The organism is Streptomyces sp. NPDC001513, from assembly GCF_042894695.1.
Classification (GTDB): domain Bacteria; phylum Actinomycetota; class Actinomycetes; order Streptomycetales; family Streptomycetaceae; genus Streptomyces.
In genome coordinates this window covers 173,014-227,808 of sequence record NZ_JBIAVU010000010.1, presented here as the reverse complement: position 1 = coordinate 227,808, position 54,795 = coordinate 173,014, and the positions used below count along the sequence as shown (strand labels likewise).

General features: G+C 71.7%; 52 protein-coding genes, 2 tRNA genes and 1 pseudogene (1 of these 55 only partly in view). 21 read left to right on the top strand and 34 right to left on the bottom strand.

What is annotated here, in order from left to right; all coding sequences use genetic code 11:
• Positions 1-26: 26 nt before the first annotated feature.
• The 4 genes from ACFYZ4_RS23500 to ACFYZ4_RS23485 all read left to right on the top strand — a co-directional run bounded on the left by ACFYZ4_RS23500 (position 27) and on the right by ACFYZ4_RS23485 (position 4,308).
• Entirely contained in the window at positions 27-1,142 is a 1,116-nt protein-coding gene (locus ACFYZ4_RS23500; RefSeq protein ID WP_390784744.1) for an LLM class flavin-dependent oxidoreductase, read from the top strand.
• A 255-nt stretch (positions 1,143-1,397) separates the two neighbouring features.
• On the top strand, positions 1,398-3,083 hold the full coding sequence (locus ACFYZ4_RS23495; RefSeq protein ID WP_390784743.1) for a glycosyl hydrolase family 18 protein: 1,686 nt from the start codon (positions 1,398-1,400) through the stop codon (positions 3,081-3,083).
• A 156-nt stretch (positions 3,084-3,239) separates the two neighbouring features.
• A complete protein-coding gene (locus ACFYZ4_RS23490) occupies positions 3,240-4,088 on the top strand; it encodes a Scr1 family TA system antitoxin-like transcriptional regulator (protein ID WP_390784742.1) in 849 nt (282 codons plus the stop codon).
• Positions 4,048-4,308, top strand: coding sequence for a DUF397 domain-containing protein (locus ACFYZ4_RS23485; protein ID WP_390784741.1), 261 nt, complete (start codon positions 4,048-4,050; stop codon positions 4,306-4,308). The genes ACFYZ4_RS23490 and ACFYZ4_RS23485 overlap by 41 nt, the downstream gene beginning before the upstream one ends.
• 39 nt (positions 4,309-4,347) lie before the next feature.
• Here the strand turns inward: ACFYZ4_RS23485 and ACFYZ4_RS23480 are convergent, their stop codons facing one another.
• Positions 4,348-6,216 carry a putative bifunctional diguanylate cyclase/phosphodiesterase gene (locus ACFYZ4_RS23480; RefSeq protein WP_390784740.1) on the bottom strand — a complete coding sequence of 623 codons (1,869 nt, stop codon included), beginning with the start codon at positions 6,214-6,216 and terminating at the stop codon, positions 4,348-4,350.
• A gap of 346 nt (positions 6,217-6,562) precedes the next feature.
• Here ACFYZ4_RS23480 and ACFYZ4_RS23475 point away from each other — a divergent pair, with 346 nt between their 5' ends.
• Positions 6,563-7,798 (top strand): M6 family metalloprotease domain-containing protein, encoded by a 1,236-nt coding sequence (locus ACFYZ4_RS23475; RefSeq protein ID WP_351303045.1) that lies wholly within the window; start codon positions 6,563-6,565, stop codon positions 7,796-7,798.
• A gap of 75 nt (positions 7,799-7,873) precedes the next feature.
• Here ACFYZ4_RS23475 and ACFYZ4_RS23470 read toward each other — a convergent pair.
• From ACFYZ4_RS23470 to ACFYZ4_RS23455, 4 genes and pseudogenes are all read right to left on the bottom strand, one after another.
• Positions 7,874-7,947, bottom strand: a tRNA-Lys gene (locus ACFYZ4_RS23470).
• A pseudogene (locus tag ACFYZ4_RS23465) lies at positions 7,938-8,550 on the bottom strand (bifunctional DNA primase/polymerase). The gene ACFYZ4_RS23470 and the pseudogene ACFYZ4_RS23465 overlap by 10 nt, the downstream one beginning before the upstream one ends.
• Before the next feature lie 214 nt (positions 8,551-8,764).
• The gene (locus ACFYZ4_RS23460; RefSeq protein ID WP_351303391.1) at positions 8,765-9,106 is read right to left on the bottom strand and encodes a hypothetical protein; all 342 of its coding nucleotides are present in this window, start codon (positions 9,104-9,106) and stop codon (positions 8,765-8,767) included.
• Between the two features lie 187 nt (positions 9,107-9,293).
• Positions 9,294-9,863 (bottom strand): NAD(P)H-dependent oxidoreductase, encoded by a 570-nt coding sequence (locus tag ACFYZ4_RS23455; RefSeq protein ID WP_351303388.1) that lies wholly within the window; start codon positions 9,861-9,863, stop codon positions 9,294-9,296.
• Between the two features lie 113 nt (positions 9,864-9,976).
• Here ACFYZ4_RS23455 and ACFYZ4_RS23450 point away from each other — a divergent pair, with 113 nt between their 5' ends.
• Positions 9,977-10,456: a MarR family transcriptional regulator gene (locus ACFYZ4_RS23450; protein ID WP_351303385.1), complete on the top strand. Its 480-nt coding sequence runs from the start codon at positions 9,977-9,979 to the stop codon at positions 10,454-10,456.
• 32 nt (positions 10,457-10,488) lie between these two features.
• Here ACFYZ4_RS23450 and ACFYZ4_RS23445 read toward each other — a convergent pair whose 3' ends face one another.
• The 3 genes from ACFYZ4_RS23445 to ACFYZ4_RS23435 are packed head-to-tail and all read right to left on the bottom strand — an operon-like array spanning position 10,489 to position 14,566.
• On the bottom strand, positions 10,489-11,829 hold the full coding sequence (locus ACFYZ4_RS23445; RefSeq protein ID WP_351303376.1) for an AAA domain-containing protein: 1,341 nt from the start codon (positions 11,827-11,829) through the stop codon (positions 10,489-10,491).
• Entirely contained in the window at positions 11,826-13,427 is a 1,602-nt protein-coding gene (locus tag ACFYZ4_RS23440) for a hypothetical protein (protein ID WP_390784739.1), read from the bottom strand. Before ACFYZ4_RS23440 ends, ACFYZ4_RS23445 begins: the two co-directional genes overlap by 4 nt.
• Positions 13,424-14,566: a hypothetical protein gene (locus ACFYZ4_RS23435; protein ID WP_351303370.1), complete on the bottom strand. Its 1,143-nt coding sequence runs from the start codon at positions 14,564-14,566 to the stop codon at positions 13,424-13,426. The genes ACFYZ4_RS23440 and ACFYZ4_RS23435 overlap by 4 nt, the downstream gene beginning before the upstream one ends.
• Positions 14,567-14,714: 148 nt before the next feature.
• Between ACFYZ4_RS23435 and ACFYZ4_RS23430 the strand changes: the two genes are divergently transcribed.
• Both ACFYZ4_RS23430 and ACFYZ4_RS23425 read left to right on the top strand, forming a co-directional pair.
• Positions 14,715-15,311: a histidine phosphatase family protein gene (locus tag ACFYZ4_RS23430; RefSeq protein ID WP_351303367.1), complete on the top strand. Its 597-nt coding sequence runs from the start codon at positions 14,715-14,717 to the stop codon at positions 15,309-15,311.
• Positions 15,312-15,909: 598 nt separating this feature from the next.
• Complete coding sequence (locus tag ACFYZ4_RS23425; RefSeq protein WP_351292777.1) at positions 15,910-16,251, top strand: VOC family protein; 342 nt, start codon at positions 15,910-15,912, stop codon at positions 16,249-16,251.
• 10 nt (positions 16,252-16,261) lie between these two features.
• On the opposite strand, the gene ACFYZ4_RS23420 is transcribed toward ACFYZ4_RS23425, so the two are convergent.
• Positions 16,262-17,581 carry a tetratricopeptide repeat protein gene (locus ACFYZ4_RS23420; protein WP_351292775.1) on the bottom strand — a complete coding sequence of 440 codons (1,320 nt, stop codon included), beginning with the start codon at positions 17,579-17,581 and terminating at the stop codon, positions 16,262-16,264.
• A gap of 241 nt (positions 17,582-17,822) precedes the next feature.
• On the opposite strand from ACFYZ4_RS23420, the gene ACFYZ4_RS23415 reads away from it, so the two are divergent.
• The 3 genes from ACFYZ4_RS23415 to ACFYZ4_RS23405 all read left to right on the top strand — a co-directional run bounded on the left by ACFYZ4_RS23415 (position 17,823) and on the right by ACFYZ4_RS23405 (position 19,958).
• A complete protein-coding gene (locus ACFYZ4_RS23415; protein ID WP_351292773.1) occupies positions 17,823-18,224 on the top strand; it encodes a hypothetical protein in 402 nt (133 codons plus the stop codon).
• 34 nt (positions 18,225-18,258) lie between these two features.
• Positions 18,259-19,137 carry a fused MFS/spermidine synthase gene (locus ACFYZ4_RS23410; RefSeq protein ID WP_351292771.1) on the top strand — a complete coding sequence of 293 codons (879 nt, stop codon included), beginning with the start codon at positions 18,259-18,261 and terminating at the stop codon, positions 19,135-19,137.
• A 176-nt stretch (positions 19,138-19,313) separates the two neighbouring features.
• Entirely contained in the window at positions 19,314-19,958 is a 645-nt protein-coding gene (locus ACFYZ4_RS23405) for a class I SAM-dependent methyltransferase (RefSeq protein ID WP_351292769.1), read from the top strand.
• A 25-nt stretch (positions 19,959-19,983) separates the two neighbouring features.
• Here the strand turns inward: ACFYZ4_RS23405 and ACFYZ4_RS23400 are convergent, their stop codons facing one another.
• Positions 19,984-20,538, bottom strand: a complete 555-nt coding sequence (locus ACFYZ4_RS23400; protein ID WP_351292767.1) for a hypothetical protein — start codon at positions 20,536-20,538, stop codon at positions 19,984-19,986.
• 79 nt (positions 20,539-20,617) lie between these two features.
• On the opposite strand from ACFYZ4_RS23400, the gene ACFYZ4_RS23395 reads away from it, so the two are divergent.
• The 4 genes from ACFYZ4_RS23395 (at position 20,618) to ACFYZ4_RS23380 (ending at position 23,875) form a co-directional block, all read left to right on the top strand.
• The gene (locus tag ACFYZ4_RS23395; protein ID WP_351292765.1) at positions 20,618-21,307 is read left to right on the top strand and encodes a response regulator transcription factor; all 690 of its coding nucleotides are present in this window, start codon (positions 20,618-20,620) and stop codon (positions 21,305-21,307) included.
• A 7-nt stretch (positions 21,308-21,314) separates the two neighbouring features.
• Positions 21,315-22,712 (top strand): HAMP domain-containing sensor histidine kinase, encoded by a 1,398-nt coding sequence (locus ACFYZ4_RS23390; RefSeq protein WP_351292763.1) that lies wholly within the window; start codon positions 21,315-21,317, stop codon positions 22,710-22,712.
• A gap of 73 nt (positions 22,713-22,785) precedes the next feature.
• Positions 22,786-23,457, top strand: a complete 672-nt coding sequence (locus ACFYZ4_RS23385) for an NADPH-dependent F420 reductase (protein WP_390784738.1) — start codon at positions 22,786-22,788, stop codon at positions 23,455-23,457.
• Between the two features lie 118 nt (positions 23,458-23,575).
• Positions 23,576-23,875, top strand: coding sequence for a DUF3303 family protein (locus ACFYZ4_RS23380; protein WP_351292759.1), 300 nt, complete (start codon positions 23,576-23,578; stop codon positions 23,873-23,875).
• A gap of 753 nt (positions 23,876-24,628) precedes the next feature.
• On the opposite strand, the gene ACFYZ4_RS23375 is transcribed toward ACFYZ4_RS23380, so the two are convergent.
• Positions 24,629-25,132, bottom strand: a complete 504-nt coding sequence (locus ACFYZ4_RS23375; RefSeq protein WP_390784737.1) for a MarR family winged helix-turn-helix transcriptional regulator — start codon at positions 25,130-25,132, stop codon at positions 24,629-24,631.
• Positions 25,133-25,241: 109 nt separating this feature from the next.
• Here ACFYZ4_RS23375 and ACFYZ4_RS23370 point away from each other — a divergent pair, with 109 nt between their 5' ends.
• Positions 25,242-26,081 carry an NAD(P)H-binding protein gene (locus ACFYZ4_RS23370; protein WP_390784736.1) on the top strand — a complete coding sequence of 280 codons (840 nt, stop codon included), beginning with the start codon at positions 25,242-25,244 and terminating at the stop codon, positions 26,079-26,081.
• A gap of 18 nt (positions 26,082-26,099) precedes the next feature.
• Here ACFYZ4_RS23370 and ACFYZ4_RS23365 read toward each other — a convergent pair whose 3' ends face one another.
• Positions 26,100-26,678: a TetR/AcrR family transcriptional regulator gene (locus tag ACFYZ4_RS23365; protein WP_390784735.1), complete on the bottom strand. Its 579-nt coding sequence runs from the start codon at positions 26,676-26,678 to the stop codon at positions 26,100-26,102.
• Positions 26,679-26,759: 81 nt separating this feature from the next.
• Between ACFYZ4_RS23365 and ACFYZ4_RS23360 the strand changes: the two genes are divergently transcribed.
• Complete coding sequence (locus ACFYZ4_RS23360) at positions 26,760-27,575, top strand: SDR family oxidoreductase (protein WP_390784734.1); 816 nt, start codon at positions 26,760-26,762, stop codon at positions 27,573-27,575.
• Between the two features lie 21 nt (positions 27,576-27,596).
• Here the strand turns inward: ACFYZ4_RS23360 and ACFYZ4_RS23355 are convergent, their stop codons facing one another.
• The 4 genes from ACFYZ4_RS23355 to ACFYZ4_RS23340 are packed head-to-tail and all read right to left on the bottom strand — an operon-like array spanning position 27,597 to position 32,050.
• Positions 27,597-28,931, bottom strand: a complete 1,335-nt coding sequence (locus ACFYZ4_RS23355) for a GH1 family beta-glucosidase (RefSeq protein WP_390784733.1) — start codon at positions 28,929-28,931, stop codon at positions 27,597-27,599.
• Positions 28,928-29,752: a carbohydrate ABC transporter permease gene (locus ACFYZ4_RS23350; RefSeq protein WP_351292745.1), complete on the bottom strand. Its 825-nt coding sequence runs from the start codon at positions 29,750-29,752 to the stop codon at positions 28,928-28,930. The genes ACFYZ4_RS23355 and ACFYZ4_RS23350 overlap by 4 nt, the downstream gene beginning before the upstream one ends.
• Positions 29,749-30,744 (bottom strand): carbohydrate ABC transporter permease, encoded by a 996-nt coding sequence (locus ACFYZ4_RS23345; protein ID WP_390784732.1) that lies wholly within the window; start codon positions 30,742-30,744, stop codon positions 29,749-29,751. The genes ACFYZ4_RS23350 and ACFYZ4_RS23345 overlap by 4 nt, the downstream gene beginning before the upstream one ends.
• A gap of 7 nt (positions 30,745-30,751) precedes the next feature.
• Entirely contained in the window at positions 30,752-32,050 is a 1,299-nt protein-coding gene (locus tag ACFYZ4_RS23340; protein WP_390784731.1) for an ABC transporter substrate-binding protein, read from the bottom strand.
• Positions 32,051-32,191: 141 nt separating this feature from the next.
• Between ACFYZ4_RS23340 and ACFYZ4_RS23335 the strand changes: the two genes are divergently transcribed.
• Entirely contained in the window at positions 32,192-33,217 is a 1,026-nt protein-coding gene (locus ACFYZ4_RS23335) for a LacI family DNA-binding transcriptional regulator (RefSeq protein WP_351304862.1), read from the top strand.
• A gap of 81 nt (positions 33,218-33,298) precedes the next feature.
• Here ACFYZ4_RS23335 and ACFYZ4_RS23330 read toward each other — a convergent pair.
• From ACFYZ4_RS23330 to ACFYZ4_RS23315, 4 genes are all read right to left on the bottom strand, one after another.
• Positions 33,299-33,371, bottom strand: a tRNA-His gene (locus ACFYZ4_RS23330).
• A 95-nt stretch (positions 33,372-33,466) separates the two neighbouring features.
• Positions 33,467-34,069 (bottom strand): oligoribonuclease, encoded by a 603-nt coding sequence (gene orn / locus ACFYZ4_RS23325; RefSeq protein ID WP_351299227.1) that lies wholly within the window; start codon positions 34,067-34,069, stop codon positions 33,467-33,469.
• 106 nt (positions 34,070-34,175) lie between these two features.
• Entirely contained in the window at positions 34,176-35,345 is a 1,170-nt protein-coding gene (locus tag ACFYZ4_RS23320; RefSeq protein ID WP_030718170.1) for a helix-turn-helix domain-containing protein, read from the bottom strand.
• 376 nt (positions 35,346-35,721) lie between these two features.
• The gene (locus ACFYZ4_RS23315; protein WP_351299274.1) at positions 35,722-36,042 is read right to left on the bottom strand and encodes a hypothetical protein; all 321 of its coding nucleotides are present in this window, start codon (positions 36,040-36,042) and stop codon (positions 35,722-35,724) included.
• Positions 36,043-36,499: 457 nt separating this feature from the next.
• Between ACFYZ4_RS23315 and ACFYZ4_RS23310 the strand changes: the two genes are divergently transcribed.
• Complete coding sequence (locus ACFYZ4_RS23310; RefSeq protein ID WP_030718175.1) at positions 36,500-37,033, top strand: universal stress protein; 534 nt, start codon at positions 36,500-36,502, stop codon at positions 37,031-37,033.
• A 98-nt stretch (positions 37,034-37,131) separates the two neighbouring features.
• Positions 37,132-37,698: an acetate uptake transporter gene (locus ACFYZ4_RS23305; protein ID WP_351299231.1), complete on the top strand. Its 567-nt coding sequence runs from the start codon at positions 37,132-37,134 to the stop codon at positions 37,696-37,698.
• Between the two features lie 108 nt (positions 37,699-37,806).
• Here ACFYZ4_RS23305 and glmS read toward each other — a convergent pair whose 3' ends face one another.
• The 3 genes from glmS to ACFYZ4_RS23290 form a co-directional block, all read right to left on the bottom strand.
• Complete coding sequence (gene glmS, locus ACFYZ4_RS23300; RefSeq protein WP_351299234.1) at positions 37,807-39,624, bottom strand: glutamine--fructose-6-phosphate transaminase (isomerizing); 1,818 nt, start codon at positions 39,622-39,624, stop codon at positions 37,807-37,809.
• 65 nt (positions 39,625-39,689) lie between these two features.
• Positions 39,690-39,965 (bottom strand): hypothetical protein, encoded by a 276-nt coding sequence (locus ACFYZ4_RS23295; protein ID WP_030008735.1) that lies wholly within the window; start codon positions 39,963-39,965, stop codon positions 39,690-39,692.
• A 96-nt stretch (positions 39,966-40,061) separates the two neighbouring features.
• On the bottom strand, positions 40,062-40,946 hold the full coding sequence (locus ACFYZ4_RS23290) for a DUF4429 domain-containing protein (RefSeq protein ID WP_351299237.1): 885 nt from the start codon (positions 40,944-40,946) through the stop codon (positions 40,062-40,064).
• A 51-nt stretch (positions 40,947-40,997) separates the two neighbouring features.
• Between ACFYZ4_RS23290 and ACFYZ4_RS23285 the strand changes: the two genes are divergently transcribed.
• Entirely contained in the window at positions 40,998-42,596 is a 1,599-nt protein-coding gene (locus ACFYZ4_RS23285; RefSeq protein WP_390784730.1) for a beta-N-acetylhexosaminidase, read from the top strand.
• Between the two features lie 295 nt (positions 42,597-42,891).
• On the opposite strand, the gene ACFYZ4_RS23280 is transcribed toward ACFYZ4_RS23285, so the two are convergent.
• The 11 genes from ACFYZ4_RS23280 to ACFYZ4_RS23230 all read right to left on the bottom strand — a co-directional run.
• Positions 42,892-43,407: a hypothetical protein gene (locus tag ACFYZ4_RS23280; protein ID WP_351299242.1), complete on the bottom strand. Its 516-nt coding sequence runs from the start codon at positions 43,405-43,407 to the stop codon at positions 42,892-42,894.
• 20 nt (positions 43,408-43,427) lie between these two features.
• Positions 43,428-45,023, bottom strand: coding sequence for an alpha/beta hydrolase (locus tag ACFYZ4_RS23275; RefSeq protein ID WP_390784729.1), 1,596 nt, complete (start codon positions 45,021-45,023; stop codon positions 43,428-43,430).
• A 9-nt stretch (positions 45,024-45,032) separates the two neighbouring features.
• Positions 45,033-45,332, bottom strand: coding sequence for a hypothetical protein (locus tag ACFYZ4_RS23270; protein WP_351588160.1), 300 nt, complete (start codon positions 45,330-45,332; stop codon positions 45,033-45,035).
• A gap of 136 nt (positions 45,333-45,468) precedes the next feature.
• Entirely contained in the window at positions 45,469-47,250 is a 1,782-nt protein-coding gene (locus ACFYZ4_RS23265; protein ID WP_351299251.1) for an IucA/IucC family siderophore biosynthesis protein, read from the bottom strand.
• Positions 47,247-47,834, bottom strand: a complete 588-nt coding sequence (locus ACFYZ4_RS23260) for a GNAT family N-acetyltransferase (RefSeq protein WP_351299254.1) — start codon at positions 47,832-47,834, stop codon at positions 47,247-47,249. The genes ACFYZ4_RS23265 and ACFYZ4_RS23260 overlap by 4 nt, the downstream gene beginning before the upstream one ends.
• A complete protein-coding gene (locus ACFYZ4_RS23255) occupies positions 47,831-49,132 on the bottom strand; it encodes a lysine N(6)-hydroxylase/L-ornithine N(5)-oxygenase family protein (RefSeq protein ID WP_390784728.1) in 1,302 nt (433 codons plus the stop codon). Before ACFYZ4_RS23255 ends, ACFYZ4_RS23260 begins: the two co-directional genes overlap by 4 nt.
• Entirely contained in the window at positions 49,116-50,606 is a 1,491-nt protein-coding gene (locus tag ACFYZ4_RS23250; protein ID WP_390784727.1) for a pyridoxal phosphate-dependent decarboxylase family protein, read from the bottom strand. The genes ACFYZ4_RS23255 and ACFYZ4_RS23250 overlap by 17 nt, the downstream gene beginning before the upstream one ends.
• Before the next feature lie 148 nt (positions 50,607-50,754).
• On the bottom strand, positions 50,755-51,660 hold the full coding sequence (locus ACFYZ4_RS23245; RefSeq protein WP_390784726.1) for a siderophore-interacting protein: 906 nt from the start codon (positions 51,658-51,660) through the stop codon (positions 50,755-50,757).
• Between the two features lie 72 nt (positions 51,661-51,732).
• Entirely contained in the window at positions 51,733-52,770 is a 1,038-nt protein-coding gene (locus ACFYZ4_RS23240) for an ABC transporter substrate-binding protein (RefSeq protein WP_390784725.1), read from the bottom strand.
• A gap of 143 nt (positions 52,771-52,913) precedes the next feature.
• Positions 52,914-54,074, bottom strand: coding sequence for an acyl-CoA dehydrogenase family protein (locus tag ACFYZ4_RS23235; protein WP_351299269.1), 1,161 nt, complete (start codon positions 54,072-54,074; stop codon positions 52,914-52,916).
• Between the two features lie 7 nt (positions 54,075-54,081).
• Positions 54,082-54,795 carry the 3' portion of a hydroxymethylglutaryl-CoA lyase gene (locus ACFYZ4_RS23230; RefSeq protein ID WP_351588184.1) on the bottom strand. Its footprint extends 207 nt past the window's final position, so only the last 714 of its 921 coding nucleotides appear in the window; its start codon lies off the right edge, out of view; it ends in the stop codon at positions 54,082-54,084.

Genomic DNA, 54,795 nt, shown 5'->3' with positions numbered 1-54,795 from the left:
GACGACACGGCGAGACGGGAGCGACGATGAGTGACACCGGTGGCGCACATGGACAGCACGGCAGGGACGACGGCATCCGGGGCGCCGCGCACGGCCGGGCCACCGTACCGCTGTCGGTCCTGGACCTCGTCACCGTCGGCGCCGGCAGCACCGCCCACGACTCCCTGCGCACCAGCGTGGCCATCGCCCGGCTCGCCGAGTCCCGCGGCTACCACCGCCACTGGGTGGCCGAACACCACTCCATGCCCGGCGTCGCCAGCTCCTCGCCGGCCGTGATCCTGGCCCACCTCGCCGCACACACCTCCCGCATCCGGCTCGGTTCGGGCGGGGTCATGCTGCCCAACCACGCCCCGCTCGCCATCGCCGAACAGTTCGGCACCCTGGAGGCGCTCGCCCCCGGGCGGATCGACCTCGGGCTCGGCCGCGCCCCGGGCACCGACGGGCGCACGGCCGCCGCGCTGCGCGGGGCCGGGCGCCTCGACGAGTCCGCGGACGACTTCCCGCGGCAGCTCATGGAGCTCCGCCGGTTCCTCGACGACGACTTCCCGGACGGGCACCCGTACGCCCGCGTGCACGCCGTACCGGGCCCGGTCCAGGGCCCCGCCGGCCGGCCGCCCCTGTGGCTGCTCGGCTCCTCCGGCTTCAGCGCCCGGCTCGCCGGCGAGCTCGGCCTGCCCTTCGCCTACGCCCACCACTTCTCGGCCGCCGGCACCGTGCCCGCCCTCGACCTCTACCGACAGAGCTTCCGCCCCTCGGCCGTCCTGGACGCCCCGTACGCCGTCATCGGGGTCTCGGCGCTCGCCGCCGACACCGACGCCGAGGCCCGCGCCCAGGTGCTCACCGGCGCGCTGTCGATGCTGCGGCTGCGCACCGGGCGGCCCGGACTGGTCCCGACGCCGCAGGAGGCTGCGGCGTACCCCTTCTCCCCGGCGGAGCGGGAATTCGTCGACGGCTGGCTCGCGAACATCGTCCACGGCACCCCCGACGAGGTCCGCACCGGCCTGGACGACCTCGCCAAGCGGACGGGCGCGGACGAGCTGATGCTCACCGCCAACGCCCACAGCGGGGCGGCCCGCCTGCGCTCGTACGAGCTCGTCGCAGACGCGTACGACATGCCCGCGCAGGCACCGGCGGCCGACTGACCGTATGCAAACGGGGTTTGGCTGGTTTGTTGACGAAACCTTGCGGGGGGATGTCTGAAGGCAGCCTTAAACCGCTCGTCACCCGGGGTGGCGAGCGGTTTCTGATGTGCGCTCAACTCTCTGACTTGGGGAAATAGCGTCGGAGTGGTCTAGTCCTTCTTTGGTCCGAACCATTGACGCGGGGCTGGAGTGATCGCTATCACTTCTCTCACCCGAACCTCTTGCTCTCTCCTCCCAGCCCCCCGGAGGCAGTTCATGCACATCCGTAAACCCCTCATCGCGGCCGCCGCAACGGCCGCGCTGGCAGCCGGAGCGCTTGCCTCCTTCGCGGGACTCGGCACGGCCCAGGCCGCCGACGCCGGCACCACCGCCGCCGCGGGCGGCGTCCGCATCGCCTACTACGACCAGTGGAGCGTGTACGGGAACGCCTTCTATCCCAAGCACCTCGACACCCGCGGCATAGCGGGCAAGCTGGACGTCATCAACTACTCGTTCGGCAACATCCACCCCACCGACCTCACCTGTTTCGAGGCGAACAAGGCGGCGGGCGACGACAACAACCCCAACGCCGGTGACGGCGCGGGCGACTCGTACGCCGACTACCAGAAGTCCTTCAGCGCCGCGGACAGCGTCAGCGGGGTCGCCGACAAGTGGGACCAGCCGATCGTCGGCGTCTTCAACCAGTTCAAGCAGCTGAAGGCCAAATACCCCCACCTGAAGATCAACATCTCGCTGGGCGGCTGGACCTACTCGAAGTACTTCAGCGACGCGGCCAAGACCGACGCCTCCCGCAAGAAGCTCGTGTCCTCCTGCATCGACCAGTACATCAAGGGCAACCTGCCGGTCGAAGGCGGCTACGGCGGCCAGGGCGTCGCGGCCGGGATCTTCGACGGCATCGACATCGACTGGGAGTATCCGGGCTCGTCCGGCGGCCACCTCGGCAACCACTACGCCCCCGAGGACAAGCAGAACTTCACGCTCCTGCTCAAGGAGTTCCGCACCCAGCTCGACGCCTACGGCACGGCCAACGGCGGCAAGAAGTTCCTCCTGACCTCCGCCCTCCCGGCCGGCCAGGACAAGATCAAGTACATCGAGACCGACAAGATCGGCCAGTACTTGGACTACGCCAACATCATGACGTACGACATGCACGGCGCCTGGGACGGCGACGGGCCGACGTACCACCAGTCCCCGCTGTACTCCGGCGCCAACGACCCGACCGACCCGATCGCGCCGGGCACCCAGAAGTACAGCATCGACAACGCCATCGACTCCTGGATCGACGGCAACCCGGCCTACGGCATCACCGGCGGCTTCCCCGCCAACAAGCTGACCCTGGGGTACGAGTTCTACTACCGCGGCTGGAAGGGCGTCCCCGCCGGGACCGCCAACGGCCTCGCCCAGTCCGCCACCGGCGCCTCGGCCGCCCGGCCCACCAGCCAGCAGGCCGGCATCGCCAACTACAAGGAGCTCGGCGGCCTCGTCGACAACCCGGCGACCACCTTCTGGGACGACCAGGCCAAGGCCTCGTACTTCTACAAGGACGGCGAGTTCTTCACCGGCCTCAACCAGAAGGCCATCCAGGCCCGGGTCGACTACGGCAAGCAGCGCGGCCTGGCCGGCGCGATGATGTACTCCCTGCTCGGCCTGGACAACAACACCACGCTGCTGAACCAGATCTCGGACGCGCTTGGCTCGGCCACGGTCCCGCCGACCACCCCGCCGACCACGCCTCCGACCACTCCGCCCACGACGCCTCCGACGACCCCGCCGACCACGGGCTGCGGCTCGACCCCGGCGTACGTCGCGGGCACCGTCTACACCGGCGGCAATGAGGTCTCCCACAACGGCCGCAAGTACAAGGCCCAGTGGTGGACGCAGAACGAGACGCCGGGCACCACCGGTGAATGGGGTGTCTGGAAGGACCTCGGCGCCTGCTGATCTCCCCCCACCCCGCGCCGAGCGACGCCCCGCCCTGTCCCCTCTCCGGGGGCGGGGCGGAGGTGTGTGACATGGTTGCCGGATTCCAGACACCTCTGCGTGTCCATATCGCTACGCTCGGCCACAAGCTCATTCTCCGCTTGGGGGTGCCGTCGCATGGTTCAGGCCCGTGAAATCGATCCCAGTGCCTCGCCGCTGGACTACTACGGCTACGAGCTGCGCCGCCTGAGAGAAGGAGCCGGGCTGAAGCAGTCGCAGCTGGGCGACATCATCTACTGCACGGGCTCCCTGATCGGCATGGTCGAGAACGGCCGCAGGGTCCCCACGCGCGACTTCTCGGAACGGGTGGACGCGGCGCTCGTCACGGACGGCCACTTCTCCCGCCTGGTGGGGCTGGTCCTGCGGAGCGTCCTGCCGACGTGGTTCCAGGCGTACGCGGAGATGGAGGCCCGGGCGAGCTTCATCTCCGCCTACCAGTCGCAGTTGGTGTACGGGCTCCTCCAGACGGAGGCCTACGCGCGGGCCGTGCTCGGCGTCGAGAAGCCGGACAAGCTCGACACGGCCGTGGCGGCCCGCATGGATCGGCAGCGCATCCTGGCCCGCGAGAATCCGCCCGTGCTGTGGGCGGTGCTGGACGAGGCGGTTCTCCTCCGGGAGATCGGAGGCCGCCAGGTGATGCGGGAGCAACTGGCCCACCTGTTGAGCCTCCAGGACCGGCAATGGCTGGAGATCCAGGTGCTGCCCTTCGAGGTTGGCCAGCACGCGGGAATGATGGGCTCGTTCAACCTTCTGCGGTTCGACGACGACCCGGACATCCACTACAGCGAGAGCTACGACTCCGGGCACATGACGGCCAACCCTCAAGTGATCAAGGAGCGTTCGGTCGGCTACGCTCGCCTCCAGGCCGAGGCCCTCTCTCCCCGGGCGTCGGCAGTGCTGATCGCTCGCGTAATGGAGGAACGCTATGGGAAGCATCCAGAACCTGGCGGGCGCGCTATGGCGTAAGTCGTCCTACAGCGGTTCCAGCGGTGGCGACTGCGTCGAGTGCGCCCCCCTCGGCACCGCCGCATGGCGCAAGGCTTCGTACAGCGGCGGGACCGGGGGCGACTGCGTCGAGGTGGCCGCCCAGCCCTGCCAGGTTGCCGTCCGAGACTCCAAGAACTCCGGCGGGCCGGTCTTCACGGTCACGGCAGCGGCGTTCGGGGCCTTCGTGAGGAGCCTCTAGAGCCGGCCCTGCTGGGCCGCTTTGAGGCCGGGCCCGTGGTCACCGCCCGGGCCCGTCGGGCTGTGCGGCGGCGGCCTCGGAGGCCTCCGTCTGGCGGCCGATCATGCCGGCGATCACGTCCGGGGCCACCGCGCGGGAGAACAGCCAGCCCTGCCCGGTGTCGCAGCCGACGCGGCGCAGCCGGGCCGCCTGCCCGGCGGTCTCCACGCACTCCGCGGTCACCGTCAGGCCCAGCCGGTGGGCGAGCTGGACCAGGGCCTCGACGATGGTCTCGTCGGCCGGGTTCGGGTGCGTGCCCTCCTCGTAGCGGAAGCCCCGTACGAAGGAGCCGTCCAGCTTCAGCACCGAGACCGGCAGCCGGCTGAGGTAGGCGAGGTTCGAGTATCCGGTGCCGAAGTCGTCGATCGCGATCCGCACGCCCATGTCGCTGAGCGCCTGCAGGGCCTGCAACGGCCGGCCCGCCGAGCCCATCACGGCCGACTCGGTCAGCTCCAGCTGGAGCAGCTGCGGCGCCAGGCCCGTCTCGGCCAGGATCTCGGCGACGTCGCCCACCAGGTCGGAGTCCCACACCTGGCGCACGGCCACGTTGACCGACACGAAGACCGGTGCGTCGCTGGGCTGCTCGATCTGCCAGCGCCGTGCCTGCCGGCAGGCCGTCCGCAGGACCCACTGCCCCAACTGGACGATGGATCCGTCCTCTTCCGCAATTCCGATGAACCGATTCGGCGTGAGCGTGCCGAACTGCGGGTGGTTCCAGCGCACCAGGGCCTCGACCCCGCGCACCACTCCGCTCTCCAGGTCGACCAGCGGCTGGTACTCCAGCTCGAACTCCCCGCGCTCCACCGCCGGCCGCAGCGTCGAGGAGAGCGCCTGCCGGGTCATGCGGTGCGCGTTGCGCTCCGGGTCGAAGAGCGTCCAGCGGGCCTTGCCGTCCGCCTTGGCCCAGTACAGGGTCGTGTCGGCGGCCTGCATCAGTCCGGTCGCCGAGGTGCCGGCCGTGGTCCGTTCCACCACCCCGATCGAGGCGGAGACCGACAGCCGCTGCCCGGCCAGGTCGAACGGCTCCTGGACGGCGGCCAGTACGCTCCGCGCCAGGTCCGCGAGCTGCTCGGTGCCGGTGGAGTCCTCGACCAGCAGGGCGAACTCGTCGCCGCCGAGCCGGGCGACCAGGTGCCCGCCGGTGCGCCCGTACCCGGACTGGTCGGCGCACTGGGTCAGCCGGGCCGCGACGGCCGTCAGCAGCCGGTCGCCGACGCGGTGGCCGAGGGTGTCGTTGACGGCCTTGAACCCGTCGAGGTCCAGGTAGCACAGCCCGATCCGGCCGGTGCCGCCGTGGTCGTACGAGGAGGCCTCCAGGGCGGCGGAGAGCCGCTCGAAGAACAGCGCCCGGTTCGGCAGCCGGGTGACCGGGTCGTGCATCTGGAGGTGCCGCAGCCGGGCCTGGAGGTCGCGGCGGTCGCTGATGTCGGAGACGGACAGCAGGACGTCCCCCGTGCCGGGTACGGGCCCCAGGGTGACCTCGGTCCACAGCGAGTGCCCGTCGGGGTGCTTGAGGCGGCGGGTGCAGCGCAGCCGGGCCTGCCGGCCGCGGAGCACCTCCTGGTACGCGGCCCAGGTGCGGGCCTCCGCGGCCAGGTCCACCAGGTCGGCGGCGCACTGGTGGACGAGCGCGTGCGGCTCGCTGCCGAGCAGCCCGGCGAAGGCCTCGTTGGCGGCGATCACGTAGCCGTCGCGGTCCACGACCGCCATCGCGAGGTGGGCCGCGTTGAAGGCCGCCCGGTAGTCGCGCTGCTCCGACTCGGCGCGCGACGCCGCCGCCGGCACGGCCGGCACTGCCGGGTGACGCTCCGTAATGGCCGATCGGATGCTGTCGGCCGCCGAACCGGTTCCCTCTGAGGTTCCGCTCACCGTTGGCTCCCGCAGTGTTCGTGAGTGTCCGTGCAGGAAAGTGTGCCGATCATAGAGGCTGCCGGGAGGCCCTATCCAGCGGCGTCGCCGCGTGGGGTCCGGGAGTTCGGCGTGATGACGGATCGCCGGACCAAGATCGCGTGATCGTTTCTGCGCGGCTGTGAACATGCGAAGGCCCTGGCTGATCTCGGGTGATCGGTCGTGACGTTCTGTAGGCAGGTGCGTGAAGTCCGGGGGTCACCGACTTGCCTCATTGCTCACTCGTGTGGGGCAGCGGAACAGGGCATTAGTAAGACAATCGCCTCAAGGTGGCTAAACAGGCACGAATCCACCACCGGAGGTCGATGTGGCGCGACAGCAGACACCCGGGGGAGTGGACCGTTCCCGCATCCGAAGTACCGCCGCGGCGCTCACCTCCCTCACCGCGCTCGCCGCCATGTCGCTCGTCGCGGGACCCGCGGTGGCCGATTCCGGCGCCGGACCCTGCGCGCTGACCCGGACGGGCGCGCACCACTCGCTGGGCCTGGACAGCTGGAACGGCGCCTACCCCAAGCCCGAGCGCACGCTCGATGCGGTCATGGTCTTCCTCTCCTTCCCCGACCACCGCAGCACCCTCACGACCACGGAACTCGCCCGCGACCACTTCCCCGCCACCAGCGAGTTCTTCGAGCAGGCCTCGTACGGCCGGTTCCGGCTGACCCCGCACCCGCAGAAGCAGTGGATCCGGATGCCCAAGCCGTCCACGGCGTACGGGATAAGGCGGGACTGGGCCCCCGGGGACCGGGCCGCCTACCTGCGGGACGCGGTCAAGGCGGCCGACGCCGAGGTGGACTTCACCAAGTACGACATCGTCTACTTCGTCGCCGACCCGGACGCGCCCGGAGTGGACTCCGACGCCACCAAGGTCGTCAACTTCGACCACCCGATCGTCGCGGACGGCACCGAACTGCGGAGGATCGTCACCGTCTTCGAGCGCCACCCGCCGGACCGCAACGTACTGGCCCACGAGACCGGCCACGTCTTCGACCTGCCCGACCTCTACCACCGCCCCACGGACGGCAAGGGCGACTGGGACACGTACGTGGGCGACTGGGACGTCATGGGCAGCCAGTTCGGGATGGCCCCGGACCTCTTCGCCTGGCACAAGTGGAAGCTGGGCTGGCTGGACGCCTCCCAGGTGGACTGCGTGCAGTCGGGCTCCTCCATGCACACGCTCCAGCCGCTGGCGCAGGCCCCGCCGAGCGGCGGCACGGGCGGGACCCGGCTCGCGGTCATCCGTACGGGCCCCGGCAGCGCCATCGCCGTCGAGGCGCGGGGCTCCGCCGGCAACGACGGGGACACCTGCACGGAAGGGGTCCTGGTCTACCGGGTGCGCAACGAGGCGGCGTCCGGCGGCGGTCCCATCGAGGTGATGGACGCGCATCCGGACACGGAGGCGTGCTGGGACCGTTCGGTGTACCCACCGCTGGCGGACGCGCCGCTGGAGGTGGGCGAGACGTACACCGTGCCGGGCGAGCGGATCACCATCGAGGTGGCGGACCGGACCCGGTCGGGCGCGTACACGGTGAAGATCACGACGTGAGCGTCGGATAGCCGCGGTGTGGCCGTGGAACGACGAAGAAGGCCCCCACTCGCGTGGGGGCCTTCTTCTCGTCTGTGCGCCGCCAGGGACTCGAACCCCGGACCCGCTGATTAAGAGTCAGCTGCTCTAACCAACTGAGCTAGCGGCGCTTGGTGACGAGGAAGACATTAGCAGGAGGATCCGCGGAACGAAAAATCGATATCCCCAGGTCCGGTCGGTGCGGGGCTGCGGGCCGCCCGTACGAAGGCCCAGAGCAGGGCCTCGGGCCCGGGAAGCCACGGCGTCCGCGTGTCGGGAGCCACCAGCCACCGGGAGGGCCCGGGGACGGCGGCCAGCGGCGGCACGGTGACGGCGTCGCCCGGGCCGTGGCACAGGGGCACCGGAGCGGTACGGGACGCTCCCCATTCCTCCCACGCCAGGAGGGCGGGAAGCCGGTGGGCGGTGCCGGGGGCGGTGAAGAGGAGCATCCGGCCGCGGTGCACGGCGACCGGACCGGAACCGGGCCCCTCGGCCCGGAGCAGGTCCAGGACGCGACGGCCGAGGACGAGCGGGACGTTGACGACGTCGAAGGCGCTCCCGCAGGGCAGCGTGGCGGGCAGACCGGGCCGGGCCTCCCAGAGCGCGAGGGTGCTCCGGGGGTGGGCAGAGGCGGAGGCGAGCCAGGCGGCGCCCTGCGGGGTGACGTGGGCGGAGTGCGCGGACCGTGCGTCGAGGGCGGGGGAGGAACCGGGAGCCGTCGTCAGCGTCGTCATATGCCAAGGTCTACCGGCCGTAGCGACCCGGCTTCCGGGAGTTACCGGAAACCGGGACGCGGGGCCTGTGGCTGAGCTATCTTGCACCCCGCATATGCCAGTCCGCTGCGCTTGGCGGATGCAGCCTCGCCGTGGCCAGGTGCGGCGCCGTTGCCGGGGGCCAGCCCCCGGACCCCCGCGCCTCAAACGCCGGCGGGGCTGAAGGGTGGCCCCGCTACGGCGTACCGGCTCCGCGCTGGAGGGTTTCGCCGAACTCGATCATCTTGAGGGCGTAGTCCTCGGTCCACTCCGCCTGCTCGGCGATCACCGCGGGCGGGAGCCTGTCGAAGCGCCGGGGATCCGCCAGCTGCGCCGCCGCGAGCGCCTGGAACTCCACGGCCCGGTCCTGGGCCGCCCGGAAGGCGAGGGCCAGCTCGGTCGCCCGGGTCAGCAGCTCCCGGGGGTCCTCGATCGATTCCAGGTCGAAGAAGTGCTCCGGATCCCCCGCGGCCTCCGAGGGCTCGAAGAGCAGCGGCGCCGGCCGCAGCCGTCGCTCGGTCCGCTCGGGCTCTGCCATCCGTGTCCTCCTGCTGCGCGTGCGAAATCCTTCCGGGCCACCGTCCATTGTCCAACGCCACGCAAGACCCCACGCGATGGGCTGGAACACCCGTACGGCCGGCGAGGCGCACGAGCAGGCCGGCCGCCCGGGTGGCGGGGGAGTCGCACAGGCGATCGGCCGGAGCGGGCGGCGCGGCCCCGCCGGGTCACACCGTGACGGACTCCGCGGCGCGCCGCGCGGCCAGCTCGGCCACGTCGTCCAGTACGCCGGCCAGCTCGCCGACGAGCGCCTCGGGAGCCTCGAAGCCCTCGGCCCCGATCAGCTTGGGGATGCCCGGGATCGCGACGGACCGCTCGGCGGGCAGCATGCCGAGGCGGGTGAGCACCGGCAGCAGCATCTCGGCGGCGGGGACGCCGCCGGTGGGGCCGGCGCTGTAGCTGACGAGGCCGACCGGCTTGCCCTTCCACTCGTTGTAGAGGAAGTCGATGGCGTTCTTGAAGGGGGCGGTGAAGCCGCCGTTGTACATCGGCAGGACGAAGAGGAAGGCGTCGGCCGAGTCGACCAGGGCGCTCCAGTCACGGGTGTGCTGGTGGGCGTAGTTGCCGCTCGAGGCGTATTCGGGTTCGTCGAGGAAGGGCAGCGCGATCTCGGCGAGGTCGACGGGGGTGACCTCGAAGCCGCCGCGGTCGCGGGCCTGCTCGGTGACCCAGCGGGCGAGGGGGCGGCCGGAGGAGGTGGGGCGGGTGGCGGCGGAGACGACGTGCAGGCGGGTCATGGAGGGAGCTCCCGGTCGATGCGGTTGTTGATGTGTCACCTATAAAACCCACACGGTGTGTGACATGTCAACGAGATAGGTGATGTGTCACCGACCTGGCTAAAGTGGAAGGCATGACCCCCGCACCCGAGCCGCCCCGCTGGCTCACGGAGCCCGAACAGGACGCCTGGTACGCGTGGCGGCGGATGTTCCCGCTGGTCGACGCGGAGATCGCGCGGGACCTCAGCCAGGACAGCGGGCTCTCCGAAGCCGACTACGACGTCCTGTCGGTGCTCGGCTCAACGGATGGCCACCGCATGCGGATCACCGCGCTGGCCGAACGGATGCAGTGGTCCCGCAGCCGGCTGTCCCACCAGCTCACCCGCATGGAGAAGCGCGGCATCGTCCGCCGCGAGGAGGTGGCCACGGACGGCCGGGGCGCGGAGGTCGTCCTCACCGCGACGGGCGTGGCCACCATCACGGCGGCGGCCCCCCTCCACGTGGAGTCCGTCCGCCGCCACCTGATCGACATCCTCACCCCGGCCCAGCTCCACACCCTCGCCGAAGTCGGCGAACTCCTCCGCACCCGCCTGAGCACCCAGCGCAAGGCCTGAGCCCGAGGCAGGCCCGGCGGCCGCAGGTCCTCCTACGGGCGCCAGGGGATGCGGTGTTCTGCCAGGTGGGCCAGGACCGAGTGGTTCGCCTCCCAGCCGTCCGGGAACTTCACCGTCACGCCCAGCTGGACCGGTTCCGTCGAGGGGTGGTCGTCCAGGAGTTCCGCTATGCCCGCGCGGGCCACCACCACGCACGCGTGCCGGTGCCGGGAGGCCAGAACGCACAGGCGGCCCGTCTCCAGGTGGAAGGCCGTCGCGTCCGGGCGGCCCGACAGGGGGTGGAGGACCACCGTGAGGTCGTACTCGCGGCCCTGCAGGCGGTTCGCGGTGTCCACCGTGACCCCCGTGACCCCGAGCGCGGCCAGCGCCGCGCGGACCGCGGCCGCCTGGTCGCGGTGGGCGGTGCCGACCGCGATCCGGTCCGCCGTCAGCGGGGACGGGCCCTCGGACTGCTCGTCGGAGGTCACCGCCCCGCGGTCCAGCGCGCGGCGGACCACCAGTGCCACCGCCCCGACCGCCTCCGGATCGGTGCGCGGGGTGTGCCGCGCCGGCAGCTCCAGCAGGCCCCAGCCCGCCTCGGCGGCCTCGTCCAGCACCCGGTCCGGGCCCGACCCGTCCGAGGGGACCCCGTACGACAGCTGCCGCTCGCCCGGGCCCGTACCGCTGCGGAACTGCGTGTACGGGTAGAACGCGCGGGAGACCAGCGGCGCCGCCGTCGCCGGGAGCCGCCAGGACACCGGCAGCCGGTGCTGCGGCAGCTGCGGGTTGTGCGCGAGCAGGGTGCTCACCGCCGACGCGGACGGGTCGTAGGACAGGCCCGCCCACTGCTCCGCGCCGACCACGCTGAACGGGTCCAGCTGCCCCGGGTCGCCGACGAACAGCGCCCGTTCGAACAGCCCGGCCACGGCCAGCAGCGCGTCCGAGCGCATCTGGTACGCCTCGTCGACGATGGCGTGCTGCCAGGGCTCCACGTCCTTGACGAACGCCCACTTCGCCGCCGTGGAGATGGTGATCGGCAGCTCCGCCAGGTCCTTCGGCTTGGCCGACAGGGTGACCGAGGGCAGCTCGCGCAGCGCCGGATCGTAGGCGTCGCCCTCGCTGCTGTGCAGCCGGCCCACCTTCAGCTCCGGGTCCTTGTCGGCGAGGCGCAACACCAGGTCGTCGACCTGCGCGTTCGTCTGCGCCACCACCATCAGCCGGCGCCCGGCCGCGGCCAGCTCCCGGGCCGCCCGGACCACGAGCGTGGACTTGCCGGCCCCCGGCGGGGAGTCGACGACCACGCCCCGCTCGGCCCCGTGCAGGGTGTCGCGCAGGATCGCGGCGGTCGCCTCGGCGGCCGCGGCCCCGGGATCGAAGGATGCGGTCGCGGTCACAGCAGGTCCTCGTCGGTCACGGCGTCGGGCAGGGGGACGGCGCTCAGGTGCCCCGGCGGGCCGCCGTGGGTCCACGGGGTCTGCTCCGGCTCCGGGAGCTTCGGGCCGCCGCGCGCGTCGTGCTCGAAGAGCGTCCAGCAGAGCCGGTCACCCTTCTCCGGAACGGACCCCGGCTCCGGGTCCCGGCCGCGGCCCATCTTGTCGAGGAGCCGCAGCACCAGCCGCCCGTCCTCCTCGAAGCGTACGAACTGCGCGCTCTGCGGGCGACCGTCCAGCGAACGGAACACCTTCCCGCCGCCCCCGTCCGCGAGCTGCGGCCGGTCCTCCGTGGCCACCGTCACCAGCGGGCGCGGACTCGGCCGCTTCGACTCCGTCCACTCCATCACCACCTCGGTGACCTCACCGGCGAAGGCCTCGCCCGCGAGCCGCCGGCCCGCCATGACGAGGGGGTCGTCCAGCGCCTCCTGCGCGTCGAGCCGCACCTGCTCGGTCTCCCGCGTGGCCAGCTTCTGGGCGGCCGTCACCGCGTCGTCGCGGCGCGGCTGCGGCGGCTCGCCCGCCCGTACGCGGTCCCGGTGACCGGTGTACGACCAGCGGTCGCGCGTCCAGCGCTCCTCCGCGCGCTCGCCCGGCGGCAGGGCGCGCAGCAGGTCGACCGCCTCCCACGTCGCCCACCAGGTGTCCGACATCTGATCCACGACCAGCCGGCGCACGGCCTCCTCGGCCTTCCGGACCTCTTCGCTCTTCCCCGCCTGGCGGTCGTCGTCCCCGGGCCCGGCCGCCAGGGCCGTGCGCGCCGCGTCGTACCGGGCGATGGCCGGGGCCAGCAGCTTGTTGTCGAAAGCCGGGTCGGTGGCCGGACCGGCCGGCGGACACAGCAGCCGGCCCTCCGCGTCCCGGCCCAGCTCCGCCCGCAGCGCCGCCTCGGCCCCCGAGAGGCCCTCGGGCGGGTCGATCCAGCCCAGCAGCGCGCCCAGGTGCTGATCCTCCAGATTGCTCTGGCCGGTCGCCCAGTGCCGCGACAGCAGGTCCGTCGCCGACAGCAGCATCGAGGAGCCCGGCACCCGCGAGCGCTCGGCGAGGTGCGTGAACCAGCGGCCCAGCATCGGCACTTGAGAGGGCGCCGGATACGGGTTCTCCGGCTCCTCCTCGGCGGTGCGCCGGAACCGCATCGACCGCCCCAGCAGCCGTACGTACTCGATGCCCGCCCGGCTCGGCACGATCAGCTGCGGCGCGTCCACGCACAGCTCGGTCTCCACCTTGACCCGCTTGCCCGTCTCCGGGTCGGTCTCGCTGCGCTCGGCCGGCTCCACGGCGTCCGCGTACGCGTCGATGTGGGCCAGCACGGGGACCGCCAGGTCCGCGAGGAACGCCCAGCGCAGGTCCCGGTCGCGGGGCTGGGGTATCACGAACACCTGCGGCGCGTGCCGGTCCGTGCCGACCAGCGCGCCCAGCGGAGCCCCGGCCTCACCGGCCGTGGTCAGCGGCACGAAGACCATCGGGGTCTCGCTCAGGTGGCGGTGCCGTACGGTCGCGAGCGACTGGGCGCGGCCCGCCCGTACGGCCTGCAGCCGGGCCAGCATGTTCAGCAGGCTCATGCGCCGACCCCCGCCGCCGCCGACTCCAGCGCCTCGGCGCGCAGCCGGGCCGCGCGGTGCAGGGCGGCGGCGGTCGGATCCTCGGCGCAGCCGGCCCCGGAGGCCGCCGCGAGGGCCTCCTCGACGGTCGTCAGCGCGCCCAGCTCGCCCCGTACGGAACGGCCGAGCGCGGTCACCGCGCCCGTGGTGCGGGCCCGGTCCCGGCAGTGGAAGGCCAGCTCGCAGGCGGCCAGGCACTCGGGGGCGTAGGCGGCGTCGACGGCGGACACCGCCTCGACGAGCTCCTCGGCGGTCCGGGTCGCCGGGTCGAAGCTGATCCCCTCGGGCAGCGCCGCGGCCAGCTCCTCGACCCGGGTCAGCCGGTCCAGCTGGCGCCGGGTCACCGAGCGCTCGCGGCGGATGTCGACGGGTGAGGCGGTGGGCAGGTTCGAGAAGTCCTTCGGGCAGACCAGCAGCACGGTGTGCCCGACCTCGGCGCCCGCCAGCTTCCCGGCGGTCTTCTCCAGCGCCAGCACGTACACGGCGGCCTGGCGGGCGGCGGCGCCCACCTTCGCGGCGTCGGCGGCCCCGTCGATCATCGGGAACGACTTGATCTCCACGACGGTCCAGCGGCCGTCGGGATGCACGACCACGGCGTCCGGCTCCAGGTAGGCCGGGGAGCCGGCCACCTCCAGGGCCAGCATCGGGTGGTCCAGCAGGGTCCACGCCTTCGCCGCGGTGGCCTCGCGCAGGGCGAGGGCGGTCCGCGCGGAGCGGCCCTCGGGGCCGGCGGCGGTGAGGTCGGGGACGTGGGCGCCCGCGCCGGGGGGCTCGGCGGCCGGGTCGAGGTGCGCGTGGACCAGGCGCAGCAGCTCGGCGCCGCCGTCGCCCTTGACCTTGGCCTCGAAGGAGTTCCCGCGGACTATGGCGAACTGCGACTGCCCGAAGGCGGCGGGCGAGCCGAGGGCCGTGGCGAGGGCGTTCTTGTCCACGCCCGCGCCGTCGAGCAGGGCCCGTCTGCCGCAGCCGGGATTGGCGGCGAGGGCCGCCAGCGCCCGGGCGTCGAGCGGACGGGGCGGCACGGCCGGGCCGCGCAGGCCGGCGAGCCGCTGCCGCAGCGTGGTCGGCTGCGCGGAACTGCTGGGCGGGTAGGAGCTCACGGGCGGAAGTGTCCCATCCGCCACTGACAATCGTGTGCGGAGTGCGGAAACGGGGCGGTGGGAGAGCCGGCCGGGGGCGTGATGGATGATGGACGGGCCAGGAAACCATCGTAAAAACGCACAATCTCGCACCGATCGGGAGATTCGCATGGCCCCCCGCATCCTGCTGGCCCGCCACGGCCAGACGGCGTGGTCCCAGCTCGGCAAGCACACGGGACGCACGGACGTGCCCCTGCTGGAGGAGGGCAAGCGGGGAGCGAAGCTGCTCGGCGAGCGGCTGGCCCGCGAGCCGTGGAAGAACCTGCCCGGCGTCGAGGTCCGCACCAGTCCGCTGGTCCGCGCGAGCGAGAGCTGCGAGCTGGCGGGCTTCGGTGTCCGGGCGGAGCCGTGGGACGCCCTGCTGGAGTGGGACTACGGGGACTATGAGGGCATGACCCCGGCCGAGATCCAGGCGATCCGGCCCGGCTGGCTGATCTGGCGCGACGGGGTTCCGGGCGGCGAGTCCGTCGCCGATGTCGCGGCGCGCGCGGACGAGGTGGTCGCGTGGGCGCGCTCGGCGGAGCGCGACGTCCTGGTCTTCGCCCACGGCCACATCCTGCGCACGCTCGCCGCCCGCTGGCTCGGCTTCGAAGCCTCCTTCGGCGCCCGCATCCGCCTGGAGCCCACCTCCCTCTCGGTCCTCGGCTGGGCCTACGGCGCCCCCGCACTGGAACGCTGGAACGACACGGGCCACCTCGACGCGTAGGGCCCCTTCGGGGCGGGCGGGGTGGTCGGCTGCGCCGCGGGTTGGCTGCGCCGCTCGGGCCGGGCTTTGGGCGGGGGCCGGTTGCCTCCGGCGGGTCGGCAGAGGTGGGGGCCGGTTGGGCCGGGGCCGGGCGCGCGCCGGGGTGTCTCCTCGGACGCCGAACGTGTCGAGGGGTCGGAGCGCGGAGGCTTGTTGCGTTCGACGCCCTGCGGGGATCACCCCGACACACACCCGACCCCGGCCCAACCGGCCCGGCTGCGCCGATCCTTCAGCCCTGCCGCACCAACTCCAGCCTGGCTGCACCATTCGGCTTCGCCGCACACATTCAGCCTCGGCCGCACAAATTCAGCCCCTCCGGCGCTTGAGGAGCGGGGTCCGGGGCGGAGCCCCGATCTTTGAGCCGCACCATCCGACCCCACTGCACCAAACCAGCCTCCGCCGCACGAATTCAGCCCCTCCGGCGTTTGAGGAGCGGGGTTCGGGGCCGAGCCCCGGTCATTCGGCCTTGCCGCACCGCTTCAGCCCCGCCGGCGATTGAGGCGCGGGTTCGGGCGGTGCTAAATCGCTTCCCCCTCAACGGAGTTGGGAAGATACGGGTATGACGATTACCTCCGTGGTGCTGCGGCGGCGCGTGGACGATCTCGGTCCGGCCCTGGATTTCTACGTACGACTCACCGGCCAGCCGGCGACCCGGTTCGAGTTCGCCGGCCTGGACCTGGCGAGCGTCGGCCCGTTCCTGCTGTTCAGCGGGCCCGACGCGATCGCCGAGCGGTTCGCGGGAGTGGCCGCCACCCTCTCCGTGGCGGACCTGGACGCGGCCGTCGCGCACTGCGCCGCGTCCGGGGGCGAGGTGATCGCCGCCCCCGCCGCCACACCCAACGGCCGCCGTGCGGTCGTGCGTCACCCCGACGGCGGGGTCTACGAGTACCTCGGCGGCTGACCCGGCGGGGTCAGACCGTCGCGTGCCGGGTCAGGAACGCGCCCACCCGGGGCGACCGCTGGTGGGGGACGAGGGTGCCCGCCGTTTCCGAGAGCATCGACCGGACCCGCGTGGACTGCACCTCGGCCAGCAGGTCCAGCACCCGGCCGCCCGCCCAGGCGGCCTCGTCGGGGGCGCCCGCGCGGGCCAGGTCCCCGGCCAGCTCGGCGGTGTAGAGGGCGACGTTCCGGGCGAAGTGCGGGTCCTGGAGGTCGGCGGCGCGGCGGGCGTGCCGGGCCGCGCGGGCGTGTTCCCCGAGCGCCGACCAGCACCGCGCCTCCAGGGATTCCAGCTCCGCCTCGCCGAAGAAGGACATCCACTCGGGGTCGGCGTCGGCCTCGCCCCGGGAGAACTCCGTGTGGGCCCGGGTCAGCGCCTCCTCGCAGGCCTTGCGGTCGGCCAGCCCCGCCCAGCCGCCGGCCTCCCGCAGGGCGAGCAGCGACAACAGCCGCGGGGAACCGAGGGCGCGCGCGGCCCGGCGGCCCGCCTGGGCCGCCCGTACGGCCTCGCGGGAGCGTCCGCAGTCCCGGGCCAGGAACGCCATGTTGCTGAAGGCGTGCGCCTCCAGGCCCGCGTCCCGGGCGACCCGGGCCGTGGCCAGGGCCTCCGCGTAGTGCGAGCGGGCGTCGTCGAAGCGGCCCGAGTCGTGGGCCAGCCAGCCGACCGAGACGGCCAGTTCGCCGGCGCCCGCGTGCAGCCGGTCCTCGGTGGACTGCCGGGTGGCGCCCGCGTCGAGGAGGGCGTAGGCCGTGCGCAGGGGCTCGGCGGCCCTGCGGTACAGGGCGTCGGCCCCGTGCCGGTCGTCCAGCAGGCGGATCTGGCGTACGGCGTCCTCGACGGCGGCCGCCTCGGACTCGCCGGCGCGGGAGGGGAGCCGGCGGGTGTCGCCGAGCAGGGTGAGGCTGAGCGTCGCGGCCGCCACGGTCGCGGAGCCGCCCGCCATGAACGCGCGACGCAGCACGTCGCTCTCCTTGGCACTGGAAGGGGAACGGTGGATGAGGACGGGGGAGGGGTCGCGCCGGCCCGAGCGGCCACGGACGCTCTCGCGGGGGGAGAACCCCAGGTCGGCCAGGGTGCGGCCGGGGAACATATGGAGGAAGACCCGCTCGTACGCGTAGTTGGGGCAGCGGATCTCGCCGGACTCGACCCGGCCGATGTAGCGCGCGTCGCAGGAAACCGTTTCTCCGATCTCCTTCGCCGCCCGGCGCACCAGGGCCGCGAACTCGGCCGGGGAGTGCTGACCGCGCAGCCGGCGGAACGTGGAGTTGGGTGAGTGGGGGGACGCCGCCATGGACGTGACCTCTCTGGCGAGGAATCCAACACCGGTGCTGTGACGTGGGTCCGGCGCGCATGAACGTACCGCCAGTGACAGGGTGTTCAAGCGATGTTTGGCTACAAAACGGATATCTCACCCGCGATCCGCCATGAACTGCCATCCTTTGCAGCGTCTTGCCGCCGCACCCGTTGACGTTCCCGTGCGTTGAACCCATGCGGATACGGATCGAGGAGGGGTTCCCTTGGTGGAGGGCGGCATGGAGAGCACTGGAACGAACACCGCGCCCGAGCCCGGCGCGGCCACGGACCTGGATCTGGTGACCGTGCCCACGCGGCAGGGTCTGGAGGCGGTGGACATCATCCGCCGCGCCGCCAGCCAGGCCGGCGGGGTCGGACCCGTCCTGCACGACGGATCCGGCGACACCCTCGGCTTCCTCGTACCGCCCGGCACCGCCGACGCGTGGGACCTGCCGGGCAGTGCCTGTACGCAGACCAACGGGCGCGGGATGCGCTTCGGCGACGCCGCCTCGCCCGCCGCGGGCGTCACGGGCTGGCTGCTCCCGCCGGAGGCCGTCGGGCCGGTCACCGACCCCGAGGTGCTGCGCGCGGCGCTCGGCGAGGCGGCCCGGCTGATCGAGGCCGCGGACAACTGCCGCTGATCCCTCCCCGACGGCCGCCCGGCACAATGGGGTGGTGGCAGGCAAGGACAGGAACAAGGGCAGGCAGCGCGGTCGCGGCACCGCCGAGGCGGTCACCGGGCAGGTGGACGGTGGCCGGGCGGAGCTGGAGCCGGACCGCGAGCGCGCCGGGGCGTGGACCCTGCTGATCGACGGGGCCCCGCAGTCGCACGTGGCCCTGGACGATCCCACGTACCTGGACTTCGCCTACCAGCGGCGGATCGGCCACCTCATCGACCTCGTCGCGCCCGCCCGCCAGCCGCTGAACGTGGTGCACCTGGGCGGCGGCGCCTTCACCCTCGCCCGCTACACGGCCGCCTCCCGCCCCCGCTCCACCCAGCAGATCGTGGAGATCGACGCCGCGCTGGTGGCCTTCGTACGGGAACACCTGCCGCTGGACCCGCAGGCGCGGGTCCGGGTCCGGGCGGTGGACGCCCGGGCGGGCCTCGCGAAGGTCCCGGACGGCTGGGCGGACCTGGTGATCGCGGACGTGTTCAGCGGGGCGCGCACCCCGGCGCACCTGACGAGCACCGAGTTCCTGGACGACGTACGGCGTGCCCTCGCGCCCACCGGGTGGTATGTGGCCAACCTCGCGGACGGTCCGCCGCTGACCCACCTGCGGAGCCAGATCGCGACGGCCGCGTCCCGGTTCACGGAGCTGGCGCTGGCCGCGGACCCGGTGGTGTGGCGGGGGAAACGGTTCGGCAACGCCGTCCTGGTGGCGGCCGACCGCGAACTGCCCGTCGCGGAATTCACCCGCCGGGTCGCGAGCGACCCGCACCCGGGCCGGGTCGAGCACGGCCGGGCGCTGGCGGACTTCGCGGGCGGCGCGGCCCCGGTCGCCGACGCCTCCGCGGTGGCCTCGCCGCAGCCGCCGCCCTCGGTCTTCCGCTAGCCGCACGGGTCTCCCGGCGCGGGGCTCCCGCACGGGGGCGGACCGGTGACGCATGCGGATGGTGCAGTTACATACAAAGATCCCCGGAGTACTCCCGGCGGACGGCCGCCCTGCGTAGCCTGTGAACCCCTGGGAGGGCTTGCCCTCCTACGACGCGTTCAGGAGACGGCAAGGCAATGTCTGATTTCCCCGCAACCCCCGGTGCCCCCACCCCCGGCACCCCGAGTACCCCGAGCACCGCCGGCTCCGACTACACCCAGCGGCTGGCGCGCCTCGAGCAGTCCGGAATCAAGCGGCTGCTGCCCACGCAGGCCCCGTACCGCTGGAACCTGCAGCGACTGCAGCTGGGCCGGGTCCTCGACATCGGCTGCGGGCTGGGGCGGAACCTGCTCAACTGCGGCCCGGACAGCGTCGGCGTCGACCACAATCCGCACTCGGTGCAGACCTGCCGCGAGCGCGGACTGAACGCCTACACCCCCGACGGGCTGGCCGCCGCGGCGGACTGCGGTCCCGGGTCCTTCGACAGCCTGCTGGTCGCGCACGTGCTGGAGCACGTGGAGGAGGGCACGGCGGCGACGCTGCTGGAGCAGTACCTTCCGCTGGTCAAGCCGGGCGGTTCGGTCGTCATGATCACCCCGCAGGAGGTCGGCTTCCGGTCCGACGCCACCCACATCCGCTGGGTCGGCTTCGAGGAGCTGCGCAGCCACGCCGCCAAGGCCGGGATAGCGGTCCGGCGGACCTACTCCTTCCCCTTCCCCCGCCCGATGGGCAAGGTGTTCCCGTACAACGAGTTCGTGCTGGTGGGCACGGTCCCGGCCTGAGGCGTCCCGCCCGGGACGGCCCGGCTCAGGGGTCGACGATCTCCACCAGCGGCGGGTGGTCGTGCCAGGTGCAGAACACCGACACCTCGCGGCCGTCCCGGGTGAAGGTGACCCGGATCCAGAAGTCCTGCTTCCACACCTGCATCCGCCAGCCGGCCGCCGGCGTCGCCGAGACCAGCTCGGCGGAGGACGCCCCCAGCGAGAAGACGACCCGGCCGCCGGAGACCGGATAGGCCTTCACCTTGCCCGGATCCTGCCCCGCCCCCTGCCCGTACGGGGACGGGGTGGCCGCGGGCTTCTGCGACGGCTTGCCGGGGGAGGCCCCGGCGGACGACGGCGCGGCCGGGGTCGGCGAGGCGGAGGGCGACGGCGACGCGGAACCGGACCCGGACTGCGCCGGGGCCTCCGGCGGCTGCGCGCGCTGCGTCGAGGAGGACAGCGGCTGGGTGGTGAGCGGCACCGCGAGCGGCGGATCGTAGGCCGTCCCCGACATGACGCTGTGCACGCCCCACCACGACAGCGTCACCGCCGCCCCGGTCGCAAGCGTCCACGCCATGGCATGAAGAAGTCCTCGTCGCATCAGGGCACATACTGCACCACCCGCCACAAGAGCAGCCCGACACCCCGCCGGGTCCCTCGAATGGACTACGGTGCGGGCCATGGCAAGTGTGCTCGTGGTCGAGGACGACCAGTTCGTACGTTCCGCCCTCATCCGGCACCTGACCGACGCCTCGCACACCGTGCGGAGCGTCGGCACGGCCCTGGAGGCCCTGCGCGAGGTCGCGCACCACCGCTTCGACGTGGTCATCCTCGACCTCGGACTGCCCGACCTGGACGGGTCGGAAGCGCTCAAGATGCTGCGCGGCATCACCGACGTGCCCGTGATCATCGCCACGGCGCGCGACGACGAGGCGGAGATCGTCCGGCTGCTCAACGACGGCGCCGACGACTACCTGATCAAACCGTTCTCCGTGGAGCACCTCTCCGCCCGCATGGCCGCCGTCCTGCGCCGCTCCCGGGCCGCCGCCGGGGCCGAACCCCCCTCGCGCGTCCTGCGCGTCGGCGGGCTGGCCATCGACCCGCTGCGCCGCCAGGCCGAGCTCGACGGGACCGTACTGGACCTCACCCGGCGGGAGTTCGACCTGCTGGCCTTCCTCGCAGGGCGGCCCGGAGTGGTCGTGGCCCGGCGCGAACTGCTCGCCGAGGTCTGGCAGCAGTCGTACGGGGACGACCAGACCATCGACGTCCACCTGTCCTGGCTGCGCCGCAAACTCGGCGAGACCGCCGCCCGCCCGCGCTACCTGCACACGCTGCGGGGTGTGGGCGTCAAGCTGGAGCCGCCGCAGTGATGCCGCGATGAGATGGGCGCTCGTCAAGGTGTGCCTCGCGGTCACGGCCATGGTGGTCGTGGCCTTCGCCGTGCCGCTCGGGCTCGTCGTCCAGGAGATGGCCAGCGACCGGGCCTTCTCCAACGCCGAACGGCAGGCCGCCACCATCGGGCCGACCCTGTCCATCACCACCGACCCGGTCCAGCTGCAGAAGGCCGTGGAGTCCACGCAGATGGGCGCCGCCCGGCGGATGGCCGTCCACGTGCCCGCCATCGGCGACAGCGCGCCGGTGGAGATCGGCCGGGGCCGGGCGGGCGAGCACGCCGTCGCCGAGACCCGGCGGATCGGGCGGGCGACGACCGCCTCGGTGGCCGGCGGGGGTTCCGCGCTGCTCCAGCCGACCGCGCTCGGCTCCGGGGACATCGCGGTGGTGGAGATCTTCGTACCGGAGAGCGAGGTCAGCAACGGCGTCGCGACGGCCTGGGTGGTCCTCGCGGGCGTCGGGCTCGCGCTGATCGTCGGCTCGGTGGGGGTCGCCGACCGGCTCGGCGCCCGGCTGGTACGGCCGGCCGAGCGGCTCGCGGACGCCGCGCACCAGCTGGGCGAGGGTCGGCTCGGGGCGCGGGTCCCCGAGGACGGGCCGAAGGAACTCCGCTCGGCGGCCGTCGCGTTCAACGCGATGGCGGACCAGGTGGTGGAACTCCTCGCCAATGAGCGGGAACTGGCCGCCGACCTCTCGCACCGGCTGCGGACGCCGCTGACGGTGCTGCGGCTCAACACGGCCTCGCTCGGGGACGGCCCGGCCGCCGAGCAGACCCGGGCCGCGGTCGAGCAGCTGGAGCGCGAGGTCGACACGATCATCCGTACGGCGCGGGAGCAGCGCCCGGCCACCGGCCTGGTGGCCGGGGCGGGCGCCGGCTGCGACGCCTCCGAGGTGATCCGCGACCGGATGGACTTCTGGTCGGCGCTCGCGGAGGACGAGGGCCGCGAGGTACGGCTCGCGGGGGTGGACCGTACGGTACGGATCCCCGTGGCCCGGCCCGAGCTCGCCGCCGCCCTCGACGCCATGCTCGGCAACGTCTTCCGGCACACCCCCGAGGGCACGCCCTTCTCGGTGGACGTCCACGACGCCGGTGACGCGGTCATCGTGCTCGTCTCGGACGCGGGACCCGGCATCGCCGACCCGGAGGCGGCCCTGCGCCGCGGCAACGACGGCGGCCGCGACGGATCGACCGGCCTGGGCCTGGACATCGTGCGCCGCGTCGCGGAGTCGACGGGCGGCGACGTACGGCTGGGGCGCTCGGTGCTCGGCGGGACCGAGGTGCGGGTGTGGATCGGCCTGGACGGCCGGACCCTCGGCGGTCCAGGCGGCGGGCGGGCGGGCCGTGGCCGGCGCGGCAACCGACGTAACCGGGGGCGCGCCTAGCGGTCGGCCCGTGCCCGCCTCGGTACGGTCCCGTGAACGCGGTGGAGGTCTTCTTCGAGGAGGGGAATCAGGCATGCGCTACGCAGTCCTCGGAACCGGGATCGTCGGCCGCACCCTGGCCGCCCGGCTCGCCTCCCTGGGCCACGAGGTGGTCATCGGCACCCGGGACCCCGCGGCGACCGCCGGGCGCGCCGAGTACGCCGACTGGCAGGCGGGGCAGCCCGGGGTGCGGCTCGCCGGCTTCGCGGAGGCCGCGCGGGACGGCGACACCCTGGTCAACGCCACCGGCGGGCAGGTCAGCATCGCCGCGCTGACGGAGGCGGACGCCGCGCACCTGGACGGCAAGGTCCTGATCGACGTCGCGAACCCGCTGGACTTCTCGCGGGGCTTCCCGCCGCGCCTGGACCCGGTGGACACCGACAGCCTGGGCGAACTGATCCAGCGCACCTTCCCGGGGCTGCGGGTGGTCAAGACGCTGAACACGATGAACTGCCTGGTCATGGTCGATCCGGGCCGGGTCGCCGGCGAGCACCACGTCTTCCTGTCGGGTGAGGACGCGGACGCGAAGAAGGCCGTACGGGAGCTGCTCCGCTCCTTCGGCTGGCCGGAGCGGAGCATCCTCGACCTGGGCGGGATCGAGACGGCGCGGGGCGCCGAGATGCTGCTGCCCGTCTGGCTCCGGCTGATGGGCGCCCTCGGGCACACGGACTTCAACTTCCACGTCCAGGGGGCGTCTTCCGGCTGACGGCCGCGGAACCGACTGGCGGCTGCGGAACCGTCAGGCGGGCCCGCACGGACGGGGGCGCATATGTTGCCGCGCCCCCGGGCCGCGCCGAGGGTGGGCGTGAGGGAAGGAGCCACGCATGAGAGTCATGCTCAGGGCGCACTTTGACACGGCCGCCACCAACGAGGGCGTCAAGACCGGCTCGCTGCCCCAGGCGGTCAGGAAGCTGATGGACACGGTGAAGCCGGAGGCGGCCTACTTCGGTCTGCACGAGGGCGTCCGCTCCTGCTGGATCGTCTTCGACCTGGACGACAGCTCGCGGATGCCGGCGCTGATGGAGGACATGTTCCTGCAGTTCAACGCCGAGCTGGAGGTGGCCCCCGTCATGAACGCCGAGGACCTGGCGAAGGGTCTGGCGGCGATGCAGTCCTCGCCCTGACGGGGTCGCTGCCCGCCGGTCGGGCCGGAGCCGGGCGTGCGCCGGGACGATCCCCGCAGGACGCCCCGGGATCCTGCCCGCTGCCGGCCGGTTGGGGCGGGGACGGGTGTGTGTCGGGGCGATCCCCGCAGGGCGCCGAACACAACATGGCTCCGCTCTCCGACCCCTCGACACGTTCGGCGCCCGAGGAGACACCCCGGCGCGCGCCCGGCCCCGGCACAACCGGCCCCCGCCTCTGCCGACCCGCCGGAGGCAACCGGCCCCGCGGCCGCCGCGGCCGGCGCCTGGCCGAGGATCAGGCCACTGCCGACCACGGTCATGGCCTCGGCCATCCGCTCCGCCGGACCGGCCCGTTCCATCAGCCCGAACAGCGCGATCAGGTGGGGCGCGACGGCCAGTCCGATGCCCGCGACGGCGAAGGCCGCTCCCCACAGGCCGGACACCGCCGGCAGCGGCAGGGTGAGCACCGCCAGCGCGAACAGCAGGGTCAGCCCGGGCGACCACAGCCGTACGCCGGCCCGCGCGCCCGGGGCCGCGACGCGCGGGGCCGACCATGAATCCGACCTCGTCGAGGGTGGTGTCGAAGGACAGGGCGGACCCGAGCAGCTTCTAGTCCGCGCCGGCCAGCCGCGCCCAACGGGCCCTGGCCGGCGGGCCGATCTGAGGACGGCCGCGACGAGGGCGCAGAGGACGGCGCACGCCGTTGCCCGTCGAGCGGGACCGTAGCGGCGGAACGGACCCCTCGGAAGACCGTCAGCCGGTTTCCCCCGCGTTGAGCCGCTTGGCCTGCTCCCGGCCGACCTCGGCGGCGCGGTGCAGGTAGTCGGCGATGACGGCGAGCTCGGTGTCGGAGTAGCTGTCCAGGACGGCGCCGAAGGCACGGCCGGGGGTGTCCCATGCGGCGCCGATCCGCTCGCGGGCCGCGGGCGAGAGGGAGACGAGGGAGCGGCGGCGGTCGTTCGGGTCGGCGTGCCGCTCGACGACGCCCGCCTTGACCATGCGGTCGACGAGGCGGGTGGCGGAACCGGAGGTCAGGCCGGTGAGGCGGGCGATGTCGCCGGTGCTGACGGGTTCGGGCTCCATGTCGAGGAGGGCGACGCACTGCATGTCGGTGGGGTGGAGGCCGACGTGGTCCGCCATGGCCTGGTTGAAGAGGGAGTAGTCGGCGTAGTGCCGCTGGCTCTCGGTGACGATGCGCGCGAGCAGCTCGGCGCGGCTCCACTCCGCACCACTCGTACGAGTGGGATCGGTTGACATCGGCTCCTCCGTGCTTCAAATTTAACTGTGTGACGCAGAGAATGTGTCGCACAGAATCTGCGTCACATGTGGATTCTATCCCCAACTCCAGATGAGGAGCCAGTCAGCCATGTCAGCCATGCCGGCCATGCCGATTCTCGTCACCGGCGGCCGCGGCGCCGTCGCCCGCGGTCTCCGCGCCCTCCTCGACGCCCACGGCGTCCCGTACCGCCTCGGCTCCCGCGAGCGGGGCACTCCCGACGCGGTCCACTGCGATCTCACCGATCCGTCGACGTTCCCCGGCGCCCTCGCGGGTGTCCGCTCCGTCTTCCTCTACGCGGAGGCCTCCGGCATCGACGCCTTCGTCAAGGAGGCCGTCATCGCGGGGGTCGAGCACGTCGTGCTCCTGTCCTCTTCCTCGGTGCTCGCCCCCGACGCCGCCGGCAGCCCGTTGTCCGCGTCCCATCTCGCCGTCGAACAGGCCCTGTCCGCCTCCCCGCTGCGCACCACCCTGCTGCGCCCGGGTTCGTTCGCGAGCAATGCCCAGGGCTGGGCCTGGTCGGTGAGGTCCGGCCGTCCGGTGCACCTGCCCTACCCCGGCGCCTACTGCGATCCCGTCCACGAGGCCGACCTGGCCGAGGCGGCGTTCGCCGTCCTCGCCGATCCCGGCCTCGCCGGCCGCGCCTACACCCTGACCGGCCCGCAGTCGCTGACGTTCGCGACCCAGCTCGCGATAGCCGGCGATGTGCTCGGACGGTCCATACCCTTCGAAGCCGTCTCCGCCGAGCGGTGGAAGTCCGAGGTCGAGGGATACATACCCGGCCCCTACGCCGACGCCCTGCTCGACTTCTGGGCCTCCTCGGACGGCCTCCCGGTCGAGATCACCGACAGCGTCGAGCGCCTCACCGGCCACCCGGCGCGCACCTTCGAGACCTGGGTGCGGGACCACGTCGACGCCTTCGCGGCCTGAGCGCGGCGGCGTATGACCTCAGGTGAGGGAGTCGATCCAGCGCTCCAGGCGGCGGGCCTCGGTGGTCATGAGGTCCGGGTCCCGGAAGGTGTTGGTGAGCAGCGAGATGCCCTGGTAGGCGGCGATCAGGGCGACCGCGAGTTCGCGGGCGTCGGCGCGGCCCATCTCCCGGAACTGCCGCTCGGCCCAGTCGAGCAGGGCCTGCATGACGGCGGCGATCGACCGGTCCAGTCCGTCGGCGCGCTTGTCGAGTTCCGAGGCGAGGGTGCCGGTGGGGCAGCCGTACTGGGCGGTGAGCTCGCGCTGTTCGACCCAGCCGTTCAGCAGGGCCTTCAGGCGGTCCTGGGGGGTGGGGAGTTCGTCGAGGGCGGAGATCAGCCCCCGCAGGGTCTGGGCGTGCGCGTCGATCGCGGCCTCGACGAGCTGGTCCTTGGTCTTGAAGTAGTAGTAGACGTTGCCCACCGGGACCTCGGCCGCCTGCGCGATGTCCGCCAGCGTGGTCTGGGCGATGCCCTGCGTGTGGAGCACCTGGGCCGCGGCGGACGCCAGCCGCTCGCGCTTGCCGGACGCCCGCGAGGCCTTCTTTGAGTCAGTCACCTGACTAACTCTAGACGAGTGGCCGGAGAGGGGGCTATGGTCGTAACTAAGTCAGTCAACTAACTCACATGGGGGATCGCCATGATCGTAGTGACGGGTGCGACCGGGAACGTCGGACGGGAACTCGTGCGGATCCTCGCCGAGAGCGGTGAGCAGGTGACCGCCGTCTCCCGGCGGCCGGCGCTGATGCCCGACGGGGTCCGCCACCACCAGGGCGACCTCGCCAAGCCGGAGAGCCTGAGCCCCGCGCTGGACGGGGCCGACGCGTTGTTCCTGCTCGTCGCCGGCGAGGATCCGCAGGGCATCCTCGAACGGGCCGGGGCGGCCGGGGTGCGCCGGGTCGTCCTGGTCTCGTCCCAGGGCGTCGGGACACGCCCGGAGGTCTACCGCCACCCCGCGCGGTTCGAGGAGGCCGTCCGCCGGAGCGGCCTGGAGTGGACGATCCTGCGCTCGGGCGGCCTGAACTCCAACGCCTTCGCCTGGGCCGAGACGATCCGTACGCGACGCACGGCCGCCGCGCCGTTCGGCGACGTCGGGCTCCCGACCATCGACCCGGCGGATGTCGCCGAGGTCGCCGCCGCGGTCCTGCGCGAGCCCGGCCACACGGGCCGGACCTACGAGCTCAACGGGCCCGCCCTGGTGACCCCGAGGGAAAGGGCCGAGGCGATGGCCGCGGCCCTGGGCGAGCCCGTTCGGTTCGTCGAGCAGACCCGGGAGGAGGCCCGCGCCCAGATGCTGACCTTCATGCCCGAGCCGGTCGTGGAGGGCACCCTGGGGATCCTCGGCGAACCGCTGCCCGCCGAGCTGATACCGAGCCCGGACGTCGAGCGGATCCTCGGCCGGGCTCCCCGCCCCTTCGCCGACTGGGCGGCCCGCTCCGCCCCGGCCTTCCGCTGACCGGTGCCCCTCGGCCGACCGTCAGAAGGCGCCCTCGCGGGCCAGGCGGGCGTACCAGTGGGCGCTGGAGCGCGGGGTGCGGGCCTGGGTCTCGTAGTCCACGTGCACGATGCCGAAGCGCTTGCTGTAGCCGTAGGACCATTCGAAGTTGTCCAGCAGCGACCACAGGAAGTAGCCCTCGACGGGGGCGCCGTCCGCCAAGGCGCGGTGGATGGTGGCGAGATGGGCCTCCAGGTAGGCGATGCGGAGCGGATCGTGCACGTCCGCGGCGTAGGCCGCGCCGTTCTCGGTGACCAGCAGCGGCAGCCCGGGCGCCTCGCGGGTGAAGCGCATCAGCAGGTCGTACAAGCCGCTCGGGTCGATCGACCAGCCCATGTCGGTCCGCTCGCCCGGCGGTTGGTGGAAGGCCACCGTGTCCGCCGCGGGCCAGGGGGAGTGGGCCGTACCGCCGTGGCCGTCGGTGCGCGGGCCGTCCCCGCCGGGGGACGCCGACACCACCGCCGGGGTGTAGTAGTTCACGCCGAGGAAGTCCAGCGGCTGGTGGATCAGCGCCTCGTCGCCGGCGCGGACGAAGGACCAGTCGGTCACCGCGGCGGTGTCCGCCAGCAGGTCCTGCGGATAGGCACCGTGCAGCAGCGGCCCGGTGAAGATCCGGTTGGCGAGGGCGTCGATACGGCGCGCGGCGTCCGCGTCGGCCGCCGAGGGGGTCAGCGGCCGCACCGCGCTGGGGTTGAGGGCGATGCCGACCCGGGACCGGGCGGGCAGCGCGGCGGCGGCCAGGCCGTGGGCCAGGTTCAGGTGGTGGGCGGCGCGCAGCGAGTCGGAGGGGGAGGTGCGGCCCGGGGCGTGCACCCCGGAGGCGTAGCCGAGGAAGGCGCTGCACCAGGGCTCGTTGAGCGTGGTCCAGAGCTCCACCCGGTCGGCCAGTACCTCCGCGACCTGGGCCGCGTACGAGGCGAAGGCGTAGGCCGTCTCCCGTTCGGGCCAGCCCCCCGCGGCCTCCAGCTCCTGTGGCAGGTCCCAGTGGTAGAGGGTGACGCAGGGGGTGATCCCGTGGGAGAGCAGCTCGTCGACGAGCGCGTCGTAGAAGCCGATCCCGCCGGCCAGCACGCGCGGCCAGGACACCGAGAACCGGTACGCCCCGAGCCCGAGTCCGGCCATCAGGCGGACGTCCTCGCGCCACAGCCGCAGGTGGTCGGCGGCCACGTCGCCCGTGTGCCCGCCGTACACCTTCCCCGGCGTGGCACAGAAGGTGTCCCAGATCGAGGGCCCGCGCGAGGCGGACCCGCCCTCGATCTGGAAGGCGGCCGTCGCCGTGCCCCAGAGGAACCCCTCGGGGAATCGCATGTCCGTCATCCCTTGACCGCTCCCTGCATGATGCCGCCGACGATCTGGCGGCCGAAGACGATGAACACCAGCAGCAGCGGGAGCGTGCCCAGCAGCGCGCCCGCCATGATGACCGACTGGTCCGGTATGTAACCCCTGCCGAGTCCGGTGAGGGCCACCTGGACCGTCGGGCTGCCGTTCTGGGTCAGGGCGACGATCGGCCAGAAGAAGTCGTTCCAGGCCATGACGAAGGTCAGCATCCCCAGCACCGCCATCGCCGGCCGGGCCGCCGGGAACACCACGTGCCAGATGACCCGCAGGGAACTCGCCCCGTCGGTACGCGCCGCCTCCACCAGTTCGATCGGCAGCGCGTGCACCAGGTACTGGCGCATGAAGAACACCCCGAAGGCGCCCACCAGGGTCGGCAGGATCACCGCCTGGAGCTGGTCGGTCCACGACAGCTTCGCGATCAGCATGTAGAGCGGCACCACGCTCAGCTGCGGCGGGATCAGCATCGTCCCGACCACCAGCGTCATCAGCGTCCGGCGGCCGCGGAAGCGCAGTTTGGCGAAGGCGAAGCCCGCCAGGGTGGAGAAGAGCACGGTGCCCGCGGTGACCGTGCCCGCCACGATCACCGTGTTCAGCAGCGCGGTGCCCATGTTGGCGTCGGTCCAGGCCACCTGGAGGTTGCGCCCCAGGTTCCCGCCGAACCAGAACGGCGGCGGGGTCTGCGCCAGCCGCGTGCTGTTCCGGGAGGCCGCGATCGCCGTCCACACGAGCGGGAAGAGCGAGCCGACCGTGAACAGGCCGAGCACCAGGTACGTGAGCCGGCCCGCGCGCAGTGATCTCATCGGGAGTCCTTCCGTCCGCGCAGCAGCCGCGCCACCCCGGCGATCAGCAGCAGGATCAGGAACATCGCCCACGCGATCGCCGAGGCCCGGCCGAGGTGCAGGTTCACCCAGCCCTGCTCGTACAGGTACAGGCCGAGCGTCTGGAACTGGTGGTCCGAACCGCCCGTCGCGGCCCCGCCGCCGTTGAACAGCAGCGGCTCCCCGAACAGCTGTGTCGCCCCGATCGTCGACACGACACAGGTGAAGAAGATCGTCGGGCGCAGCGAGGGCACCGTGACGTGCCGGAACTGCTGCCAGCGCGAGGCCCCGTCCAGTGCGGCGGACTCGTACAGCTCGCCCGGCACGGCCTGCATGGCGGCCAGGTAGATCAGCGCGTTGTAGCCGGTCCACCGCCAGATCACGATGGTGGACACCGCCAACTGCGAGGCGAAGGTGCCGTTCTGCCAGTCGACCGCCCCGAAACCGACGGACGAGAGCACCCAGTTGACCATCCCGTAGTCCCGCCCGAAGAGCAGCACGAAGACGAGGGTCGCGGCCGCCACCGAGGTCGCGTACGGGGTGAGCAGCGCGACCCGGAAGAAGGCGGAGCCGCGCAGCTTGTAGTTGAGCAGATGGGCCAGGCCGAGCGCGATCGCCAGCTGCGGAACCGTGGACAGCAGCCCGATGGTGAAGGTGTTGCGCAGCGCGTTCCAGAAGAACTCGTCGTCCCACAATCGGGTGAAGTTCTTCAGCCCCACCCACGTCATGCTGTCCGGATCGGTCAGCTCCACCTGGTGCAACGCCGCCCAGCCCGTGTAGAGCAGCGGGAACAGCCCGAAGGCGGCGAAGAAGAGGAAGAAGGGCGCCACGAAGGCGTAGGGGCTGAAGCGCAGGTCCCAGCGGTAGCGGCGGGAGCGCCACACCTGGCCGGGCCGGCCCCGGCCGCCCCCCTCCGCCGTCGGCCGCTTCGGGCCGACGGCGGAGGGGGACAGGACAGCGGTCTCGTCCGTCACCGGCGCCTCACTGGTCCAGGGCGTTGTCGATCGCCTTCACGGCGGCCTCCCAGCCCTCCTGCGGCGAACGGCCCTTCTGGTCGACCTGGAGCATGCCGATGTCCGCCAGGTTCTGCGAGATCACCAGGTCCTTCGGACCGACCACCGTCACCGGCACCCCCTCCGCCGCCTTCGCGAAGATCTCGCCGATCGGGGCGCCGCCGAAGTACGCGTGCTGCGCGCCCGACACCGACGGCAGCCTGTACGCGGCGCTCGCGCTCGGGAAGCTGCCCCGCTTCTCGAAGAGCTTCGCCTGCTGCTCCGGGGCCGTCAGCCAGGCCGCCAGCTTCGCCGCCTCCTGGGCGTGCTTGCCCGCCTTCGGCACCACGAGGAAGGAACCGCCCCAGTTGCTGGGCTTCGGCGCCTGCGCCACGTCCCACTTGTCCTTGCCCGCCGGGCCCGCCTTGTCCTGGATGTAGCCGAGCATCCAGGCCGGGCAGGAGACCGTCGCGAACGAGCCGTTCGCGAAGCCCTGGTCCCAGCCCGGGGTGAACTGCTGGAGCTTGGCGCTCAGCCCGTCGGTGGCGAAGGAGGCCGCCAGGTCGAAGGCCCCGCGCACCGCCGGGTTGGTCTTGTAGACGACCTTGCCCTGCTCGTCGTAGAACCGCTGGGCGCTGCTTCCGGTCACCGCCGCCATCACGCCCGACGCCGAGTCCACGAAGGCCTTCCCGTCGCCGGCCTTCGCCTTGTACGCCCGGCCCGTCTCCAGGTACTTGTTCCAGTCGCCCGCCCACAGCGCTCCGACCGCGGCCCGGTCCGTGGGCAGCCCGGCCGCCTCGAAGAGGTCCTTGCGGTAGCAGATGCCCTGCGGGCCTATGTCGGTGCCGAGGCCGACCGTGGCCCCGCCCTTCGCCGCGCTCGCCGTGCCCTGCGCCCACTTCCACGGCAGGTACGCGGCCTTGTCGACGCCCGGCGCCTTGCCGAGGTCGACGAGCTTGTCGGCCTGGGTGGCGGTGATCTCGGCGATGTTGTTGACCTCGACGGCCTGGATGTCCGCGAGCCCGCTGCCCGTGCCCAGGTGGGTGAGGAGCTGGGGGTAGTAGTTCTCGTTGCGCTCGATGGAGGTCTGCTCGATCCGGATCCCGGGATTCTGCGCCATGTAGTCGTCGTAGAGCCCGGCCTCCTTGAGGCCGAAGGCCCCGAAGACCCCGACGGTGAGCGTGGTCTTCCCCTTGCCGTCGGCCGGAGCGCCGGTGTCGGGCTTCTCGGCCGGGTCCTGCGCGCACCCCGCGAGCAGCAGGGCGGCCGCTCCCACCGTGGTGACCATCGTGACGAGGTTTCTTCGCACTCGGGCTTGGGCTCGCATGTGCATCCTCCCTGAAGGACGGAACGTGCCGGGTGTTCTGTGACACAGTGTGGGAGCGCTCCCACAGTCGTCAAGAGGTAGATTCACCACCGGGAGGAAGCCATGAACGGGCACGGGCGCAGCGGGGGACGGCCCACGCTGGAGGAGGTCGCGGCGCGCGCCAGGGTAGGGCGCGGCACGGTCTCCCGGGTGATCAACGGATCCCCCAAGGTCAGCGAGCATACCCGGGCCGCCGTCGAGGCCGCGGTGGCGGAGCTCGGGTACGTGCCGAACCGCGCCGCGCGGGCGCTGGCGGCCAACCGCAACGACGCCATCGCGCTCGTGATCCCCGAGCCCGAGGCACGTTTCTTTGCCGAGCCGTACTTCTCCGAAGTGGTCCGCGGGGTCGGCGCCGCCCTCGCCGAGACGGAGGTCCAGCTCGTCCTGACCCTGGCGGGCAGCGACCGCGAGCGCCGCCGCCTCGCCCAGTACCTGTCCGGGCACCGCGTGGACGGCGTACTGCTCGTCTCCGTCCACGCCGGGGACCCGCTGCCGGAGCTGCTGGCCGAGCTGGGCATCCCGACGGTGATCAGCGGCCGCCGCTCCGCCGCCGAGACCCTCCCCAGCGTGGACTCCGACAACCTGGCGGGCGCGGCCGAGGCCGTACGCCACCTCCTCGCGCGGGGCCGCCGCACGGTCGCCACGATCACCGGACCGCTGGACGTGTACGGGGCCCAGTGCCGCCTCGACGGCTACCGGCAGGCCCTGGCCGCCGCCGGACGCCCCGTCGAGGAGCCGCTGATCGCGGTCGGCGACTTCACCGAGGACGGCGGCCGCCGGGCCATGCGCGAGCTGCTGGAACGGCGCCCCGGGCTCGACGCGGTCTTCGCCGCCTCGGACGTCATGGCGGCGGGCGCCCTGCGGGAGCTGCGCGCGGCCGGCCGCCGGACACCGCAGGACGTGGCCCTGGTCGGTTTCGACGACTCGGTGGTGGCCCGGCACATGGACCCGCCGCTGACCAGCGTCCGGCAGCCGATCGAGGAGATGGGCCGCACCATGGCGCGGGTGCTGCTGGCGAGGATCGCCGGGGAGACGGCCGGGGCGTCCGTCGTCCTGCCGAACCGGCTGGTGGTCCGCGAGTCCTCGTAGGAACACAGAAGGCCCCGGAATGCAGAAGACCCCGGAATGCAGAAGGCCCCGATCGCCTTCGCGATCGGGGCCTTCCCGCAGGGTGAGTGACGGGACTTGAACCCGCGGCCACCTGGACCACAACCAGGTGCTCTACCAACTGAGCTACACCCACCATGTCCGGTCGGAAAACCGACCGGCCGAAGAAAAGGGTACAGGGTCGGGGAGGGTGCTCGCTCCACCCTTTCCCGCGCCCCCCTCCGGGAGGTGCTACGCGCCTGGCGCGGCGTGCTTGGCGGCGATGGTCCGGGCGGTGTCCGAGTCGGGTCCGGGCTGCGGAACGAAGACCGCCTCCCGGTAGTAGCGCAGCTCGGTGATGGAGTCCTTGATGTCCGCCAGCGCCCGGTGGTTGCCGTTCTTCGGCGGGCTGTTGAAGTACGCCCGCGGGTACCAGCGGCGCGCCAGCTCCTTGACCGAGGACACGTCCACGATCCGGTAGTGCAGGTAGCTCTCCAGCGCGGCCATGTCGCGCAGCAGGAAACCGCGGTCGGTGCCGACCGAGTTCCCGCAGAGCGGCGCCTTGCGGGGCTCCTTCACGTGCTCGCGCACGTACGCCAGGACCTGTGCCTCGGCATCCGCGAGGGTGGTCCCGCCGGCCAGTTCGTCGAGCAGCCCCGAGGCGGTGTGCATCTCGCGCACCACGTCGGGCATGGTCTCCAGGGAAGCGTCCGGCGGGCGGATCACGATGTCCACGCCTTCGCCGAGCACGTTGAGCTCCGAGTCGGTGACCAGTGCGGCCACCTCGATAAGTGCGTCGTCCGTCAACGAGAGCCCGGTCATCTCGCAGTCGATCCACACCATGCGATCGTTCATGTGTCCCACCTTATGCGGTCACCTGCGGAGCGGACCGCATATGCGGAAGGTCCCCCATCGGCGGTGACCGATGGGGGACCTTCCGTTCGTCGTACCCGTGGTGGGGTTACGCGTGTTCCCGCAGGACCCGGCCCGGGGCGTAGAGCTCCGTCACCGTCGGGCCCGCCGCGGCCAGGGCCGCCGCCGCCCGGTGGGGCTGCGGAGTGCGCTGGTGCGGAACCGGCCCCGAGATCTCGGCCACCTGCGCGACGTCGGCCTGCGGCCGGCGTGCCCGGTAGGCGGAGCGGTAGGCGGCCGGGGAGGATCCCAGCTGCCGCCGGAAGTGCCCCCGCAGGGCGACCGGCGAGCGGAACCCGCAGCGTCCGGCGACCTCGTCGACCGAGTAGTCGGAGGTCTCCAGCAGCCGCTGTGCCTGGAGCACCCGCTGGGTGATCAGCCACTGCAGCGGCGCACTGCCGGTGAGCGAGCGGAACCGGCGGTCGAAGGTGCGCCTGCTCATGTAGGCGCGGGCCGCCAGGGTCTCCACGTCGAACTGCTCGTGGAGGTGCTCCAGCGCCCAGGCGACGACCTCGGCCAGCGGGTCGGCGCCGATCTCCTCCGGCAGCGACCGGTCGAGATAGCGCTCCTGTCCGCCCGTGCGGCGCGGCGGCACGACGAGCCTGCGGGCCAGGGCCCCGGCCGCCTCGCTGCCGTGGTCCGTGCGCACGATGTGCAGGCACAGGTCGATTCCGGCCGCGGTGCCCGCGGACGTGAGCACGTCGCCGTCGTCGACGAACAGTTCGCGCGGATCGACATGGACGGACGGGTACCGCTTGGCCAGCGTCGGCGCGTACATCCAGTGCGTCGTCGCGGGCCGGCCGTCCAGCAGACCGGCGGCGGCGAGCACGAAGGCTCCCGTGCACAGTCCGACGATCCGGGCCCCCTCCTCGTGCGCCAGACGCAGTGCGTCCAGCGCCTCGGGAGGCGGCGGTGAAGTGATGGAGCGCCAGGCGGGAACGACGACCGTGCCTGCCCGGGCGATCGCCTCCAACCCGTATGGCGCGGTCAGTTCGAGCCCGCCGGTGGTCCTGAGCGGACCGTCCTCACCGGCGCACACGAGCAGTCGATAGCGTGGAACTCCCGCGTCCTGCCGGTCAATGCCGAACACGGAAAGTGGAATGGAGCTCTCGAAGATCGGTCCGCCGCTGAAGAGCAGCACCGCGACGATCTCCCTGCGGCGACGCCCCGCGAGCTTCCGGCCGGCGTCTGTGACGACGGCGGTGGAATCCTGGCTCATGGCGCTAAGCCCCCCTTGGGTGTCGCGACTCCTTGGTCTGGTCGCACCTGCACGTTTCCCCTCGGCCTTGCACGTGGATCCCCCGCCGTAAATACATGATCGAATCTACTGCGTCCCGTGGTGTCGGCGTGACAAGTTCAGCACGCAGCGCTATGTCGACTTCTCAACTTGGCGAAAAGCATTCGATCAGTAAGCGTTCCGCTCCGCTACCCGAATGGGAAGTCCGCCCCCTGGCTGTGGCCAGTACCCGTACGGCCTCTACGGGCCCCGGGCGCTGTAGTCGCTGGTGGTGAGGGGGTTGGCGGGACATTCCGGCAAGGAGGCCACCTTGCCGGGAAGTTGGCTGAAAACATGCGGGTGTGGGTGTGCGAATGAGTCAGTCCTGCGGGGACCCGGCGCCGGAGCCGTGGCAGCCGCGGCGGTTACCGGCCCCGCCGCGCGAGTGCCGGCGGCGCCGGGACGGCTGGGGCCGCTCCTCCGCCAGGACCCGGGCCGCGGCCCGCTCCGCCTTCTCCGAGTGGCGCAACAGCACCCGGCACGCGGCCGTCACGGCCAGCAGGCCGAGGGTCGCGACGGCCGCCCCGCCGAAGGAGGTTCCGTAGACGACGAGGACCACGGGGACGAGCAGGCAGCTGAAGGCGGCCCAGCGCACCACGTCACCCGCGGGGTCGTCATGGGCGCGTCCGGCGGACTGCACGGACGGGTGAAGGGACGAGTGGCGTCCCGGGCGCGGCGACGGGGTGAAGTGCGGGCCCGGGTCGGCGGGCTGGAGGGACCGGACGGACTGCGTCGGCTGAGCTGGCTGGACGGGGTGAACCGGATGACCGGGCACGGCGTGCTCCCTGCGGGCTCTTCCTGGACGGTCGGACTCGTGTCCAACGCCGCGCGGCGCGGCTCGGTCACTGCGCGCACGGGTGGCGACGCCCCGTCTCGTCACTGGCTGTAGGGGACAGTGGTCATTGCCAACGAGCGCTCGCTCCGGCATGCTCCCTGGGACGCTCTCCAAGGGCGGCAAGCCCTGTGCAGGACAGGAGTGTCGCCGTACCCTGGTGGGTATGGGCTTGGGAAGATGCTTCCCGGACAGAGCTCCGTCACACTGCGTCGCCGATTTCGCCCCTGTTCCTTCCTCCAAGGACCTCTTCGCCGAGACACCCATGGCCGGTCACGAATTCTCCGAACCCGCGGACCGCAAGCGCAAACGCCTCGCCGACCCCGCGTCGGCCGCCGATCTGCGCGCGGTGGAACAGACACGCATGCCCTGCGATCCGGCCTTCCGGCACGGAGTCGTTGTGGGATTCGACGGATCCACGTCCAGTGAGCGTGCCCTCGCGTACGCGATCGGCATGGCGCGGCGCTCCGGATCGGGTCTGATCATCGTCCATGTCGCCAACCGGCTGCCCACCACCGTGTGGGCGGGGTGCGAGCCGCCCGTCTTCGTGGACGTGCCGGACCATCGCACCGAGGTGCTCGGGCTGGAACTCGCCTGCGCGGACTACCTGGCCGAAGTGCCGTGGATCCTGGTCGAGCGCGGTGGTGACATCTGCCATGAGCTGGAGGAGGTCGGCCGGGAGTATTCGGCCGACGCCATCGTGGTCGGCTCCACGCACGGGATCGTGGGCCGGATCTTCGGGTCGGTGGCCGGCCGTCTCGCCAAGCGCGCGCAGCGACCCGTTGTTGTCATTCCGTGACCCTCTGTTAAGCCGATTGTGCGGTTGTGCCCTCGTGTAAAGGGTAGATAAATGCTGCTGGGACGCAGCAAACAACTGCAGATCGAAGGGAGCCCGCCGTGGACAATGGTGTCTCTGCGGGAAGCACGGCCTCGACTTCGACCCTCGGGAACATCGCCCTGGGTCTCACCCTTCTCGCATTCGGTATCGGCCACACCGGTGTCATCGACGGCGTGTCCGCTGCCAACTCCGTGTCGCTCGCGATGTACGTCGGCGGCGCGGCCCTCTTCCTCCTCGGGCTCCTGGAGTACCGCGGCGGCAACGGGTTCAACGGCACCGCGTTCGCGGGCCTCGGCATCTTCTGGTTCACGTGGGCCAAGGGCGCGGGGGCTTCGGTCTCCGACGAAGCAGCCGGAACGTTTCTTGTCCTGTTCGCCATGCTCGCGCTGACCCTCACGGTCGCCGCCGCGAGCGGTCTGTTCGGCCAGGGCGTCTACGGCCTGCTGACCCTGTCGCTCGTCCTGCTGGCGATAGGTTCCTTCATGGACAGCGGCGGGCTCGCCAAGGCGGGCGGCTGGGTCGCCGCCGTGTCCGGTCTGCTGGCCTGGTACGGGGCCACCGCGGCCCTGGCGCACTGGCCGATGGCCGTCGGCAAGTCCCGCAGCGGCGCGGTCGCCGCGAGCTGAGCACCACCGGGATCCGCAGGGATCGGCGCGGATCCGCAGGGATCCAAAGGGATCGACCCCCGTGCGCAGCGCGCACGGGGGTCGACTCGTGTGACGGGGGGCCGTCGGCTATTCGACGGTGACCGACTTCGCCAGGTTGCGCGGCTTGTCGATGTCCCGGCCCATGGCCAGGGCCGTGTGGTACGCCAGCAGCTGGAGCGGGATGCCCATCAGGATCGGGTCCAGCTCGTCCTCGTTCTTCGGGACCACGATGGTGTGGTCCGCCTTCTCCTGCTCGCGGTGGGCGACGGCCAGGATCCGGCCGCTGCGGGCCTTGATCTCCTCCAGCGCCGCGCGGTTCTTCTCCAGCAGGTCGTCGTCCGGGACGATCGCGACGGTCGGCAGCGAGGGCTCGATCAGGGCGAGGGGGCCGTGCTTGAGCTCGGAGGCCGGGTAGGCCTCGGCGTGGATGTAGGAGATCTCCTTCAGCTTGAGGGAGGCCTCCAGGGCCACCGGGTAGCCGCGCACCCGGCCGATGAACATCATCGACTTGGCCTCGGCGAACTCGGCCGCGAGCTTCTTGATGTCCTCTTCGCCGTCGAGGATCTCCTGGATCTGCGCGGGCAGCTTGCGCAGGCCCTCGATGATCCGCTTGCCGTCGGTGACCGAGAGGTCCCGGATGCGGCCCAGGTGCACGGCGAGCAGCGCGAAGGCCACGACCGTGTTGGTGAAGCACTTGGTGGAGACGACGCAGACCTCGGGGCCGGCGTGCACGTACACGCCGCCGTCGGCCTCGCGGGCGATGGCGGAGCCGACCACGTTGACCACGCCGAGGACGCGGGCGCCCTTGCGCTTGAGCTCCTGCACGGCAGCGAGGACGTCGTACGTCTCACCCGACTGGGAGACGGCGATGTAGAGGGTGTCGGGGTCCACGACCGGGTTGCGGTAGCGGAACTCGGAGGCCGGCTCGGCGTCCGCGGGGATGCGGGCCATGCCCTCGATGAGGCCGGCACCGATGAGGCCCGCGTGGTACGAGGTGCCGCAGCCGAGGATCTTGACCCGGCGGATGCCGCGCGCCTCGCGCGGGTCCAGGTTCAGGCCGCCCAGGTGCACGGTGTTGAAGCGGTCGTCGATCCGGCCGCGCAGCACGCGGTCGACCGCGTCGGGCTGCTCGGAGATCTCCTTGTGCATGTACGTGTCGTGGCCGCCCATGTCGTAGGAGGCGGCCTCCCACTCCACGGTCTCCGGCGTGGCGGTGGTGGTGGCACCGCCGGTGGTGTAGGTCCGGAAGTCGTCGGCCTTCAGGGTGGCCATCTCGCCGTCGTCGAGGGTGACGACCTGGCGGGTGTGCGCGACCAGGGCGGCGACGTCCGAGGCGACGAACATCTCCTTCTCGCCGATGCCCAGGACGACGGGGGAGCCGTTGCGGGCGACGACGATGCGGTCGGCGAAGTCGGCGTGCATGACGGCGATGCCGTAGGTGCCCTCGATCGCCTTGACGGCCTCGCGGACCTTGTCCTCCAGGGACTCGGCCTCGGAGCGGGCGATCAGGTGGACGATCACCTCGGTGTCGGTCTCCGACACGAAGACGACGCCCTCGGCCTCGAGCTTGGCGCGCAGCTCGGAGGCGTTGTCGACGATGCCGTTGTGGACGACGGCGACCTTGTTCTCGGCGTCCAGGTGCGGGTGCGAGTTGATGTCGCTCGGGGCGCCGTGCGTGGCCCAGCGGGTGTGGGCGATGCCGGTGGTGCCGGCGAAGCGCTTGGGGACGCGGGACTCCAGCTCGCGGACGCGGCCCTTGGCCTTGACCACCTTCAGGGTGGACGCCTTCGGGCTGTTCACGACGATGCCCGCGGAGTCGTATCCGCGGTACTCCAGCCGCTGCAGACCTTCGAGCAGCAGCGGTGCCACGTCACGCTTGCCGATGTAACCGACGATTCCGCACATACGGTTTTGCCCCTCCTGAAGTTCGGTTCGTGTACCCGCCCGCAGCCGCGCCCGCGGCCGCCGGCTCAGCCGTAGACGATGCGGCGCAGCTGCCGGAGCGAGAGCTCCGGAGGCGCCACGGCGCGGTGCGGCAGCTCGGCCGCGATCCGCTCGAAGATCTCCGCGTTGACCGCTCCGCCGGACTGCAGTTCCCGGTGGCGGCGGCGGACGAACTCCTCGGTCGTCTCGTCGAAGTAGGCGAGCACGTCGAGTACCACCCGGGCGGCTTCGCCGCGCTGCAGCGCGGTGCTGCGCACCAGGTGGTCGACGAGGTCGTCATGCGACGGGCGGCGATCGAGCACTCGTAGATATTGGCGGCTAACGGCGCCGAACGCAAAGATCCTGCCCGAATTCGGGCAGGATCCCCCTGGTCTGGACCAGTGAACAGGTGACTCCGGTTAGAAACGCCGCAGAACTGCCTGTTTCGCCGCCGCGAACTCCTCGGCCGTCAGGACCCCGGCCTGGTGCAGATCGCCCAGCTCGCGCAGCCGCCGCAGCAGGGCGTCGTGGTCCTCGGCGGGGGCGGCCGCAGAGGAGAGCTCCGCGGGCTCGGCGACCGCGTCGGCCGGGCCCTCCTGCGGCGCCGCCGGGTGGGGCATCCGTACGGCCACGGCCGCTGCGACCAGAGCCATCAGCGGGTCCTTCTTGAAGCCGAAGAGCTCCACGGTGTGCGGGTCGTACTTGGGGGCCGGGGCCGGCGGGGCGCCCGTCAGGGTGAACCGCAGCCAGCCGTTCTCCAGGCCCTTCGACGGGGACCACTCCACCGTGCGCAGGTCGGCGATCCGGAATTCCCGCGGCCCGGCGGAGCGCTTGGCCTCCTCCGTCGTCCAGTTCCAGTCCAGGGCCACCCGGTCGCCGTCGAAGGCCGCCGTCCCGTCGCCCGCGCCCACCGCGATCGGCACGGCCGGCCCCGGCAGCAGGTAGGTGTCCACCGGGCCGGTGTCCACCTGGTCCAGCAGCAGGGCGTTGCGCACCTCGTCCACGAAGTACTCCGCGACCCCGCTGCGGTCCGACTCCACGGTCAGCCGGTACGGGTCGGAGGCCTCCGGCAGGCGTCCGCCCGTCACCTGGAGCAGGGGGTCCGCGCCGTCACGCAGCCGCAGCCGCAGCCGGCCCGCCTTGCGGCTCGGCTCGTACGAGATCCCCGCGAGCGCGCGCAGCGGTACGACCACCTCGCCGAGGGTCTGCCGCAACAGCGCCACCCCCTTGTCGCGGCCCGGCACGATGCGCACCGCGTCCCCGTCGAAGCTCCAAGTGCCGTCCTTCTGGATGATTTCCGCCATCCGGCGATTCTCCCACCGTCATGGACGGGCCAGTTGGCCTATACCTGGGCCATGAGAGTCCTGCGACTGCGACGCACGCTCGGCGCCCTGCTGGCCCTCGGCCTCGTGGGCGGTTCCGTCTCCTGCACCGCCGCCCACGGGGACGACGCCAGACCCGGCGACGATCCGCCCGCGGCCCTCGCCCCCTTCGAGCGGCTGCTGCCCGCGCCGGTCTCCGCGCGCGCGGAGGGGCCGGGGTACTCCTTCGGGGCGGGCACGGTCATCCGTACCGGCCGGGGCGCGGGCGAGGAGGTCCGCCGGGTGGGCGAGCTCCTCGCGGAGCAGCTGCGCGGCCCGAGCGGGCTGCCGCTGCCGGTGGTCGACGGGGCGCAGGGGGACGGGATCCGGCTCAGGATCGACGAGGAGGCCGAGGGGCTGGGCGACGAGGGGTACCGGCTGGAGTCCGGCCCCGAGGGGGTCACCCTCACCGCGCGGACCCCGGCCGGCCTCTTCCGCGCAGGGCAGACGCTGCGCCAGCTGGTGCCGGTGGCCGGGCCCGGGACGGTGCCGGGCGGGACGGTCACCGACCGGCCGCGCTTCGCCTACCGGGGGGCGATGGTCGACATCGCGCGCCACTTCTTCTCGGTGGAGCAGGTCAAGCGGTACGTGGACCAGCTCGCCCAGTACAAGGTGAACACGCTGCACCTGCACCTGACCGACGACCAGGGCTGGCGGCTCGCGGTGGACTCCTGGCCGCGGCTGGCGGAGTACGGGGGCGGCAGCGAGGTCGGCGGCGGGCCCGGCGGGCACTGGACGAAGGACGAGTACCGGGAGCTGGTGGCCTACGCGGGGGCGCGGTACGTGGACGTGGTCCCGGAGATCGACATGCCGGGGCACGTGAACGCGGCGCTCGCCTCGTACGCGGAGCTGAACTGCGACGGGAAGGCCCCGGCCCGCTACACCGGGACGAAGGTGGGCTTCAGCTCCCTGTGCGTGGCCAAGGAGCGGACGTACGAGTTCATCGACGAGGTGCTCGGCGAGCTGGCGGAGCTGACCCCCGGCCGCTACCTGCACATCGGCGGCGACGAGGCGCACGTGACGCCGGCGGCGGACTACGCGGCCTTCATGGACCGGGCGCAGGCGGTGGTGGGCCGGTACGGGAAGACGGTGATGGCCTGGCACCAGCTGGCGACGGCGCGGCCGGCGCAGGGGGCGGTGCTCCAGTACTGGGGCCACGACAAGACCTCGGCCGCGGACCGGGCGGCCGTGGTGGCGGCGGCGAAGGCGGGCCACCCGGTGGTGCTGTCGCCGGCGGACCGGCTGTATCTGGACATGAAGTACGAGGCGGCGACGAAGCCGGGGCTGGCGTGGGCCGGGTACGTGCCGGTGCGGCGGTCGTACTCCTGGAACCCGGGGGCCTACCTGGCCGGGGTCCCGGAGTCCGCCGTCCTGGGGGTGGAGGCCCCGCTGTGGACGGAGAACGTCGCGACGCGCGCGGACTGGGAGCTGATGGCGTTCCCGCGGGTCCTGGGCCTGGCGGAGCTCGGCTGGTCCCCGGCGGGCTCGCTGGACTGGACCTCGTACAGCCGCCGTCTGGCAGCCCAGCAGCCCCGCCTCGACGCCCAGGGCATCGGCTTCTACCGGTCGCCGGAGGTTCCCTGGGTGAGGTAACTAGAAAACATTTCTAGAAATCGCCTCCACAACCGACCCTGTGGCGGCCCACACTTGGATGCCGCGGGCGTCGCCTGGTACGGGGGTACAGGCGACGCCCGCGGCGGTCCGCCGGGTGCGCCCTGGAGGTAAGGCGCAGGTTCTCCGTACGGAATCCGTATGAATTGATCACGGCGGCGGATCAGGGCGACCCGCTTGCGGAGGAGGGACCGTATCGACCGCCTGCCCGACCCCCGAGGGTGCCGGTCGGCTGGAGGGCCGCCGACGGATCGGTGAGGTCGACCGTCTGCCCCCGTCAGAACTGCTGCTGTTCGGCGTCCGGCGGGAGGAGGCAGGGCGTGTCGATCGACAGGGTCAGCGTGTCTTCGGCGACGTCGCCCACGGAGATGTACTGCTTGTCCTGCGGGTGCTTGGCCTGTACCCCGTACGCGCCGCGCTCCTGCCCGGGACCTTCGTCGTAGCCGACGATCTCGAACCCCTGGGCCTTGAGCTCGTCTCTCAGCGCTCTCATGGCTTCGGCGTACTGAGCGCGGGGCAGCTTGGCCCGTGCGTTGTACATCAGGGTGAACCGGCCGTCGTCGGCCGTCTCGCCGTTCTTGCCGGTGCAGTTGGTGAAGTTGGCCTTGGGTGTTCCCGGGATGATCTCCGACTTGGTCGTCCGGGTCATGGATCCGACCCAGTGCTGGGCCCAGGTCTCCGCCTTCTCCCTGCTCATGCGGGGAAGGGCGTCGTTGGCGCCGCTGTCGGACATGCAGCCTCCGAGTAGCAGGGTGAGGGCGAGGACGAGAGAGGCCCTACGCGGCGTGGACATGGGGTGCTGTCTCCTTCGGATCAGGTTCGCGGGCCTCGGGGCGACAATCCGGCGATGATGCGGCCCTGGTTGTCGAGGCTCTGGCTGCCGTCGTCCCAGTAGCCGCTGTGTCCGGAGGTGTCCACGTACATCCTCTGGGCGCCGAAAGCAGGGTCTTTCGGGTCCGCCTCGAGCGAGTGTCCGGACGTATGGTTGGAGACGAAGTCGTCCGGGGAGGCTCCCACCCAGAGGTGCCGGGGATTCACGTGCAGCTGATCGGCTCGGTCCACGGTGAGGCCGGGGCTGCCCACGACCACTACGTCGTCCGCGTCCAGCCCGGAGCCGCCGGCGTCGGCGGCTCCCGTCATGGTGGACCCGTAACTGTGGCCGACCACGGTCAAGTGTCCGCGCTCACCTTCGTGTGAGGTCCGCAGACCGTGCGTGAAGTCCCGCAGGTCTTCCGCGCCCGCCTGCGCCCGGCCCTCGGTGAGGACGCTTCCGTCAATTTCCGGGGCGTCGTAGTCCATCCAGCTGATCACGGAGACGTCCTTCCCGCCGCCCTCGCTCGAGTTCCCCGCGGCGTTCTGCAGTTTGTCGATCCGGTCCAGCTGCCCGCCGTAGTTGTCGAGCTGGTTGTCCGTGCCCGGCACCAGGACCGCGGTGTGCCGGGCCGTGTCCGGGTTGCCCAGGGCGACGACGGCACGGCCGTCCTTCTCGGTACCGTAGCCGAGCAGGAACATCTGTTTGTGGTCCGGGCCGCTGTCCGTCTTCTCCAGGCGGTCCTTGAGCGTGGTCAGGTTCCGGTAGTTGTACCGGTCGTGGTAGCCGAGGCTGTTCTCCCGCAGCGCGTAGTCGTTCAGGCGCAGGTCCAGGGCCGTGCGGTTGGCGTCGTCACGGACGGGCGTGGGCAGGCCGTCCAGGGTGCCGATCCGCTCCGGGTAGGCGGCGAGGTAGAACTGGCGCTTCTCCTCGTCCAGGCCCGCCCACCAGTCCTTGGACTGCTGGGGGTTCTTGCCGTCCGGAATGGCCTTCGGGTCGATGCCGGCGAACGCGGCGACGCGCGCCGCGTCCTCCTGGGCATGCGCGCCGCCGTAGCGCTTGTCGAGGTCGAAGGGGTCCAGCTGGTACAGGGTGTCCGCGGCCGTCTGGCTGGCCGTCCTGGCCTCCTCCACCGCCGCATCGATGCGCGCCCGGAAGCCGCCCAGGCCGGCATTCGCCTCCCGCTGCAGGCCCGCGTAGTCCGGATCGTTGTGGTACTTCGGGTCGACGGCCTGCTTGGGTTCGACCCAGCCGTCGTCGTCACGGACCTTGTGTCCGGCCGCCTCTGCGTCCGAGACGGCGTTGCGCAGCTTGGTCTGGGCGCCCCGCATCTTCGTGGCGAGAGTGTCGAGGATGGTGGCGATCAGGCGGGCGTTGACCTCGGCCGTGCCCAGCTTGGTCTCGGTCGCCTCCATGGCGGCGAAGCCGTACGTGGCGCTGACACCCGCCCAGCCGGCCTTGTGCAGCGGGCCGGTCACGCGCTTGCCGCTGCCGCGCTGGGTGTCGTCGAGCGCCTTGGCGAGCTTCTTCCAGGACGCGGTCGCGGCGTCTATGTCGGCGAAGTCCTGGCGGAAGAGCTGTGCGAAGAGTTCGGGCATGGCGGTCGCTCACCAGCCCCGGAACTTGGACAGGACTTCCTGTTCCATGATGTCGGTCCCGTTCGCCAAGCCCCGCAGGCCCTCCGCGTGGTCCGCGAAGGTCTGCTTGAGGGTTTGCAGGGCGTCACCCCAGCCCTTGCTCGCACCGGTCATCCGCGCTCCGGCGGTCCACGGGGCGAAGGAGGTACCCGCGTCCGTCAGGTCGGCCACCGCCTTCGCGAGTACCGGCTGAAGATCTGTCACCAGGGTGTCCACCGCCCCGGCCGACGCGCGCAGGTCGCCCTGCGACACGTTCTGGTCCCACCCCATGGAACGCCTTTCCCCCGCTACCCGTGATCGCGGAGATCGTATGCGCATGCGAACTGGATCGCTAGTCCGTTCGAGACTGGGGGAAGGGCGGGTGCACCGCCGAGGGACCGTATTCGGCGGCGCACCCACCCCCCGGTCACCGCCGGGCGAAGGCCGCGACGGGGTTCTTGAGGGTGCCGATCAGCTGCAGGGCGGCGGACGGGTCGGAGAGGTCCACCATCTGCTTGTTGTTCCGCAGCTGGAGGCGGTTCAGGCAGGACAGCTGGAACTCCTCCGCGAACAGGTCGTACCGCGCGAAGCGCTCCGCGAGCTGCGGCATCGACTCCTGGTACGCGTGACCGCAGTCGGCCACCGCCTGCCAGAAGGTGTCCTCGTCGCAGATGCCCTCCGTCGCCAGGATCGGACCCAGGAAGCGGAAGAAGCAGTCGAACACGTCCGTGAAGACGGACAGCAGCTTCATGTCCTCCGGGACGTCGGCCTTGATCCGCTCGACCGCCGGCGGCAGGACCGCGTCCGGGTCCATGATCACGATCTCTTCGGCGATGTCCTTGAAGATCGCCCGCTTCACCACGCCGCCCTCGATGACGAGGATCGTGTTCTCGCCGTGCGGCATGTACGCGAGGTCGTACTGGTAGAAGCAGTGCAGCAGCGGGACCAGGTAGGCGCGCAGGTAGTGGCGCAGCCACTCCGCGGGGGTCAGGCCCGACTCCTCGATCAGGGCGCCGACGAAGGACCTGCCCTCGGCGTCGACGTGCAGGAGCGAGGCCATGGTGGCCAGCCGCTCGTCGCCCTTGAGGGAGCTGACCGGGGACTCGCGCCACAGCGCGGCCAGCATCTTGCGGTACGGCGAGTAGCGGTCGGTGGCGCGCTCGTACTGGCGGTGGTGGTAGCCGATCGCCGCGCGCTCGCGGATGATCGAGAAGTCCACCGACTGCAGGACCTCGTCGCCCTCGATCAGCTGGTGCAGCCAGTCGTTGATGGCCGGCGTGGCCTCCATGTAGGCGGCCGAGAGACCGCGCATGAAGCCCATGTTGAGGACCGAGATGGCCGTCTTGACGTAGTGCTTCTCCGGCGCGCTCCGGTTGAAGAACGTACGGATCGACTGCTGCGCCAGGTACGCGTCCGAGCCCTCGCCCAGCAGCACGAGGCGGCGGTTGGCGATCTCGGCGGCGAAGGTGACCGTGGTCTTGTTCCACCACTGCCAGGGGTGGACCGGCAGCAGGTGGTAGTCGGCCGGGTCCAGGTCCAGGGCCGCCAGCTGCGCCGCGAACCGCGCGACCGTCTCCTCGCCCAGCTCGGCGCGGACGAAGGAGTCGTGGTCCAGGCCCGAGCCCGCCGTGAAGGTGGAGACGTCCTTGCGGGCCGCCACCCACACCAGGTGGACCGGGCTCGCGGTCTCCGGGGCGTACGAGAGGTACTCGTGCACGCCGAAGCCGAGGCGGCCGTTGTTCGCCACGAAGCAGGGGTGGCCCTCGGTCATGCCCGTCTCGATGTCCTGGAAGGAGGACTTCGCGAGGACGTCGGAGGAGATCTGCGGCTTCGTGTACTTGAAGCCCGTGCCGGCCAGGGTGGAGGAGATCTCCTCCAGGTAGACGGGCAGGACCTCCGGGCTCAGGCCCAGCGCCTCGCGCAGCTCGATGTGGAAGTCGATCGCGTCCAGCGGGAGCTCCGCGCCGTCCTGCAGGCGGGTGACCGAGGACTCGTCCACCGACCAGTGGTCGAGGGCGTGCAGGACGGCCTTGAACCGGTACTCCACCGTGGAGTCGTCGCTCAGGACCGAGTACCAGGAGTCGCCCAGCGGCTTCGGCGTCAGCAGGCGTTCGTGGGAGAACTCCGCGAGGGCCTTGCGGACCAGTGCGCGGTTCGCGCGGGCCCACAGTTCCGGGGAGAGGTGGGAGACGGCGTCGGCCAGGCTCATATCGACACTTCCTGGGTGATGCCGGTGGCGGCCTCGAACTGGGCGCGGGTGCAGAAGCTGAGGAGGGCTTCCTTCTCCGGCTTCTGCACCTCGCGCTCGGGGACGAAACCGACCACCGCGTTGAGGGCGTGCACCGCCGTGTTGCGGACGTCGGGCTCGACGACGACGCGCTCCGTCTCCACATCGGCGAAGAGGGCGGCCATCACCGTGGTGATCACGGCGCGGGTGAAGCCGCTGAGGGGCTGGTCGCTGGGCGCGACGAGGAAGTGCATGCCGACGTCGCCGGGCTGGGCGTCGTACAGGCCGACCAGTTCCAGCTCGCTCGGGTCGTAGCTCTCCATCAGGAAGGCCGGGCGGCCCTCGTGGAGGCCGATGAAGGCGTGGTGGTGCTCGTGCGCGGCGATCCGCATGTACTCGCGCTCGACGTCCGGCAGCGAGGCGTCCTGCATCATCCAGAACGAGGCCTTCGGGTGCGTGACCCACCCGTGCAGCAGCTCCGCGTCGGCGAAGGGGTCCAGCGGGCGGATGGCGAAGGTCCCGAGGACCGCGTCCGTCCGGCTGAAGAGGGTGTCGGTGGTGCTCATGCGTGCATGCCTTCCGGGGCTGCGAACTGCTGGAACGCGATGGACTTCTCGACCTTGTAGTACTCGCGGCCGAGGAGTTCGCCCACGATGTAGGCGTTGCGGTACGCGGCCATGCCCAGGTCGGGCGAGGTCAGGGAGTGGTTGTGGGTGGTGCCGTTCTGCAGGTACACCCCGCGGCCGGTGGTGTCGACGCTGTAGTTGCGGCCGGCGTCGAGGCGGCCGTGGCCGTCGAAGTTCAGCCGCTCGCGCACCGGGGCGAGGAACTCGGGCACCTGGTACTTGTAGCCGGTGGCCAGGACCAGGCCCTCGGTGGCGAGGGTGAAGTCGCGCTCCTGCTCCTCCTGGCGCAGCCCCAGGGTGTAGGTGCCCGTGGTGGTGTCGTACGCCGTGCTGTTCAGGGAGGTGTTGGTCAGCAGGGTGGTCGGCACCTGCCCCGGCATGGTGATCTTCTTCTGGTAGAGCAGGTCGAAGATGGCGTTGATCAGGTCGCCGTCGATGCCCTTGAAGAGGTTCTTCTGCTGGGTCTCCAGCCGGTAGCGGGTGTCCTCGGGGAGGGCGTGGAAGTAGTCCACGTACTCGGGGGAGGTCATCTCCAGCGTCAGCTTCGTGTACTCCAGCGGGAAGAACCGCGCGGAGCGGGTCACCCAGTTGAGCTGGTAGCCGTACGTGTCGATCTCGGCGAGCAGGTCGTAGTAGATCTCGGCCGCGCTCTGGCCGGAGCCGATCAGCGTGATGGACTTCTTCTTCTGCAGCTCCGCCTTGTTCTGCATGTAGACGGAGTTGTGCAGGAAGTCGCCGGCGAGGCCCTCGCAGGACTGGGGGACGTGCGGCGGGGTGCCGGTGCCCAGGACCAGGCGGCGGGCCCGGTGGGTCTCGCCCTTGTCCGTGTGGACCTCGTACAGGCCGGCCTGCTCGTCGTAGGTGACCTCGGTGACGGAGGTGGACCACCGGACGTTGTCGAGCCGGTCGGCGGCCCAGCGGCAGTAGTCGTTGTACTCGGCGCGCAGCGGGTAGAAGTTCTCCCGGATGTAGAACGAGTACAGCCGGTCCTGGTCCTTCAGGTAGTTCAGGAAGGAGAAGGGCGAGGTCGGGTCGGCGAGGGTGACCAGGTCCGACATGAACGGCGTCTGCAGGTGCGCGCCGTCCAGGAACATCCCCGCGTGCCACTCGAAGTGCGGCTTCGACTCGATGAACAGGCCGTTCAGCTCGTCGATCGGCGCGGTGAGGCAGGCGAGTCCCAGGTTGAAGGGACCGAGGCCGATACCGATGAAGTCGTGGGTCTCAGTGGTGGACGGCAAGGGATTCTCCCAGGAACTGCTCGGCGTGTGCGGCGAGGAGGTCGAGGACGGCAGCGATGTCGGCCGTCGTGGTCTGCGGGTTGAGGAGGGTGAACTTCAGGTACTGCTTCCCGTCCACCTTCGTCCCGGCGACGACGGCCTCGCCGGAGGCGAAGAGCGCCTTGCGGGCGTGGAGCTGGGCCTCGTCGAGGAGGTCGGCGGGGACCTCCCGGCCGGGCAGGAAGCGGAAGACGAGGGTGGAGATCTGCGGCTTGACGACCACCTCGAAGCGCGGGTCGGCGTCGATGATGTCCCAGCCGGCCGCGGCCAGGTCGATGACCTCGTCGAAGAGCGAGCCGAGGCCGTCGGCGCCCATGACGCGCAGGGTCATCCAGAGCTTGAGCGCGTCGAACCGGCGCGTGGTCTGGATGGACTTGTCGACCTGGTTGGGGATGTGCTCCTCGGCCATGCGGCGCGGGTTGAGGTAGTCCGCGTGGTACGTGGCGTGCTTGAGGGTGTCGCGGTCGCGGACCAGCATCGCGCTGGAGCTGACCGGCTGGAAGAACGACTTGTGGTAGTCGACAGTGACCGAGTCGGCGTGCTCGATGCCGTCGAGGAGGTGCCGGCGGGTGGGGGAGACCAGCAGTCCGCAGCCGTAGGCGGCGTCCACGTGCATCCACGCGGAGTGCTCGGCGGTCAGGCGGGCGATCTCGGGGAGCGGGTCGATGGACCCGAAGTCGGTGGTGCCGGCGGTGGCGACGACGGCCATCGGGAAGAGGCCTTCGGCGGCGCACTCCTCCAGTTCCAGGGCGAGCACCGCGGTGTCCATCCGGCGGTTGCGGTCGACGGGAACCGAGATGACGGCCTCGTAGCCGAGACCCAGCATGGCGGCCGACTTCTGCACGCTGAAGTGGCTGGCCTCGGAGGTGAAGATGCGCAGCTTGGGGAGGAGTTCGGCCTTGGTGAGCTCGGTGCCCTCCTCCAGGGCCCGCTTCATGACGATGCGGCAGGCCTCGTCACGCGCGAGGAGCAGCGCGTGGAAGTTGGACTGGCTGCCACCGGAGGTGAAGATGCCGTCCGCGGCGGGGCCGAGGCCGATGCGCTGGGCGGTCCAGTCGATGAGGCGGCGCTCGATCAGCGTGCCGCCGATGGACTGGTCCCAGGTGTCGAGGGAGGAGTTGACGGCCGAGAGGACCGCCTCGCCGAGCACCGCGGGGATCACGACGGGGCAGTTGAGGTGCCCGAGGTAGCGCGGGTGGTGGAAGTACACCGCGTCGCGCAGGTAGACGTCTTCCAGCTCGTCCAGGACGGCCGCCGAGTCCGCGAGCGGCTTGTCCAGGTCGATCCCGTTGATGACCGGGGCGAGTTCGTCGACGGATATACCGGTGTGGGGCCGTTCCGTGGTCGCGAGTTTGGCGGCGACGCGGTCGACGCCCTCGGTGACGGAACGCCGGTAGAGGTCCGCGGTCGTCTCATTCAGCAGATGCGAGCGCATCAACTTTCCTCCGGGCAGGGGGAGAAGGGGAGGGTGGGGTGTGTGATGTTTAGGTTAGCCTAACCTAAACTAATAAGCCAAATGGAGATGGGCCCTGGCTGAAAAGCCAGGGCCCATCTCCAACGGCCTTACGGGGTGCGGCAGTCGACTACAGCTCGGACGCCGGGTCCTCGCTCGGCGCCTTGCCGGCGTACGCCTCGGCGAGGAGCTGCTCCTCGCTCGCGCCGAGCCGCCAGTAGCCGGTGAAACGCACCGCGCGGCGGTCGACGGATCGTTCCTGCACGAAGTGCCGGCGCACCGAGCGAATGGTGCCGGCCTCGCCCGCCAGCCAGACGTACGGGACTTCGGCGGCGAGCGGTTCGGCCGAGCGCAGCACGCTCAGCACCTGCTCGGTCCGCTCCCGGCCGTGGCCCTCGCGCACGATCCAGGTGATGTCCGCGTCGGCGAGCGTGTCCGGCGCGATCCGGTCGTCCTCGTGCGGGACCTCGAACCAGGCGCGGACCCGGGTCCCGGCGGCCAGCCGGTCCAGGATCGCGGCCGCGGCCGGCAGTGCGGTCTCGTCCGCGTACATCCAGATCGCGTCGGTGGCGGCCGGCGGCTGGAAGCGTACGGACTTGTTCTCCGCGACGGCCGGGCCGATGGCCAGGATCCGGCGGCCGGCGACCGCGCGCCCGGCCCAGCGGGAGGCCGGCGAGGCATCGCCGTGCAGGACGAAGTCGATGTCGACCTCGACCGCCCCCTCGGGCGTACGGCGCTGCTCGCGCACCGTGTAGGAGCGCATCACCGGCCGCTCCTCGTCCGGCATCCCGCGCCAGGCGGCGAACCAGGTGTCCTCGTCCGTGGACGGGAGCACGGTGTGCTCCCGGCCGGACGGGGGCAGGAAGAGCGACAGGCTCTGGTCGAAGCCGCCCGAGCGGAAGCCCGCGAGGGACTCCCCGCCGAACGTGACCCGCAGGAACGAGTGGCCGAGGCGGCGCGTGCGGACCACTTCGAGCTCGAAGAACCTGAAGTGGGCGATGGCCGGAGCGGTGTCGTCGGACGCGGTGACGGTCATGCGGAGGATCCCCCTGGAAGTCGGAACGGCCTACGGGCGCCCGGGGTCACCGGGCGCCGCGGGTCGACAGGGTCAGCTGACCTTCTTGGCGCTCTGGATGGACTTCGCGAGGTCCTCGAGGATCTGGGCGCACTTGGCGTACGAGTAGATCGGCTCGGTGACGCGCGGGGTGATCTGGCCGGCCTTGACCGCCGGGAGCTCGGCCCAGGTGGCCTTCGCCTTCAGCTCCTCCGGCTGCAGGGTGCCGGTGCGGTTGTCGAGCAGGACGACGTCGGCCTTGTACTTGCCGGCGTTCTCCCAGCTGAGGCTCTCGAAGAAGCCGCCCTCGTCCAGCTTCTCCGGGGTGACGAACTCGACGCCGAGCTGCTTGAAGTACTTCAGGTCGGCGGAGGTGTCCGGGGTGGAGACGTAGAACAGGTCGGCGGAGCCGGAGCCCACGAGCACCTTGACGCCCGGGTTGGCCTTGGTGGCCTCGCGCACCTTCGCGGCGGCGGCCTCGAAGCGGGCCTTCGCGTCGACGGTGGTCTTGGCGTTCATGTCGGCGCCCAGGGACTTGGCGAGGTCCGCGGTGCGCTCCAGCGCCTTGTCGAGGGTGGCGTCGCCGCCCACGGAGATCGCGGCGGCCGGGGCCAGCTTCAGGATCTTGTCCTTGGAGGCCTCCGGGACGTACCAGTACGTGCCGTCCCAGGTGTTGGTGACGAGCAGCTCGGGCTGGAGGGCCGCGTACTTCTCGACGTTGAACTCGTCGTAGACGTTGCCGAGGATCTCGACCTTGGAGATGTCCATCGAGCCGGCCTGGACGTCGGGCTTGCCGTCGGCGGTCTTGGTCGGGCCGAAGACGCCCTTGACCGGGATGCCGTAGTCGTACAGCGCGGCGGCGGTGCCGGTGAACGCGACGATGTTCTTCGGCTTCGCCTTGGTGCTGACCTCCTTGCCGAGGTCGTCCTTGAAGGTCCAGGGGCCGGAGGCCGCAGCGCCGTTGTCCTTGCCGCCGTCGCCCTTCGCCGAGTCGGTGCCACCGCATGCGGCGAGTGCCGCGACGAGGCCGAGGGCGCCGCCTGCCGCGATGAAACCGCGGCGGGTGAAGGAGGAGGTACGGGACTTGGGCATGTCGATGTCCGTTTTCGTGCGTATCCGGGCGGCCACTGAGCCGTTCGTGAGGAAGGTTAGCCTAACCTTGGCCGAAAACGATAAGGGGGCCCTAAGTTTTTACGGGCCCCCTCGTTCCGTCCGGACCCGGACGAGCCCTGCGGCTAGGCGGTGAAGCCCAGTTCACGGGCGATCAGCATGCGCTGGACCTCGCTCGTGCCCTCGCCGATCTCCAGGATCTTGGAGTCCCGCCACATGCGGGCCACCGGGTACTCGTTCATGAACCCGTAGCCGCCGTGGATCTGGGTCGCCTCACGGGCGTTGTCGACGGCGACCGTCGAGGAGTACAGCTTCGCGATCGCCGCCTCCTTCTTGAAGGGCTCGCCGGCCACCAGCCGGGAGGCCGCGTCGCGCCAGCCGATGCGGGCCATGTGGGCGCGCATCTCCATGTCGGCCAGCTTGAACTGGATGGCCTGGTTGTCGCCGATCGCCTTGCCGAAGGCGTGCCGCTCCTTGGCGTACTTCACCGACTCGTCCACACAGCCCTGCGCGAGCCCGGTGGCGAGCGCCGAGATGGCGATCCGGCCCTCGTCGAGGATCCGCAGGAACTGGGCGTAGCCGCGGCCCTCCGCGCCCACCAGGTTGGCCAGGGGCACCCGTACATTGTCGAAGGACAGCTCACGGGTGTCCGAGGAGTTCCAGCCCACCTTGGAGTAGGGCGCGGCCACCGTGAAGCCCGGGGTGCCGGACGGGACGATGATCGAGGAGATCTCCGGGCGGCCGTCCGCCTTGCGGCCCGTCACGGCCGTGACGGTGACCAGACCGGTGATGTCCGTACCGGAGTTGGTGATGAAGCACTTCGAGCCGTTGATGACCCACTCGTCGCCGTCCTTGACGGCCGTGGTGCGGGTGCCGCCGGCGTCGGAGCCCGCGCCGGGCTCGGTCAGACCGAAGGCGCCGAGGATCTCTCCGGAGCACATCCGCGGCAGCCACTCCCGCTTCTGCTCCTCCGAGCCGAAGAGGTAGAGGGGCATGGCGCCCAGGGAGACGCCGGCCTCCAGGGTGATGGCGACCGAGGAGTCGACGCGGGCCAGCTCCTCCAGGGCGATGCCGAGGGCGAGGTAGTCCCCGCCCATGCCGCCGTACTCCTCCGGGAAGGGCAGGCCGAACAGGCCCATGCGGCCCATCTCGGCGACGATCTCGTAGGGGAACTCGTGCCGCTCGTACAGGTCGCCGATCTTCGGGGCGACGACGTCGTGCGCGAACGCCTCGACGGTGCGGCGGAGTTCCTCGTGCTCAGGGGTGAGCCGGTGGTCGAGGGACATGGTGTGACTACTCCTTGTGGGAGAGGGCGCGGACGGTACGGGAGGGGCTGGGACGCCCCAGCTGTTCGGCCATCCACACGCTCGTGGCGGTGAGGGCGGCCAGGTCGACCCCGGTCTCGATGCCGAGGCCGTCGAGCATCCACACCAGGTCCTCGGTCGCGAGGTTGCCGGTGGCGCTCTTCGCGTACGGGCATCCGCCGAGGCCGCCTGCGGAGGCGTCGACGGTGGTCACGCCGTGCTGGAGCGCGGCGAGGGTGTTGGACAGGGCCTGGCCGTAGGTGTCGTGGAAGTGCACGCCGATGCGGTCGGTGCCGACGCCCGCCTCGTTCAGGCCGCTGAGCAGCTCCCGGACGTGGCCGGGGGTGGCGACACCGATGGTGTCGCCGAGGCTCAGCTCGTCGCAGCCGAGGTCGAGCAGGGACTTCGCGACCCGTACGACCTGGTGGACCGGGACGGGGCCCTCCCAGGGGTCGCCGAAGCACATCGAGAGGTAGCCGCGGACGTGCGCCTTCTCCTGCTTCGCGCGGGCCACCACCGGCTCGAACATGGCGAGGGACTCGGCGACGGTCCGGTTGAGGTTGCGGGAGGCGAAGGTCTCGGTGGCCGAACCGAAGACGGCGATGCGGGTGGCCCCGAGGGCGAGCGCGCGGTCCAGGCCGCGCTCGTTGGGGACGAGGACGGGCAGGGCCACCCCGTCGAGGTCCGCGAGCTGCGGGAACAG

Bases quoted from the DNA above. Each gene is read 5' to 3' on its own strand.
- ACFYZ4_RS23500 (WP_390784744.1), top strand. From the start codon at position 27: ATGAGTGACACCGGTGGCGCACATGGACAGCACGGCAGGGACGACGGC.
- ACFYZ4_RS23495 (WP_390784743.1), top strand. From the start codon at position 1,398: ATGCACATCCGTAAACCCCTCATCGCGGCCGCCGCAACGGCCGCGCTG.
- ACFYZ4_RS23490 (WP_390784742.1), top strand. From the start codon at position 3,240: ATGGTTCAGGCCCGTGAAATCGATCCCAGTGCCTCGCCGCTGGACTAC.
- ACFYZ4_RS23485 (WP_390784741.1), top strand. From the start codon at position 4,048: ATGGGAAGCATCCAGAACCTGGCGGGCGCGCTATGGCGTAAGTCGTCC.
- ACFYZ4_RS23460 (WP_351303391.1), bottom strand. From the start codon at position 9,106: ATGGCAGAGCCCGAGCGGACCGAGCGACGGCTGCGGCCGGCGCCGCTG.
- ACFYZ4_RS23455 (WP_351303388.1), bottom strand. From the start codon at position 9,863: ATGACCCGCCTGCACGTCGTCTCCGCCGCCACCCGCCCCACCTCCTCC.
- ACFYZ4_RS23450 (WP_351303385.1), top strand. From the start codon at position 9,977: ATGACCCCCGCACCCGAGCCGCCCCGCTGGCTCACGGAGCCCGAACAG.
- ACFYZ4_RS23440 (WP_390784739.1), bottom strand. From the start codon at position 13,427: ATGAGCCTGCTGAACATGCTGGCCCGGCTGCAGGCCGTACGGGCGGGC.
- ACFYZ4_RS23430 (WP_351303367.1), top strand. From the start codon at position 14,715: ATGGCCCCCCGCATCCTGCTGGCCCGCCACGGCCAGACGGCGTGGTCC.
- ACFYZ4_RS23425 (WP_351292777.1), top strand. From the start codon at position 15,910: ATGACGATTACCTCCGTGGTGCTGCGGCGGCGCGTGGACGATCTCGGT.
- ACFYZ4_RS23420 (WP_351292775.1), bottom strand. From the start codon at position 17,581: ATGGCGGCGTCCCCCCACTCACCCAACTCCACGTTCCGCCGGCTGCGC.
- ACFYZ4_RS23415 (WP_351292773.1), top strand. From the start codon at position 17,823: ATGGAGAGCACTGGAACGAACACCGCGCCCGAGCCCGGCGCGGCCACG.
- ACFYZ4_RS23405 (WP_351292769.1), top strand. From the start codon at position 19,314: ATGTCTGATTTCCCCGCAACCCCCGGTGCCCCCACCCCCGGCACCCCG.
- ACFYZ4_RS23400 (WP_351292767.1), bottom strand. From the start codon at position 20,538: ATGCGACGAGGACTTCTTCATGCCATGGCGTGGACGCTTGCGACCGGG.
- ACFYZ4_RS23395 (WP_351292765.1), top strand. From the start codon at position 20,618: ATGGCAAGTGTGCTCGTGGTCGAGGACGACCAGTTCGTACGTTCCGCC.
- ACFYZ4_RS23390 (WP_351292763.1), top strand. From the start codon at position 21,315: ATGAGATGGGCGCTCGTCAAGGTGTGCCTCGCGGTCACGGCCATGGTG.
- ACFYZ4_RS23385 (WP_390784738.1), top strand. From the start codon at position 22,786: ATGCGCTACGCAGTCCTCGGAACCGGGATCGTCGGCCGCACCCTGGCC.
- ACFYZ4_RS23380 (WP_351292759.1), top strand. From the start codon at position 23,576: ATGAGAGTCATGCTCAGGGCGCACTTTGACACGGCCGCCACCAACGAG.
- ACFYZ4_RS23375 (WP_390784737.1), bottom strand. From the start codon at position 25,132: ATGTCAACCGATCCCACTCGTACGAGTGGTGCGGAGTGGAGCCGCGCC.
- ACFYZ4_RS23370 (WP_390784736.1), top strand. From the start codon at position 25,242: ATGTCAGCCATGCCGGCCATGCCGATTCTCGTCACCGGCGGCCGCGGC.
- ACFYZ4_RS23360 (WP_390784734.1), top strand. From the start codon at position 26,760: ATGATCGTAGTGACGGGTGCGACCGGGAACGTCGGACGGGAACTCGTG.
- ACFYZ4_RS23355 (WP_390784733.1), bottom strand. From the start codon at position 28,931: ATGACGGACATGCGATTCCCCGAGGGGTTCCTCTGGGGCACGGCGACG.
- ACFYZ4_RS23350 (WP_351292745.1), bottom strand. From the start codon at position 29,752: ATGAGATCACTGCGCGCGGGCCGGCTCACGTACCTGGTGCTCGGCCTG.
- ACFYZ4_RS23340 (WP_390784731.1), bottom strand. From the start codon at position 32,050: ATGGTCACCACGGTGGGAGCGGCCGCCCTGCTGCTCGCGGGGTGCGCG.
- ACFYZ4_RS23335 (WP_351304862.1), top strand. From the start codon at position 32,192: ATGAACGGGCACGGGCGCAGCGGGGGACGGCCCACGCTGGAGGAGGTC.
- orn (WP_351299227.1), bottom strand. From the start codon at position 34,069: ATGAACGATCGCATGGTGTGGATCGACTGCGAGATGACCGGGCTCTCG.
- ACFYZ4_RS23320 (WP_030718170.1), bottom strand. From the start codon at position 35,345: ATGAGCCAGGATTCCACCGCCGTCGTCACAGACGCCGGCCGGAAGCTC.
- ACFYZ4_RS23310 (WP_030718175.1), top strand. From the start codon at position 36,500: ATGGCCGGTCACGAATTCTCCGAACCCGCGGACCGCAAGCGCAAACGC.
- glmS (WP_351299234.1), bottom strand. From the start codon at position 39,624: ATGTGCGGAATCGTCGGTTACATCGGCAAGCGTGACGTGGCACCGCTG.
- ACFYZ4_RS23290 (WP_351299237.1), bottom strand. From the start codon at position 40,946: ATGGCGGAAATCATCCAGAAGGACGGCACTTGGAGCTTCGACGGGGAC.
- ACFYZ4_RS23285 (WP_390784730.1), top strand. From the start codon at position 40,998: ATGAGAGTCCTGCGACTGCGACGCACGCTCGGCGCCCTGCTGGCCCTC.
- ACFYZ4_RS23280 (WP_351299242.1), bottom strand. From the start codon at position 43,407: ATGTCCACGCCGCGTAGGGCCTCTCTCGTCCTCGCCCTCACCCTGCTA.
- ACFYZ4_RS23275 (WP_390784729.1), bottom strand. From the start codon at position 45,023: ATGCCCGAACTCTTCGCACAGCTCTTCCGCCAGGACTTCGCCGACATA.
- ACFYZ4_RS23270 (WP_351588160.1), bottom strand. From the start codon at position 45,332: ATGGGGTGGGACCAGAACGTGTCGCAGGGCGACCTGCGCGCGTCGGCC.
- ACFYZ4_RS23265 (WP_351299251.1), bottom strand. From the start codon at position 47,250: ATGAGCCTGGCCGACGCCGTCTCCCACCTCTCCCCGGAACTGTGGGCC.
- ACFYZ4_RS23260 (WP_351299254.1), bottom strand. From the start codon at position 47,834: ATGAGCACCACCGACACCCTCTTCAGCCGGACGGACGCGGTCCTCGGG.
- ACFYZ4_RS23250 (WP_390784727.1), bottom strand. From the start codon at position 50,606: ATGCGCTCGCATCTGCTGAATGAGACGACCGCGGACCTCTACCGGCGT.
- ACFYZ4_RS23245 (WP_390784726.1), bottom strand. From the start codon at position 51,660: ATGACCGTCACCGCGTCCGACGACACCGCTCCGGCCATCGCCCACTTC.
- ACFYZ4_RS23240 (WP_390784725.1), bottom strand. From the start codon at position 52,770: ATGCCCAAGTCCCGTACCTCCTCCTTCACCCGCCGCGGTTTCATCGCG.
- ACFYZ4_RS23235 (WP_351299269.1), bottom strand. From the start codon at position 54,074: ATGTCCCTCGACCACCGGCTCACCCCTGAGCACGAGGAACTCCGCCGC.